Raw genomic sequence first — 56589 nt, 5'->3', positions numbered from 1 at the left:
GGGGTTCTCCGAGGCAGAGCTCGCTAAAATTGAGGCGGCGTCTCAGGAGATCCCGATTTTCCAGTCGTACAATACGTCTTATGGGATCGCTCTCCTGAAACAGTTGCTTGACCAACTCGTCCCGCTCACGCTGGGGTATGACATCGAAGTGATTGAGGCGCATCACCGTAAGAAAGTCGACGCACCGAGCGGGACGGCGGAACTGCTCGCTCGTGCCATCGAGGCGAAACGCGATGTGACACCGGTATATGACCGGACACCGCGGCGGGAAGCGCGTGCGGCTGATGAACTCGGCATGCACTCGGTACGTGGAGGGACGATCTTCGGTGAACATACCGTCCTGTTTGCCGGAGACGATGAAATGCTTGAATTGAAACACACGGCTCTGTCCAAACGTGTCTTCGCGAACGGGGCACTCGCTGCGGCGGCAACGATTCTTGACCGCCCAGCCGGATTATACAATTTAACGAACCTATACGAGGAGGCCACTTATGTTACTCACAAACGCTTATGAAATCGCGCAATACATTAAAGATGCCAAGAAAGAAACGCCTGTCAAACTATACGTCAACGGTCAATTGGCCGGTCTTACGATCGAAGATGCCAAAGCTTTCGGAACGGACGAGTCGAAGCTGTTTTTGACGACAGCAGAACGTGCGGCCGCTTTCGTTGAAGCGAACGCAGCCGTCATCACGGACACACATCTCGAGTACGATCGCCGGAACAGTGCCGTACCGATGCTCGACACGACACAGTTGAACGCCCGCATCGAACCAGGTTCGTTTATCCGTGACCACGTTCAAATCGGCAACAACGTTGTCGTCATGATGGGGGCCGTCATCAATATCGGTGCCGTCATCGGCGACGGGTCGATGGTCGACATGAACGCGGTCATTGGTGCCCGCGGAACGCTTGGCAAAAACGTCCACCTTGGCGCCGGCGCCGTCGTGGCGGGTGTCCTTGAGCCACCTTCAAAAGACCCGGTCATCATTGAAGATGGTGTCATGGTCGGTGCGAACGCCGTCATCTTGGAAGGTGTTCGCATCGGTGAAAATGCCGTCGTCGCAGCAGGCAGTGTCGTCACACAAGACGTACCGGCCGGCGTCGTCGTCGCCGGTACGCCAGCCCGCGTCATCAAGCAGAAGGATGAAAAAACAGCAGAAAAAACACAACTTGTTGATGACTTACGCTCCCTGTAACGTATAATAGACAGAAAATATAAACAATGAATGGGAGAGTTGAACTATGGAACAGTATGGACAATGGATGTGGAAAGACGGGGCTTGGATTGAACCGAGTGACGCGAATACGAGCATTATGACACACGCGATTCACTACGGTAGCGGGTTCTTCGAAGGAATTCGGGCGTATCATACCGAGGAAGGTCCAGCCATCTTCCGACTCCGTGAACACTTGGAGCGACTCGTTCGGTCGTGTGCTTACTATCACGTCGAACTCCCGTACACGGTCGATGAGCTCGAACAGGCGACGATTGAATTGATCGAACGCAACGGCTTTGAAGCGTGTTACATCCGTCCATTCGTTTTCCTCGGCACACCTTGGCAGGCACTCATGCCGACGCAGGAAACGAAAGTACACGTCGCGATTTCGTGCTGGCCGCTCGGCGAATACTTCAGCAAGACGGTCGGGATCCGCGCGAAAGTCGCATCGTACCGTCGCGTCTCTTCGACGATGATGCCGATGCAAGCGAAAGCGGCAGCGAACTATATGAACTCGCAACTCCTTAAAGGAGAAGCGGTCCGCGACGGGTATGACGAAGCGATCGCCCTCGACATGAACGGAAACGTCAGCGAGGCGAGCGTCGCCAACATCTTCCTCGTCAAAGGAAACAAAATTTTCACACCGTCACTCGACTGTTCGGTGCTCGACGGTATCACGCGTCAAACGGTGATCGAACTTGCCCGTGAGGAAGGGTTCGAGGTCATCGAACGCCACATCGGACGTGACGAACTATATGTCGCAGATGAGATCTTCTTGACGGGAACAGCAGCTGAAGTGACGAGCGTCATCGAAATCGACAACATTTCGATCGGTGGCGGCGTCCAGACAGTCGCGACGAATATGCTCGCACGTTACCGTGAGGCTGTAACAGGACAAATCGCAAGCCACCGCGATTGGGTCACATTCGTCAAAGCAGGAGTCATAGAATAAAGGAGTTTTTGTATGGGAGTCACAATTGACTTAAACGCGATTCGCGAAAACAAACGTCGGATTGAAGCACTTGGCCGACCAGTGTTTGCCGTCGTGAAAAACAACGCCTATAACTTAGGGATGGAGCCAGTTGTGACGACACTGTACGAAGAAGGGGTGCGTCATTTCATGGTGACGACGCTTGACGAGGCGCGCGAGGTGCGGACATCAGCGCCAGAAGCGCGCGTCCTCGTCATGAACCCGGTATACGAGTGGACGAACGTCCATCGCGACGGACTTGACGTCGCCATCAGTTCCTACGACTGGCTCGTCTCGCAACGGGATCAGTTGAATGGCGTCCGGCTTCACTTGAAGCTTGACGTCGGGATGAACCGCTTCGGTGCCAAGACGTTCAAGGAAGCGTTGGCCATCGTCGCCTTCTGCCAAGATGAAGGGCTCGACCTTGTCGGGTTATGTACACACTTTCCACTCGCTGACGCGGACAATGCTGAAATCGAACATAGCGTCCACGTCGAACGGTTCGCCGACTGGTCGAATCGTCTCATCGAACGCCATTCGTTTGAAATCGTGCACGCGGCCAACAGCGCCGCGACGCTTCAAGCGGACTCGCGTCTCGGACATTGCACGCACGTTCGTGTCGGCATCTTCCTTTATGGCTATTCCTCGGTCGAACCGGTCGAGTGGCTCGTCCCAGCGTTTCGCTGGGAGACGGAAGTCGTCGCGGTGCATGACATCGAGGCCGGTGCCCATGTCGGTTACGGTACGGGCTACACGGCGGAGACGAATGAACGCATCGCCGTGCTCTCCGTCGGCTATGGCGATGGACTCATGCGCGCCCGGCGCTTCTTGCCGGCCCATATCGAAGGCCGCGCTTATCCGTTCATTAGCAACATCTTCATGAGCCATAGTTTCTTGCGTGTCGATGACACCGTTCAAGTCGGAGACCGTGTCGAACTATACGGCCATCTCACGAAAATCGATGACGTGACCCGCACCGGGCACGCCAATAACTCAGAACAATTATGCGCACGCTCATGGCGTGTCCCGCACCGCTTTGAAGGAGGCAATGTATGTACACCACCAACCAATCAGTTTGTATGATCGAAGGCGTGTCCGTCCGTGAACTTCAAGCGACGTACGGGACGCCACTCTATATCATGAGTGAACCGGAGCTCGAACGTCGTCTTGGCCTTGTCCGGAGCGCATTCCTCGACAAGTATCCGAACACGTACGCACTTTACGCCTCAAAAGCGATGTCGATCGCGGCCGTGTATGAGAAAGTGATTGCGGCGGGCTTGAGCATCGACGTCGTCTCACGCGGTGAGATGTTCGTCGCGCTCCACGCAGGTGTTCCAGCTGACCGGATTCACGTCCATGGGTCGAACAAGACGGTACAGGACATCACGTTCGCACTCGAGAACGGCATCACCCACTTTACGATTGACAACATGCGCGAGATTGGACTGTTGTCGGGTCTCGCCGTTGAACAAGGGGTAGACGTCGATGTGTTACTCCGCATCGTCCCACAAGTCGTCGGAGGCGCTCACGAGGCGATTCAGACGGGTGGAGTCGATACGAAGTTCGGCTTCCCGACTCATGACGATGCGTATCTCGAAGCAATCAAGGCGACGCTGCAGGCAGAACGTCTGCAGTTGCAGGGAATTCATTGCCACGTCGGCTCGCAGATTCAAGAACCGACGCTGTTCATCAATACGGTCAAAACGATGGTCAACTTCATCGAGACGATTCGTCAACAGACGGGCTATACCGCCGACGTCTTGAACATCGGTGGCGGCTTCGGTGTCGCCTACCTCGAGTCGGACGATCCGCTCGATTTCGCCGATACGATGACGCAAGTGATGGACACGCTCGTCGCGGAAGTAAACCGCTTCGGTCTACCGCTCCCGAAAATTGGGATCGAACCAGGTCGTTGGCTCGTTGCTAACGCCGGTGCGACGCTCTATGAAGTCGGGACGGTGAAAGAAGTGAGCGGTGTCCGCACGTACGTCTCGGTCGACGGGGGGATGACGGATAATATTCGTCCGGCCCTTTATGACGCCGAATATGATGTGATTGCGGCGACGCGGATGGATGAGCCGAAGACGCTCGAAGCGAAGATCGTCGGGGCGTGCTGTGAGTCGGGAGACATCATCTCGAACCGCTCGCTCATCCCGCCGGTCGAAGCGGGCGATCTCCTCCTCGTCAAAGCGACGGGGGCGTATAACTTTTCGATGGCGAGTAACTATAACCAGATGCTCCGCCCGGCCGTCGTCTTCGTGAAGGACGGGACACACCGTCTCGTCGTCCGCAGACAGACGCTCGAAGATTTGGTCGTCTGTGAGATTGTTGGGCAGTCGACATGATACGATGAACGCATTCCTGAATCAGGGATGCGTTCTTTTTTCGAAGTCATTCCTCTTCAAATGAGAACTGTTTTCAATTATGATGAAAGAGAGAATAGAGGGGGAAGTGATGGGAATGGAAAAGACAGTAGGACAGCAGTTGATTGAATCGCGACGGACGATTCGGGTGTTCACGGAAGAACCGATTGCGACGAAAGTACTCTATGAGTTGCTGGCATCGGCGCATCAAGCACCGTTTCATAATAAAGTCGAGCCGTGGAATCTCTATTTGTTCAACGGGGACGGAAAAGACGTCTTGCTTCATGCGCTCGAACCGGCGTTTGCCGACGGTCCCGAAGCGAAGCGCGAGAAAATTGCGGGACGAATTCGAAATGCGGCCGCCTGTATATATGTGACGACGAAACAGTTCGAGACGGACAAAGGGAAGAAAGATGCGCTGCTCGCCACGGCGACGATGATTCAAAACTTTCATTTATTATGTAGTGAGCAACAGATCGGCCTCGTCTGGCGGACGGGTGGCATTTTCGAAGACGCCCGTCTCCAAGAGCTGATCGGGGCCGATGGGGAGACGTTCGTCGGATTGCTTCAGCTCGGACGATATGAGGATGTGCCACCGATGAAACAGCGTGAGTCCATCGATGCCAGTTTGACAATCTTTGAATGAACGAAAAGCCCGGTCGTGAGTAGACTACGACCGGGCGAAGATGTATGAATGGATAGACTGAGACGTTCTTTTGGGCGCTCAGTTTATTTTTTTAGCTTGTTTGCGAGCCAATCTTGAATGACATTCGTTGGAATCATTTTGTTCACGTTCCCTTAATTTTAGTTTCTTCCTCTTTAGTATTATCCGATTGCAACCGTTCCCAAACCTCTCGATGTGTGCCTTGTAGCGTATCGTCGAACGAATCCTCGATATGCAGGCAATAGCTTGGGTTTACGGACGAGGCGTACAAGTCTAACATGAGTTCGGCATGGTTTGGATACATTACAATTGGCCCCTTTCGACACGTCGGCTTGACTACATCCTCAGTATACAAAGGAAACATGAAGAAAAATCGGGATAATCGTTAACAATTTATGAATCTTGTAAACGCTTTCACAATCTTTGGGTCGATGTGAGTGGCTCGCATGTCGTCAAGTACTGCTCAGCCCGTTTGGCGTATTTGTTGACGGTCCGTTCCATGATGAAGCGATCCTCGTCATTGAGCGGACGGACGACTTTGGCGGGCACGCCCATGACCATGACGCCTTCTGGGATTTGCATATTTGGTGTGACGAGTGCACCGGCCGCGATGAATGAACCCTTGCCGATCTTAGCCCCGTCGAGGACGGTCGCATGCATGCCGATGAGACAGCCTTCTTCGATTTCGCAACCGTGAATCATCGCCATATGACCGATCGACACCCGGTCATGGATGATGGTCGGGGACCCTTCATATTGGTGGACCATCGACCCGTCTTGAATATTCACGTAAGAACCAATTTGAATCGGTCCCTCATCTCCTCGAATGACCGTATTGAACCAGACACCGGAATGGGCGCCGATGGTAACGTCACCGATGACGTGGGCTCCTGGTGCGATGAAGACTGTCTCATCGACGTGTGGAATCAGTTCGCCTAATTTATATTGCATATGTGTAACCCCTTTCAAATGGATATGCTTTCATTGTCGCATAAGTTGAAAAAGAAATTGCACCGGAAAGATTATTCTTGTTAAGATAGTAAAAATACGTAGAAAAAAGGAGACACACAGATGGAGAAACAACATTTGATCGACATCGCGGCGAAAAAAAAGAAAGCAGCGGTCGTCTTTAAGGATGTGGCGGTCATCGATGTCTACAGCCGTGAGACGATTCGCACCGATGTCGCGATCGACGCCGGCTATATCGTGGCCATCGGGGACGGTTACGAAGGGGAGACCGAATACCATGACCCGTCATGGACACTCGCGCCGTCGTTCATCGACGCACATGTCCATATCGAGTCATCGATGGTCCCACCTCATGAGTTTGCCAAAGCCGTGCTTCCGCTCGGGGTGACGACGGTCATCGCCGACCCGCACGAGATCGCGAACGTGAACGGGGCGCTCGGCATCGAATATATGCTCACCGATGCCAAAGGGTTGCCGCTCGACGTCCGAATGATGCTACCAAGTTGCGTTCCGGCGACGCCGTTCGAGCACGCAGGGGCGAAGCTATACGCCGAGGATTTGGCACCATTTTTAGGGGACCCGGGCGTACACGGTCTCGGTGAAGTGATGGACTATCCGTCCGTCGAGTCCGGGAGCGAGGACATGCTTCAAAAGATCGCCCAGACAGAACGCGCTGGGAAAGTCGTCGACGGTCATGCCTCAGGCCTTGGACCTGATCAGTTGAACGTGTACCGTACAGCGGGCATCATGACCGACCACGAGTGTACGACGGCGGAAGAAGCACTTGAACGCGTGCGTCGCGGCTTTTACGTTCAAATTCGGGAAGGGTCGGTCGCTCGAAACGTCGAGAAAGTCAGCCGTGCCATCACCGAGAGCAACGCCCACCGGTTCTTGTTCTGTACGGACGATAAGCATTTGGACGATCTTGTCGCCGAGGGCGGAATCGACTACAACATTCGCATGGCCATCAAACAAGGCGTCAAGCCAGAGACGGCCTATGCCGTTGCCAGTCTTCACGCGGCCGAGGCATACGGTTTGAAAGACGTCGGTGCCATCGCCCCGGGTAAACGAGCGAACTTCGTCATCTTGTCAGACGTCCAATCGGTGAAAATCGAAACTGTCTACGTGAACGGGGAGGTCGTCGCCAAAGAAGGCAAGGCGACGTTCGAGGCTGACGGGATTGAAGTGCCGAAACCGATGAAAGGGGAACTCAAACTGCCGGACTTGACAGCAGAATCGTTCCGCTTAGCAGTGAAGGAAGAAGCAGTCGATGTGATTCAAGTGTTACCGAACAGTCTCTTGACGAAGCGGGAGCGTCTTGTCTTCACACCTGATGCGTCCGGAGCGGACCTCGCCCAAGACATTGCCACGCTCGCTGTCATCGAACGTCATCATGGGACGGGGCACATGGCCCTTGCCCCGGTGACAGGTTTCGGTTTGAAGCGAGGGGCACTCGCGGCGACGGTCGCGCATGACAGTCATAACCTCGTCATCGCCGGGGTGAGCCCGGACGACATGTTGCTCGCAGCCGAGACGCTCGAGAAAGTAGGCGGTGGTGTCGTCGCGGTCGCGGATGGCAAAGTGTTAGCCGTCTTGCCGCTCGAAATCGGGGGACTCATGACAAGACGTCCGTACGGAGAAGTGGCGGACGTGCTCGAACAGTTGAACGACGCACTCGACGTCGTCGGGGCACATCGTCACTTCAACCCCTATTTGACGATGTCGTTCCTAGCCCTCCCGGTCATCCCGGATTTGAAGTTGACCGATATGGGACTATTCGACGTCACGACGTTCTCATTTATCGAGTCGTGAGTCCGTCTAACGTATGATTTTTGTTAAGAACGACCCGAAACGATTGAACGCTTTTGTTTAAGTTGGTATAGTTACGACAAGTTTCATCGGTACAAATGAAAGGGGGGATATCACAGATGGAACAAGTTGCATACAACCGGTCGTATGATGAACATGGGGATTTGATCAATTCTGTATATCGTGCCTTCCAAGACCGATGTCAAGAATTGCCTGACGAGACGCGGACGAAACGACGGTTGCGTCACCTGATTTTCTTAACGATCAAAGAACAAACGACGTCACACGCCGAACGATTCGTCTTGTATCATTTCTTTAGTGATTTCTTTAAAGCGGTCGAGTCTGACGATCAAGCCGCACTCGCTGTATTAAAACAAATCATCCGAGATGAAAAAAACTATTGATTAGTCACTATGACCTATGATAATTTAGACGTAACTTTAAATGAATATTCGTGCTATCGATGAGGTAGAGGTGCGATGCTGATGAGTAAGTAGTCCGAGGATGACAACGGTGAAGACTACAGAAAGGCAAGATCGCCGAAGTGTAAAGTCATGTCTCTGACTTTGTGCTGGGCTGACGGGAAATACCCGTCAGACTGCCATACATATTTACGTATGGAGCGCTCCAAGTCGGCTAAGAAAGACGGAACATCCAGCGAGGGTGTCGGCTTTGTTGCCGATGCCCTCGCTTTGCGTTTTTTTAAGCATAGGGGGGCCTCATCTCAAATAGAAGAGGAGGAAATCAGCATGGTAGATTATTCAACTTCGGTACTCTCACTCGTACCGGCTTTACTCGCCATTATTATGGCCATCACAACACGGAAAGTCATTCCGTCACTCGGTGTCGGGATTGTCGCAGGGGTCTTATTGCTTCACAATTTCAACCCGCTCGAATCGATTCAGTATTTATGGTCAAACATCATCGCACTATTCTGGGCGGATGGGGCCATCAATGAATGGAACGTGCTGTTGATCGCGTTCTTGCTCTTGCTCGGCATCTTGTCATCCATCATTCAAACATCAGGCGGTGCCCGTGCGTTTGGTGAATGGGCAGCTTCTAACGTCAAAACGGCTCGTGGCGCCCGCCTCGTCTCGTTCGGCCTTGGAATCTTGATTTTCATCGATGACTATTTCAACAGTCTTGCCGTCGGGAATATTAGCCGACCGCTCACGGACCGGAAAAAAGTATCGCGCGCGAAACTCGCTTATACGATTGACTCGACGGCCGCACCGGTCTGTGTCATTAGTCCGCTCTCGAGCTGGGGAGCGTACATCATCGCCATCATCGCCGGAATTCTTGCGAAGTACTCGATTGATAGCTACTCGTCATTCTCAGCATTCATCCAAATCATTCCGATGAACTTCTACGCCATCTTCGCCCTTATGTTGACGGCTTACGTTGCCTACACCGGACTTGCGATCGGACCGATGCGGACGCATGAGCTACGTGCCCTTCAAGGTGAGCTCTACGATTCATCGAAAGGCGCACCGATGGGGATGAGTGAAGATATTAAAGAACACGATGGCGGGAAAGTCCGCGACTTGATCGTCCCGATCATCGTCTTGATTATTGCCACCGTCTCAGCCATGTTATACACAGGCGGTCAAGCGCTCGCTGCTGATGGTCAAAGTTTCTCGCTTCTCGGTGCGTTCGAGTCAACAGACGTGACGCGGTCACTCGTGACTGGTGCCGTCATCAGCTTGCTCGTTGCTCTCTTGCTCTTGATTGGTCGCAACATTCCAGCCAAGGACTACGGTCATGCGACATGGGCTGGTATCCGTGCCATGTGGCCAGCCGTGCTCATCTTGCTCTTTGCCTGGACGATCATTGCCGTCATCGGGGATATGAAAACCGGTGATTACTTGGCAAGCTTCGTCACGGACTCGATTGCAGCATCTTACTTGCCACTGATCTTGTTCGCAATCGCCGGTCTGATGGCGTTCTCGACAGGGACAAGTTGGGGGACATTCGGTTTGATGCTTCCAATCGGGGCTGACTTGATTATGGCGGTCGATCCGGAGCTGTTGCTTCCGACACTCGCGGCGGTACTCGCTGGTGCGGTATTCGGTGACCACTGTTCACCAATTTCGGATACGACCATCCTCAGTTCGACGGGTGCCGGATCGCACCATATCGACCACGTGTTGACACAACTTCCATACGCTTTGATTGCGGCTGGTGTTTCAGCGGTCGGATATTTGGTCCTCGGCATCACAGGCTCGATGTGGATCGGATTCTTTACAGCATTCGCGACATTCGTCGTATTACTTGTCATCGCTCAAATCATTTCTAAACGCGGACGTGTTCCAGCCGAAATTCGCGCTGAACGTGAAGCTTGATCACTTAAATGAGAGGCGTGCCACAACTCGTGGTACGCCTCTTGGCTTGTCCTAAGTGACGATACACAAACAAACCCTGTCACATGAGTGACAGGGTTTGTTGATTAGTTGACGTCCAACCACTTGAAGCTAGCGTCAGCTCCGAACGGATGGCGGTGCATGTTTTTAATGTTTGAGCGTTCGAGGTACGCCTCACCTTTTTGGTAGATCGGTGCGATCGCAAAGTCATCTTCGAGCAAGATGCGTTCTGCTTCTTGCATCGTTTCCCAACGTTTCATTTGATCGGCTTCTTGTTTTGCACTTTGGATCAATTTGTCATACTCGTCGTTCGAGTAGGCCATCCGGTTGAACGGACCGTCCGTTACCCACATGTCGAGGTACGTCATTGGATCCTGGTAATCAGGGCCCCAGCCAGCAGCAGAGACGTCATAGTCGCCTTCTCCTTCGAGTTCAAGGAAGTTTTTGAACGGTTGTTGCTTGATGTTAAGTGTGAGGCCAGGAAGGTTCTTCTCGAGCTCACCTTTGATATACTCGTTAACTTTTTTGAACGCTTCTTCATCACGTGAGAGGAACTCAAGTTCGACCGTCTCGACACCAAGTTCGGCGAGACCTTTCTCCCATGCGGCTTTCGCCTCGTCGACGTTATAGTTTTGAAGGTCCGGATATTTCTCGCGGAAGTCGGCTCCGTCCTCTGTGAACGTGAAGTCTTTCGCGACGATAAAGTTAGCCGGCTGTGAACCGTCTGTCAAGATGACGTCTGTGACACCTTGCTTATCGAAGCCTTTCGCGAGCGCCTCACGAATGTTGACGTTTTGGAGCGCTTCGTTCTTTTGGTTGAAGCGAAGGAAGTTGATGCGTGCGTCAGCACGAGTCTTGAACTCTTCACTGTCTTGGAATTGTGGCACGAATTCAGACGACAAGAGTGTGTAGTCGACTTCGCCCGATTCGAACAAGTTGACGCCTGTCGCGACTTCTTTGACGACTTTAACGTTGATTGTCTCCATCTTGACGTTGTCAGCATCCCAGTAGTCCGGATTCTTTTTGTACACCCAACCTTCATTGTCTTGCCAGCTGTCTAAGACGTAAGGGCCGTTATAGAGCGTCTTATCGACCGCTGTCGCGAACGACTCGCCTTGCTCTTCGACGAATTCTTGCTTTTGTGGCATGTACGTCGGGAATCCTGTCAACCCGAGGAAGTAAGGGGCAGGTGCCTCCAATTGAACTTCGAGTGTCTTTTCATCGAGTGCTTTCGCACCGAGTGCATCGAGTTCTTCTTCGCCTGCAAGAATCTTGTTGGCGTTTTTCAAGTCCTGAAGGATGTATGCGTACTCGGCGCCTGTCTCAGGGTTGAGGGCGCGTTTCCAAGAGTAGACGAAATCTTCAGCTGTGACTGGTGATCCGTCTGACCAGTTCGCATCACGCAATTTGAACGTGTATGTAAGTCCGTCTTCTGAAATTTCAACGTCTTCAGCAATTCCCGGTACCGGCTGGTTGTTCTCATCAAGACGATACAGTCCCTCGAAGACGTTGTTCGTCACGATGATTGATGTTGAGTCCGTAGTGAGCGTTGGATCGAGCTGTGGTAAATCTGTCGCCGAAACGAGCGTGATTTCCTTCTTCGCATCACCCGATGATGATCCTTCTGATGTGTTAGACGATGATTCTTCTCCGCCGCCACATGCTGCTGTCGCAAGCAAGGCAACACCCGATAAAGCTAACCATTTCTTATTACGCATTGTCATACCTCCCGAAAATTCTGATTGTTTCGAATATATTGTCATTAAACTATAAACAGAATGAATAAGCAATTAATTTTTTTAATTATTCGAAAATATAAACATTAGTAAAATACCTATCTAAACGTCATTGTATTCAGTAGAATAAGGAAATCGCCGAATGAATATACATTATTGATGTATAGTTATTCGTCAGACGTCAACTGTTTTTGGAGGGTTTGGAATGAAAGGACAATCAGCCGGAATCGGCTTTTTCGGGCTTGCTGCGATGGTCGTCGGAACGATGATTGGCGGAGGCGCATTTAACTTGCCTGGCGCGATGGCGCAAGGTGCCGGGGTCGGTTCGGTCTTGATCGGTTGGACGATCACGGGTATCGGCATGGTCATGCTCGCGTTCGTGTTTCAATTTTTAGCGAATACGAGACCTGAACTTGAAGGTGGGATTTACGCCTATGCGAAGGAAGGGTTCGGCAAGTTTGTCGGATTCAATAGCGGATGGGGCTATTGGATGTCCGCATGGATCGGGACGGTGGCAAACATCACATTGATTTTTAGCACGCTCAGCTACTTCTTTCCGATTTTTTCGTCAGAGCATCGAACGTTTCGTTTAATCATGAGCGCAGTCGTCATTTGGGGATTGTTTTGGATTATCTCACGCGGGATGAGAGAGGCGGCACTCCTCAATATCGTCACGACGATCGCAAAGCTCGTCCCGATTTTCTTATTTATCGTCCTGATCTTGTTCGCCTTCCGGATCGACACGTTTCAAATTGATTTTTGGGGGCAATCCGGATTTAGCTGGTCACAAGTGTTCCCACAAGTGAAGTCGACAATGCTCGTGACACTTTGGGCCTTCGTCGGCATCGAAGGAGCGGTCGTCTTGTCATCACGCGCCCGCCATAAACGGGACGTCGGACGGGCGACGGTGATCGGTCTTATCGGGACGCTCGTCATTTACATGATGATTTCAATCCTCTCGTTCGGGGTGATGACACAAGAGCAACTCGCGTCGCTCGCAGAACCGTCGATGGCGTACGTACTCGAGGCAGTCGTCGGTCCTGTCGGTGCGACCATCATTAACATCGGACTCCTCGTCTCGCTCTCCGGTGCGTTGCTTGGGTGGACGATTCTTGCGACCGAGATTTCCTATTTGGCAAGTCGCGATGGGGTGTTCCCTAAACTGTTCAACCGAATCAACCGAAACGAGACACCGGTGAGTGCGCTGTTCATCACGCAAGTCTTCACGCAACTCGTCACCATGATCGCCTTGTTCTCCGAACAGACCTATTTGGTGCTCTCGAGCATCGCCGGGATTGCAGCACTCGTCCCGTACTTGTTTTCCGCCTTGTTCGGCTGGAAAGAGGCGCGACGCACTGGGGCACGCTCGATGCTCGTCATGTCGGGAATCGCGACCATCTATGCGGCCTGGCTCCTCTATGCGTCAGGTGTCGAATATATGCTCATCGCGATGATTCTTTACGCGCCAGGCGTGTTCGTCTTCATGCTGGCCGAACGCGAACAGGGACGGCCGTTCCTCAGCCGCCTGCAATATATGATCGCGCTCGTCATCCTATTGGCAGCCACGTACGGTGTCTACGGAATATGGACAGCAACGATCAGCCTGTGAAAAAAACCATCGGATGTCGTGAGACATCCGATGGTTTTTGTTATGGTCGTTCGCCCGTCAACAAACGAAATACTTCGATTGGAGGCATCGGTTTGGCGTACAAGAAACCTTGGAACGAATCGCAGGCGGTTTGTCTCAAGTGATCGAGCATCTCCTGGTCTTCGACCCCTTCGGCCACGACGTGCAAGTGTAGGCTCTTCCCAAGATGGACGATGACGTCGAGCAAGTGTGACTTCGATGCTAGCCAGTCGTCTAAAAAGACTTTATCGATTTTTAGTTCGTCCACCGGGAACGACTTCAAGTATTGAAGTGAAGAGAAGCCAGTCCCGAAGTCATCAATCGATAAGCGATAGTCGAGGCGCTTGATTTGATTCATCCGCGCAATGATTTCATCCGTCTGTTGCATGACGAGACTTTCCGTGATCTCGAGAATGATATCGGACGGGTTTAAATTGAGTTGTTGTTTAATGTTTCGAAGCGTGTTGATGAAACTATCACTCCGGAATTGATTCGGTGAGATGTTGACGGCCATCGACAACGGATAATCGACGAGACGTTGCCACGCTTTCAACTGTTTGGCTGCCTCCAGGATGACCCAGTTGTTAATTGGGATAATGAGCGCCATTTCCTCGGCGAGCGGAATGAACTCCGATGGCGGGATTTGACCGAGTTCATCGTGATGCCAACGAAGAAGCGCTTCGAACCCGATGAGCGTATCGGTCTTCAACTCGAACTTTGGTTGATACTCCAAATAAAAATGTTTTTCCTCGAGCGCTTGATAGAGCGCCTTTTCGATATGGATTTGCCTAGAGAATGCATCGTCCATGTCTTTCGTGACGAACTGAATCGTCCCGACGCCAATCCGTTTTCCTTTGAACAAAGCGCTCTCGGCTCGCGTATATAGTTCTTCTAATGAAGACGTAGCCGATGGATAGAAGACGCAACCGATTGAAATCGACACCATGATCGAATGATGATAAATCCGGAACGGGCGTTGCAGTTCATGTTGTAGTTGACGCAACAACTGGAACACTTCTTCTTTCGACTCTTCAAAGAACAGCAGTCCGAACAAACCACCCGATGGATGGAACATGACGCTCGTCTCCGGTATGAACTGAGTGGCCCGTTCCTTGATTTGGATGAGCAGTTCGTTGCCGACGCGAGAGCCGAACGATTCGTTGATGATTTTGAAACGATCAATGTCGAACAAAGCGACATGAATCAAGCCGTCCCCTTGATCGATATCCTGCAGGATATGAGCATATTGACGAAGCCATCCCTTTTTATTCAATAGACCGGTCAAATCGTTATGATAGGCGAGGTACTTGACATCTTGCTCGAGTCGCTTTTTATCTGAGACGTCAAACCCGAAGGCGGTATATTGCAAGACGTCGCCATCTTCGTTCAAAATCGGAATGATCGTCAAATTGAGCCAGCACGTGTTCGTCACATGTCGCTCGGAACGGATTGGCATCTCGCCGTTCCAAATGCGATTGGTCGTAAGCGCTTGAAGCACGTCCTCGCAAATCGGGTCGTTCTCGAATGAGGGATGGATGAGGTCGAACCAACGACTGCCGATAAATTGATGATCAGTTGCTCCGATGAATCCACATAACAACGGGTTGATCTCGGTGATTTCCCCGTGTGCGTTCGTAGCCAAATAATAAGTCGACTGCTCAATCATCGCTTGAAAGTGATGGAGCAAGTTGAACTGTTCCGTGCTTAGGAGGGGACTAAACCCTTTCGGTAAAAAGGCTAGAAAATAGCCGGTGAAGTCATTGATGGAGAAGGTTTGTAAATAGGCGGTCGCATAGACGATCGATCCGTCTTTATGTTTGAACGGCGTCATTGCCGTCGTCGAGAACGGATATTGAAGGAGCAGTGGCGACCACGTCTCGAGCGTATATTCTAAGTGCTCGACGACCGGGAGCGGGCGGTGAAGGACATCGCCGCGTCTCCATCCGAAGAGCGATTCAGCATGTTCGTTCCAAAGAAGGACGTTGCCATCGAGATTGATATAACAGCATGGGACAGATAAAGCATCGATGAACTCGTCAATCGGCAAATCACGCAATGAAGCCACAACCTTTCCCCCAATCTACGTCAAATGAGTCATACTCTACGTTTAGTGTACCTTATTTTCCCAACTCGAGGAATGGGCAAGTTGGTCGTTGTCAAAAGAAAGACGGTCATCATATACTGAAGGAGTAAGATAGTTTTTTTTGATAAGGGGGAAATCAAATGTCAAAGACACAAGAAGTGATTGAATTAACAGAGAAGTTCGGGGCGCACAACTATCATCCACTTCCGATCGTCATCTCGGAAGCGAAGGGGATCTGGGTGACGGACCCGGAGGGGAACCGCTACATGGATATGTTGAGCGCATATTCAGCTGTCAACCAAGGGCACTGCCATCCGAAAATCATTCAAGCATTAAAAGATCAGGCAGATAAAATCACGTTGACGTCACGTGCATTTTATAACGATCAGCTCGGCCGCTTCTATAAAAAAGTGGCAGCGCTTACAAACAAAGAGATGGTACTACCGATGAACACGGGCGCGGAAGCGGTGGAAACGGCGGTCAAAGCATCACGTCGTTGGGCGTATGAAGTGAAACAAATCCCGGGACAAGCAGAAATCATCGTCTGTTCGGGCAACTTCCACGGTCGGACGATGGCGGCGGTATCGATGTCGACTGAAGCGGAATATCAACGTGGATTCGGGCCGTTATTGCCAGGCTTCAAAGTCGTCCCGTACGGTGATATCGATGCCTTCGAAGCGGCGATCACGGAAAATACGGCAGCGTTCATCGTTGAGCCGATTCAAGGCGAAGCAGGCATCATCATCCCACCGGCTGGTTATTTGAAACGCGCCAGTGAACTGTGTCAGCAGCATAACGTCTTGTTCGTGGCCGACGAGATTCAATCAGGGCTCGGACGCTCAGGCAAATGGTTCGCCATCGAATGGGAAGAAGTGGAGCCGGATATGTATATTCTCGGAAAAGCGCTCGGGGGGGGCGTATTCCCGGTATCATGTGTCGCGGCCAATGAGAACGTATTAAGTGTGTTCAATCCAGGGTCACACGGATCGACGTTCGGTGGGAACCCGCTCGCGGCAGCCGTCTCAATCGCGTCGCTCGAAGTGCTTGAAGAAGAACAATTACCAGAGCGTTCACTTGAGCTCGGGACGTACTTCATGGATCGGTTGAAATCAATCGACAATCCACTCATCCACGATGTCCGTGGGCGTGGCTTGTTCATCGGGATCGAATTGACGGAAGCGGCGCGTCCTTACTGTGAGGCGCTCAAAGAACGCGGTCTGCTCTGTAAAGAGACGCACGAGACAGTGATTCGTTTGGCGCCACCGCTCGTCATCACGAAAGAAGAGCTCGACGAGGCGTTCGAGGCGATTTCGGCCGTGTTCGCACCAGCAGCTATTTCGTGATCGTGCATCGCTTGGTATAATGAATGCAGAATCAAAACACCTGTCTCGCGATCTGTTCGCGACAGGTGTTTTTTTAAAGGGAGGTGAGGCCATGCTCTATGTATACGTCGGGTTGGCCGGTGCTCTCGGTGCCCTCACGCGTTACGGGTTCGGGATGGCGATTGGGTCGTATTGGATTGGGGTGTTTCCGCTCGGGACCCTCGTCATCAACGTGATAGGCAGTTTTATTCTCGGATGGCTGACGCATTTCTCATTCCGTTCCGGAAGATTGTCACCGACGGCCGTCACCGCACTCGGGACCGGGTTCATCGGGTCATTCACGACGTTTTCAACGTTCAGTGTGGAGACGATTCAACTGCTAGAGGCCGGTGCGCTCGGCTCAGCCCTGCTTTATGTGACGCTCAGTCTCGGCCTCGGGCTGTTCAGTTCATGGCTCGGATTTTGGCTTGGTCGGCGACGGTTCAATCGATTTTTGGCGCGAGAGGAGGGAGCACGATGACGCTTCTCGTCATCATGATTGGCGCTTTCTTCGGTGCGATCGCGCGATTTGGGATCGGTCAGTTCGTCAAAACAAGGACGACATCGGCGTTTCCTTGGGCGACGCTCATCGTCAATGTGACCGGTTCGTTCGGCCTTGGGTATTTATATGGAGTGAGTGTTCACCCGACGCTCATGCTCGGTCTCGGTGTCGGTTTTCTCGGGTCGTTCACGACGTTCTCGACGTTCAAGCTCGAAGTGATGCGGTTCGTCGCCAAAGATTGGGTTCGTTTCGGCACCTATCTGCTCGCAACGTATATCCTCGGGCTGATCGCGGCCTATCTCGGTTATCATCTGCCATGACAAATCCCTCGGAACACGTTTCCGAGGGATTGTTTTATTCGCTAAGTTGCAGTTTTTCAGCACAAGATGCGCATGTGCTCTCATATGACTCGCACTGCTCATCCATATGTTTTCCGCATTCTTGACACGTCTTGTCCGGTAACTTCCGATAAAATTCGACCGAAGACTCAAGTCGGCTCGCCCACTCATTCATAAAAACTGCCTCCTTTATTTAAGTAACGTGACTGTTAAGGTTGTTTTAATTGTATTATAACAGTGGTACATAAGTCAATGATAATATATAACAGATTTATCGGGGTAGATTTGTTAAAATGAGAGTATAGAAAATGAGGTGAGATGAATGAAAGCACCCCAGTGTGAAACGATTGCCATTCAGAATGAGGATGTGACGGTATTACAACAAGCATTGACCGATCTTGATGCGACGCGGGTCAGTCGCTTGTTCAAGGCGTTCGCCGATCCGACCCGGCTCAAAGTATTGTACGTCCTGACGCTAGAACAGGAACTATGTGTCTGCGATGTGGCCGCCGTGATTGGACATTCAAACGCTACGGCGTCGCATCATTTACGGACGTTGCTCGAGCAAGGGCTTGTCAAATATCGAAAAGATGGCAAAGTCGTCTACTATTCACTCGATGATGACCATGTCCGGCTACTCGTCGAAATTGCGATGGCTCACAGTGCCGAACAACTTGATGTGCAGCCCGATGCGTGACGAGAGCCAGCTGGAATTCCAGTCGGCTCTTTTTTGGTTGTAATTGTTCGCGGACAGCGTTACGATATATTCAAATTAACGTTTGAATGTAAAGGGGCGAAGGATATGAAACGGGATGTATTGCCTGTCGAAGGAATCACGTGTACGAACTGTGCCGCCAAAATCGAGAAAAGCGTGACGGGAGTAGACAGTGTCGCCGCTTGTCAGATTGATTTTGCGACAAGTCGAATGATCATCGAATGGAATGATTCGAAGGATCACACGGAGACGCTTCGTGCCATCGAAGCAACGATGGGGCGAATTGAACCGGGTGCACATTTTGTTAAAGATGAGGCGGAAGGACCGATGTCGAGTCGCTTATTATGGCGGTTTGGAGTCGCGTTCGTCCTCCTACTCGCCGGTCTGTACACCGATTCGATTGTCGTGTACGGAATCGCCTACGCGGTCGCGGGCTATGACGTCGTCTATGCGGCAATTCGTAATGTATGGCATCGGGAATGGTTTGACGAAAAATTTTTAATGACAATCGCGACCATTGGTGCGATTGCGATTGCGGAGTATCCGGAAGCGGTCGCCGTCATGCTGTTCTACCAGCTCGGTGAATACTTCCAGGCACGGGCCGTCCACGCATCGCGGCGGTCGATTCAATCGCTGTTGAACATGAAACCGACGATTGCGCGCGTGTTCGAAGATGAACGGGAAATAGAAAGACGTCCTGAAGAGGTCGCGGTCGGTAGCATCATCATCGTTCGAGCAGGCGAACAGATTCCGATGGACGGTCGTGTGCTGCGAGGCTCGAGCTCATTGGATACGGCTTCGCTGACAGGAGAGTCGTTACCACGCCCCATCGGCCCTGAGGAAGACGTCCTTGCGGGAATGGTCAACCTTGACGGACGGCTCGAAGTACGAGTCGAACGCCCGGCGACTGAATCGAGCCTGCAAAAAATGATTGCTCTCGTTGAACAAGCGAGCATGAATAAGGCGAAAACGGAACAGATGATCACGCGATTGGCAAAAGTATACACGCCGATCGTCGTCGTGCTCGCAGCGGTCGTCGCTTTTGTTCCGCCGCTGTTTGTTGGAAATCTCGAGGAGTGGGTATACCGGGCCTTGATTTTCCTCGTGATCAGTTGTCCATGCGCCTTAGTGATCTCGATTCCACTCGGTTATTTCGGTGGGATCGGAGCAGGTTCACGGCGTGGCATCCTGGTGAAAGGCGGCGAATATTTAGATGTGCTCGCCGAAGTCGATACGGTCGTATTCGATAAGACCGGTACGCTCACGACGGGCCGCTTTGAAGTGACGGACGTCGCGACGAACGGGGAACTGACGCCGGATGAATTGCTCCGGCTGGCCGCTCGTGTGGAGATGGCCTCGACACATCCGCTCGCGAAAGCGATTGTCGAACATACGGATCCGGTCTCACCGTTCTCGATGATTAAAGAAGAACCGGGATACGGGTTGATGGCGACAGATGGTGAAGATCGCATTTACGTCGGCAGCGCCCGCTACGTCCAAAAACTGGGCTACCCGATTCCGGAGGAGACATCGGGGACAATCGTCCATATCGTTAAAAATGACCGATGGCTCGGACGTGTCGAGTTGAGCGACCAAGTAAAGCCGGATGCGCAAGAAACGATTCAAGCTTTGAAGCGCTATGGTTGTCAGACGGTCATGTTGACCGGGGACCGGCAAGAAGTCGCGTTGGCCGTCGGTTCAGCGATTGGGATTGATGCAGTGAAGAGTGAATTACTTCCGCATCAAAAAGTCGCAGAAGTCGAAAGATTGGCCGCAACTGGCAAGGTCGCCTTTGTCGGGGACGGGCTGAACGATGCGGCAGCGCTCGCACGGGCCGATGTCGGACTCGTGATGGGTGGTGTCGGGAGTGATGCCGCCGTCACGGCCGCCGATCTCGTGCTGATGAACGACGCTCCGCGAGACGTCGTGGCAGCGATTGAACTAAGTAAGCGCACGCGACGGATCGTTTGGCAAAACATCACGTTCGCGTTCGGGATGAAGGCACTCTTCCTCTTGCTCGGTCTCTTCGGATTCGCTTCGATGTGGGAAGCCGTGTTTGCAGACGTCGGGGTTGCATTGCTGGCGATTGGGAACGCCGCACGCCTCATTCATTCCAAATAAAACGACCTCACCTTGAATGGTGAGGTCGAAGGACCGTCTCATTGGGGACGGTCTTTTTTTCGTGTTTTAAAGATGAGGAACGCTAAAACGAAAAGTATGGCAATAAACAACACGGCAATCGAAGTAAGAACTTGAATCAACACATCAATTTGATTCTCGGTCGCAACGAGCTGTTTACGGATATCTTCATATTGCATTTTTTTTAAGGCACGCAAATCCTCAAGGATGGTTTGACGTTGATCGGTCAATGTTTCTGCGAGCTCGGTCGCGCCTTTGACATTCCCTTGTTCATAAAGAAAAAGTACTTGGGTGGCTCCTTTTTCCCAAATTCCGTCACGATGAAGCAAGTCGATTAACGAGCTCGGTGTGCGCGGGTCGTTCGCAATCGATGCCTTCAACTCTTCTGCCTGCTGGGACATACTGTAATACGATTCTAAAAAGCGGCGGTCTTCATAGGCGAGAAGTCCACGGATGGCGTTTGCCCGTTCGATATTAAAGTACATAATATCTTCGATTGCATCATGGGAATCAAGACGTTGGCTATGGATGGATTCGATTTGATTCATTGTGTCTCGAAGTTGAAATGTGAAGCTTGTGAGGACCAGAATACATAAAACGGATAACGAGACGAGTAAGGTTAACCATTTTTGTTGAGACACAGTCATCCCTCCTTCTATACAATCCTACAATATTTACCGATTTCGTCGCAAAATATTTTTTTGGAAAAGGAAAATATCGGGTAAAGGTATAAATATATAGTAATGCGTTTCTTGTTATCGTTTACAATGAAACGAGGAACGATTTTATTCATAAGGAGAATACACATGCCAGAGAACTCATCGTTACACAAGCTGCACCAGGTCTTGAAAGAGAAACGAGCGAACATGCAATACGAAATCCCGACCTTATGGAACCGCCTGCAATTCCCTTCAGAGCCTGTCCGAGATGGTGTCGAACGGGTCAATCCTTACGATTTTCTAATCGAGACGATTGAAAAAGCGATTCTTCCGCATGCGGTCGATGGACGGGAATATCATCAATCGGTCGCCCAAGCGGACGGATACCTTCAAACCGGAGGCGATTGGATCAAGCGTGCCTCGGTATATTCGATGCAAGTCCGGACTTCGACGTCATGGGATCATGACGGTTCAGGTTATGTCGAGATGGAAAACTCGATTGGGATGAAGGATACGGGCACGTTCGTCAAAACGCTCGCGCTGATCCCGCATCTGTTGTACATGGGAATCGATACATTGTTCTTATTGCCAATCTCCCAACATAGTCATAAAAACAAAAAAGGCGAATTCGGTTCTCCTTATGCCGTACAAGATTTCTTTGGAATTGATGAAGAATTGAAAGAGACGTTGACCGGAGACGGGTTGACGGTCGAGGAAGAATTCGCTGCGTTCGTTGAGGCGTGTCATATGGTCGGGATTCGCGTCGTCATCGATGTCATCCCGCGCACGTGCGCGCGTGATAACCGGCTCATTTTAGAAAATCCCGAATGGTTTTATTGGATTCCGGTGACGGAACTTGACTACTACCATCCACCGCACGTGCCAGGCATCGGTGAAAACGTAAAGCCAGAGCACGCCTTTTTGCCGATGATTTATGGGTCGGAGGACGTGTGGGCGCATTTACGTCGCTTCTCGATGGCGCCGAACCTCGTTGATGCGGACAAGTGGGAGACGGTGAAAACATACTTACTCGAGCACCCAGAAGAGAACTTACTCGCCGTCATCGAGCGTGAGTTCGGCTTGACGACCGCTCCGGCCTTCTCCGATTGCATCAATGATCCGCAACCGCCATGGTCGGACGTCACATATTTCCGTCTGTTCCTCGATCACCCGACAGTGGCTGCACCTTACGTCAGCGAGGCAAACTTGGCGCCATACATCCTGTTCGATTCAATCAAGTCGAATCAATTCCGTGGCGATCAAATCAATGAACCGTTATGGGCGATGCTTGCCGATATCATTCCGCACTATCAGCGTGAATATGGGATTGATGGGGCCCGCATCGACATGGGACACGCCTTGCCGGTCGATTTGGCGCAACGGATCCTTCAACAGCCACGCGCACTCGACGCCAACTTCAGCTTTATCGCTGAAGAGTTGATTGAAATCGGGGCATGGGCAGCGAAAGAAGCAGGGTACAACATGATAATCGGCTACGGGTTTTATAAAGAACCTCGTTTTGATACGCATGAGACACACCAGTTCATTTATGATTCACGCTTCTTGCCATTGCCGGTATTCGCCGCCGGAGAGACGGCCGACACCCGCCGCGTGGCGACACGTGACGGTGGACGCCAAGCGAGTCGCTTGCTCACCGTGTTGAACGGCTTCGTGCCGAACGGTGTACCGATGACGAATTCCGGGCTCGAACTGTATGAGACACAACCGATGAACACAGGGCTCGACTGCCGACCGGAAGAGGCGTATCAACTGTTCCCGACCGACCCTTATTTTGGGAAACTCGCTTTCTTCGACGCGTACCAGTTCCACTGGGATCATCCGGAACGGAACGAGATGATTGAACTCATGCATCAAGTGGCCGAAGTGCGCCGTCGTTGGTTGGATGTGCTCGTCAATCCGAGTCATTTCGAACCGCTGGCGATGCAACAGATGGATGCGCCGTTCATCGGGCTGGCCTGGTTGCGTCCGGACACGAACGAGACGCTCCTTGTCGTCGCCAACACGAACATGCATCATGCTTTGCAGGGCAAAGTCCCGCTCGATGGGGTGCGCCGCCGTAACTGGAACGCGAGTCGTTTCGCTGAAATGGTCTATTCGCCAACTTCGTGGCCGTATGCCGAGCATTCGTTCGATGAGAATTGGGACCTGTGGGTCGATTTAAAACCAGGTGAAGTCAAAATTTATGAAATGAAATGACAAAATACCTCGAACCGGGTCCCGGTTCGAGGTATTTTCGTTACATCGACTGTTTCATGTAATAGATGACAAACTCATCGAGCGGCATCGGTTTCGCATAGCGATACCCTTGCATCGAGTCACAGCCGATTTTCCGCAAAAAGTTCTCTTGGTACTCTGTCTCGACGCCTTCGGCGACAAGCGCCATCCCGAGTTGACGGGCCATTGCGACGATGGTCGCGGTGACAGTCTGATATTCCCGGTTCTCTTCGAGTTGCATCGTGAACTCGCGTGGGATTTTCAACTCATCAATCGGATAACGGACGAGATAGGCGAGTGAGCTGTAGCCGGTCCCGAAGTCATCAATCGACAGTTTGATGCCGAGCGCCTTGAGTTCGAGAATCCGTGTCAACACCCGGTCGGAATGGTGGGCGGCGACGGTCTCGGTCAACTCGAAGTTGAGTCGGCTCGGCTCGATTGGGAAGCGTTCAAACAAGGTCGTCAAATACTCGATTAAATGTTCATCGAACAATTGACGGACGGATAGGTTGACCGACAATTTTGGTAAATGGATGTCTCCTTGTTCGAAGGCGTACATCAATTGGAACGTCTCATGGATCATCCAGCGACCCAGGTCGTGGATGTGCCCCGTCTCCTCGGCGACTGGGATGAATTGACTCGGCGGGATGAAATCTCCGTCGCGTTGCCAGCGCATCAATGCCTCGGCACCGATGATGGCTTTTGTCGAAGCGTCGACTTGAGGTTGGAGATAGAGTGAAATCTCACCTTTTTCAAGGGCGGTATCGAGACCTTCCATCAACAGCTTGCGCTCTTCTTTATCCGCACGTAGCTCAGGTGCGAACAGAACGGTCTCGTTCCGTCCTTTGTCCTTCGCCTTATACATCGCAAGGTCTGCGTTTGAGAGCAGGTGTTTGAGCGTCGACCCGTGATCAGGATAGCGGACAATCCCGATCGACGCATGGATTTCAACGAGTGTCCCGCCCATAAAGTAAGGCGGACGATAGACGAAGCGTCGCAACCGTTCGACGAGCATCTCGTCATCCTCATGTTCAGCGACGACGATAAACTCGTCACCGCCGAGACGTCCCGCGTACTCGTTCGGCAATAAGGCACCTCGTAGTCGTTTGCCGATGTGTTGTAGCAATTCGTCTCCCATATGATGGCCGAACTGGTCATTGATTTCCTTGAATCCGTCGAGGTCGGAGAACATGAGCGAGAACGGTCGGCCCTCTGCGATGAGCCGTTCGATTTGTTCTTGCAGCGCATAGCGGTTGTGTAGTCCTGTCAGGCTGTCGTGGTTCGCCTGATAGTAAATTTGATCTTGTTGGACAATCATTTGAGTGATGTCTTTGACGATCGCATAAATGCCTTCGACCTCCCCGTCGATGATCATCGGGATGTTCATCAACTGCCATACCCGTTTCGACCCGTCCTCGGTGACGACATCGACGTCGAGCGTGCGCGGACGTCCGTTCTGCAACTCATGCAACACGGTCGCGTAGGCGGACCGGTCTTTTTGTTCGATGATATCTAATACATTGGAACCAATCAATGTCTCTGTGTCGTGGCCGAGTACCGAGCTCCCAGCCTCGTTCACGGACAATACTTCACCGTGAAGGTCGAACAAGAAAATCGGTTCGGCATGATAAGCGAACAATGACCGATACTGCTGCTCCCGAATTTCAAGTTCATGTGCTTTTGTCGTCACGGCAACCTCAAGGTCGGTATTGACAGTATGTAAGCGGTGGCTGATCAAGGCGTTTTGCTTGGCGACGACGAACTGACGAATGAGCAACAATAAGACGGCGTTCGCCGTCATCGAATCGAGCACGGATGTACCGAGCAATCGGTCGGAGGCGAGCATGAACAACATGACGATTGTGCTATAGACGACGTAATCGAACACAGAGTCATGGACGAGGGCGTCCTCGGTCGATTCGTCAAACATGTAACTGATAGAAATGATGAAAATGCTGCTCACTTGAACCAAGTGCACCAACTCATGGCCGATGCCATTGAAAATCAGCAATTGATTCACGATCGAAGCGGTCGTAAAGCCGAGAACGCCAATCAATAAGAGCACACGGAAGCTCTGACCGGCCGAAGTGATTCGGTTCAAATAGAGAAAACCGAGCATCATGTACAGGCTGATCAACACCATCTGTTCTTCAAACCCATTCAAGTTGGCCGCATAGCTTCCGCTCTGATTCGAATAAATGAACAGATGTAACGCACCGATCAACAGAAAACTGAGCAAAGCGAAAATATCAAACGTTCGTAGTTTCAATGTCCGAATTTCAATTGACTGGGTGATGACAATCAATGACATGATCAAATAAAAGAAGTTTTGAATAAACGGCATAAGCTCGATTCCGGTCGACACGGCAAAGTGATGTCCGACCAAATAGGCGATGAAACACATGTTGCCGGCGCTGATCAACAAATGGATGTAGCGGCGCATTCCGCGATTTTGAAAGACGGCGGTGATGCTGAAGGCAGACGCAATGAGCGTGACCGCCGTAAAATAGACGAATAGACTCGTCTCCCTCAAGTCATAAGGGGTGAACAGGATCAATAAAAGGCCGAGAAAAAAGGTCCCGACGAGCAAAGCGGGGACTGTTTGGCGCAACGAGTGATTAGACAACTCATGCACCTCCTTCTGTATATGTCTAAGAGGCTCATCAGTATTATCGGATTGTTTTTGGATTTGTTACACAAAAAAATCGACAGCAAGTTGCTGTCGATTAAAGCGTATACGAATGTTCTTTAAAGTTACCGACGACCGAATCGATTTCCGAGACCGTGATGAACGCTTCCGAATCGATGTCGGAGACGATTTGACGCAGTTTCGGAATCTCATTGTTCTGCACGACGACGTACAACATCTTCTTCGAGTCGTTCGAATAACCGCCGATCGCGTCCATGATCGTGACACCGCGTTTCAAGTTTTGTTTGATGACAAGGTTGATCTCATCGGATTTTTTACAGATGATGAAGCACTGCTTTTGTGCCGAGAAGAACCGGTGAATCGTCAACAGCGTCCGCGACCGGACGAAACTGAGCACGAGCGCGTACATGACCGCTTTAATGTCGAACGTGATGAACACGAGGACATAGACGATGATGTCTTGCGTCAAAAAGATTTTAGGGAGCGATAAATTCCGATTGTTCGTGTAAATCACTTTTCCGAGAATATCAAGGCCGCCGGTCGAGGCACCCGCGAACAACAGCAAGGCGAGCCCGAGCCCGGAGACGATTCCGCTGAACACCGAGGCGACGAGTGGATCGTCGAGCGGGGTCGGTGGGATCAGGACCGGCAACGTATCGATCAAGATGGACGACAAGACGACGACGAGGCCGGTCATCAGGATGAACCGTTTCCCAAGGTATTTGATTCCGACGATAAAGAGCGGGATATTCAACACGAGTTGAGTGAATCCGATCGGTGTGCCAAACAGCTCGTTGATGATCAAGGTGATCCCGACGATGCCCCCAGACCCAATCTCGTTTGGTTTGAGCAATAAGCCTACAAAGATTGATTGTAGAATCGTCCCGGCGATGATGAACAAAGTCGTCTCGACGGCGATCCGTTTTCTTGATTTTGCGTACATAGATGATGGCTAGGCGCCATACGCCCCCTTTAAAATAAGCTCATTCAAGCGTACTCCGACGATGGCGGAATTTCAAGCGCTGAACGATTACAATTCGTTGTGGAAGCGGTCGATATCACTTGCGAGCTGCTCGTGTACGTAATCAATGACTTGAGCATCGTCGAACAAGCCGAGCGGTGCGTCGTCTGGAATCGCATCGAACGGGGATACAAAGTATAAGACAGCCGCCACGAGAGCGTCTTGTTTATTCGGTTGCATTTCAAACTGGTTGTTATAGATGGCCCGCAAGATGTTAAGCAATTGTTTCATTTGAAAATAAAGCGTGAGTTCTTCTTCGCGTTCGATATTGCTAATCTCGTTTGACGCGACGTCGACCGTCACTTTAGCTAAAGCGAGTTCGCCTTGGACCAACAGATCACCCAATTTTTCTTTGTGGGTATACTCCTCGGTCGCGCTCGTTAAAAAGTGTGTGTACGTTGTTTTCCAATCTGACATGTATATTCCTCCTTCTGTCTTCCTCTACTAATATGCCCGTTTTTGCGATTTGGTTGCAACTTTTCCGAAAATTTAAGAAAATAGAAATAAGTGAAAAAGGAGGAACTGTACATATGTCTACCGTAACCATGCCGACTGAGGCAGAATTTGCCCGCTATGCTGAACTGGCCGTCAAAAAAGGCGTCAACATTCAGCCGGGCCAACAGCTCGAAGTTCGAGCTGATATTAGTCAAGCACCGCTCGTCCGTCAAATCGTGAAAGCAGCTTACACGGCTGGCGCGAAACAAGTGTATGTCAACTGGAGTGACGAAGAGACGACGAAAGTCCGTTACTTCAACGCTCCGGCGGATGCCTTCAAAGAATACCCGGAATGGCTCAAGGCTCGCTTTGAGCAACTGGCTGAAGAGAAGACGGCGTTCCTATCGATCGTCAGCGACGACCCGGACGCTTTGAACGGCGTCGAGTCGTCACGCATCGCGGACTCGAACCGTGCTGCCGGCGTGGCGCTCGCGAAATGGCGTAAATATGTCATGAGCGATAACGTCAGCTGGTCAATCGTCGCCGGTGCGTCCGAGGCGTGGGCGAAGAAAGTCTTCCCAGACCGTGAAGACGCAGTGCCTGCCCTGTGGAAAGCGATTTTCGAAGCAACACGCATGGACCAATCGGATGTCGTCGCCGCGTGGGACGAGCATGACGCATCGCTCCGTGAGCGGGCGACGTTACTCACGAACAAGAAATATGCGAAGCTCCATTACAAGGCACCGGGCACGGAGTTGACAATTGGCTTGCCGAAGAAACACGTCTTCCTCGGCGGCGGTGGTCCGAACATCGACGGTGTCGACTTTATCGCCAACATGCCGACCGAAGAAGTGTTCACGCTCGCCGATAAAGATTCGGTCGAAGGACACGTGTCGAGCACGAAACCGCTCAGCTATAGCGGCAACTTGATCGATGAGTTCACGCTTTGGTTCGAAGGTGGGAAAGTCGTGAAGGCGGAAGCGAAGCAAGGGCAAGCCGCGCTCGATGAGTTGTTGAACCTCGACGAAGGCGCGCGCCGCATCGGGGAAGTCGCCCTCGTGCCGGACGATTCGCCAATCTCGAACTCAGGCCTTCTTTTCTATAACACGTTGTTCGACGAGAACGCATCGTGCCACTTGGCGCTCGGACGCGCCTACTCGACATGTCTCGAAGGTGGACCGCAAATGTCGGCCGAAGAACTCGCTGAGAACGGCGCGAACGACTCGATGACACACGTTGACTTCATGATCGGTTCGGCCGAGATGAACATCGACGGGGAACTTGAAGACGGTTCACGCGAAGCCATCATGCGTGACGGGAACTGGGTCATCTAAACAAGCAAGAGACGAATTCCTTCGCGGAGTTCGTCTCTTTTTTTACGTTAATTCATAGAGGAAAGCGAGGGCGTTCGGTAGCCGTCGCCGCCACGCGACTTCATTATGGACGGCGCCGGGCTCGACCTCGTACCGAAAGGTGATCCCTTTGCGTGCGATCGTCTCGACAAGTTTCGCATTCGTATATAAGTAATCTTCGGGCGTGATCGGTCCGCTCGTCTCGTTCGTCCCGATGTCCATATAGAGGCGCGCCGTCACATTAGCCTGCTTCACTTCCCGAATGAGCGAGTCGAGATTGGCCCACGCGGCCGTCGAGAGCGAGCCGACGCGCCGGATGGACGGATAGGCTGTCATCATATAGAGCGAGATGACCCCACCCATCGAGCTCCCCATCACGCCGACGTCGTCCGGGTCGGTCGCATAGCGCTCGTCAATCCACGGCTTCAATTCCTGCATGATCCAGTCGGCGTAAGCTCGACCTTTTCCCCCGAGGGTGGGCCGGGTCTTGGCGAGTTCAGGCCCGATTCGTCGATACAGCATCTCATCCTCATAAAACGAGTATTCGTCGTAGCGGTCGAGCCAGTCCGGTGCGCTCGAGATGGCGACGACCATGAGCGGCAGTTGCAGATCCTCGATCTGGCGGTCAATCGACCAACCTTCCCCAATCGTGGCGGTCTTGCCGTCGAACACGTTTTGACCGTCGTGCATATAGAGGACCGGGATCCGCTCGTCAGCCGACACAAAGTCGGGACGATAGACGCGCACGATCCGTTTCCGTCCGCGTGTCGTCTCGGTCGGTAACGTAAAGCTGAATTGCTCAAGCATATAAAGCGCTCCTTTCCCATTAGCTGTCTTCATTTTGCCGGCTGGAACTAGACAATGCAATCAACATACTTGACTACCTACCGTTCGTTAGGTAAAGTAATGGGAGAGAAAGGGGACGATCATGGATGAACACGAAACAGCGAATCGAACTGGCGGCGCGGCGCCGGTTTGCGCTTGAAGGATATGAAGGCTTGTCGCTCGCCTCGCTTGCTGAGGATGTCGGCATCAAAAAGGCGTCGCTATACGCCCACATTGAAGGGAAAGAACAACTGTTCAAACAAGTCGTCGAAGACATGGCGAAGCGTTATGAACACGTCTGGCAGGAGGCTCGGGACGCGACCACAGACGCGACACCGCTCGAACGGATCGAGGCAATCATTGAGGCACTGATTCGCTTCTTTGAAGAAGAGGAGACGTGGATGCTGACGAAGCGGATGCTGCTCGTCCCGCCACCGGAACTGCGTTCGTTCATCGAGGCGACGCTCGGTTCGGTCGAAACAGATCTGCAGGCGTTCGAGAAAGAACAGTTTCGCTTGGCAATGGAACAGGGCGCCTTACCGGAACAATCGCTGGAGGATGTGTATGACGCGTATTATTGTTTTTTAGACGGGGCGCTCCTTTCGCTCTTCACACTTGAGACGAATCGCGTCAAGCGGCAACGGGCCGCATTCACGATCTTTAAAAAAGGAGTCGGATGGACATGAAACAAGATCAAAGAGCCTGGATTTGGCTCGTGCTCGCCGGTCTGCTCGAAATCGTCTGGGCCACGACGATGAAATTGTCGAACGGATTCACAGTGCTCGGACCGACCGTGATTACCATTGTGTTGTTGATTGTGAGCTTTGGACTGCTGGCGCTGGCGTTTCGTGTCTTGCCGGCAGGGACCGGCTATGCGGTATTCACCGGAATCGGGGCCGTCGGAACCGTCATCGTCGGTGCGGTCTTGTTCAATGAGGCGCTCACCGGGATGAAGCTCGTCTTTATCATCACGCTTCTAATCGGAGTGATTGGACTGAAACAAGTGACAGGAGGTGAGGCGGCATGAGTTGGGTATTTTTGATTGGCGCGGGTCTTGCCGAGATGATGGCCGTCTTTTGGATGGGGAAGTCGAAAGGCTATCAGATTGTTAAATGGTCGATCTTGTCGGTCGGAACGTTTGCCTTAAGCTTTTATTTATTATCGCGTTCGCTCGAGACGCTCCCACTCGGATTGGCTTATTCGATTTGGGTCGGGATTGGCGCGGCCGGTGGCGTTGTGCTCGGTATGTTGTACTTGAACGAATCCCGAGATCGGTGGCGTATTTTCTTCCTATTGCTTATTATCGGCAGCGTCATCGGGTTGAAGGTTGTCGCGTGATCAGGATTAGCTTTGAATAAAAACGGGAATTGAATAGTTCAGACTGTGAATGAAAGGGGCGGGGACGATGAGTCAGATCAAGCTGCAATCCGAGCGTCTACGACTCGAACCTTACACGATTGCTGATTTTTATTTCGTGAAATCGCTACTCCAAGATCCGCGCGTGATGCGTTTCATTAGCCCGGACGGAAAGCCATATACGGATGAACAGACGATCGAATGGTTCGAGCGCCAGTTGGCCCGCTATCAGACGGGTCGTCAAACCGGATTGCTCAAATTGATGTCGCATGAAAATGACGAACCGATTGGCCATGCCGGCACGTTGCTCCATGAACTCGACGGCACGATTGAACTTGAAGTCGGATATTGGTTGGCGCCGAAGCATTGGCATATGGGCTACGGACGCGAGGCGGCGGCACGTCTCATGCGTTACGCGTTCGAAGAAGGGGAGAAGGAGATTATCTCCTTGATCCATCCGGATAACGTCCCATCACAGCGGGTCGCGAAAGCGAACGGACTGCATTGGGACCGCGACACCGAGTACCAAGGCATGCTCGTCTCCGTCTATGCCGGGGATTTAGAGCGGTTGTGCCGCCATATGAAACGGGAAGAAATGACGCGTTGAAAAAAAGTAAAAAAAAGTTTTAAAAAACAGTTGCCAAGGCATTAGTTTCTTGATATATTAATAGTGTCCTTAAGAGAGGACACGACCTGATTCTGTAGCTCAGCTGGGAGAGCGCTACCTTGACAGGGTAGAGGTCGCTGGTTCGAGCCCAGTCAGAATCACTTGGGTGCCAAACCCGATGCGAAACCCATAGGAACGTGGGTTTCCGCGACGCCACTTCTTGCGAGAAGTGGCTTTTTTTGTTTTTCTTTCAATTGACAGCTCATATAAACAGTTGGTATATTCCTCTCAATACATACAGAAACGGGGAATCATCGAATGGTCTTAACCGGAACCATCGTCAATGCGGCGTTAATCGTGATTGGCACATTACTTGGACTCTTGTTTCACCGCATCCCCGAACGAATGAAAGAGACGGTCACTGCAGCCATCGGTCTCGCGGTCGTCTTGCTTGGGATTCAAATGGGGATGAAGAGTGAGAACTTTTTAATCGTGATCGGCAGTCTCGTCATCGGGGCGGCGCTCGGTGAATGGTGGAAACTTGATGAGAAGTTGAACGAGGTCGGCTATCAGTTGGAACGCCGACTCGGTGGCAAGAGCAAGTCGAGTATCGCCGAAGGGTTCATCACGGCGACGCTCATTTTCGTTATCGGAGCGATGGCTGTCATCGGTGCACTCGACAGCGGGTTGCGCGGGGACCATGATGTCCTCTATACGAAAGGGTTGATTGACGGCTTCACGGCACTCGTCCTTAGCTCGACGCTCGGAATCGGGGTCATGTTTTCAGCTGTGCCGGTGCTCCTCTATCAAGGAGCAATCGCCCTTCTCGCCATCCAAATCATGAAGTTCATCCCAGAGTCACTCATGGATGACTTTATTTTAGAGATGACGGCGACCGGGGGGGTCATGATTGTCGCAATCGGTTTAAATTTAGTCGGAATCACCCGGATTCGCGTCGCGAACTTATTGCCGGGGATTTTGATGGTCGCGGTGATCGTCACGGTGTTACATATCGTCTAATGAAAAAAATCCGAGAGACGCATCGCGTTTCTCGGATTTTTTTCAGTTCTTCGGTTGTTCGACTTCTTCTTTCGCACTTTCGCGAAGCGCTGAAGCCATGACGTCCGCTAAATCGCGCGAGCGGAGAACGCCGACACCACGATCAGTCGGACCGTCCGGCGCGGCCACGTCTGCGATCAAGTCGTTCGTCGGGCGTGTCTCGTGAAGGAGCAGCTCGGCCGACCCTTTCATCGCTTGGGCGACGATTTGGCGAGCCGTCGTTTCGTCAAAGCCAGCTTCTGTCAAGACGGGCGTCATCGACCCGACGATCTCATAAAAGAACGCAGGACTGCATCCAGCGGCAGCCATGAACGCCGACATCGTCTTCGCATCTGTCACGGCCGTCCGACCGACGCGTTCAAACAGCGCGGTCACGGTCTCACGGACCGCATCATCCGTTTCGGGACCAAACCAGAGCCCAGTCATCCCGCTTTGATAAGCGACCGGTGTGTTCGGCATCGCGCAGACGGCAGGGAGTCCTGACATCTCTTCAATCTCGCTCGGTTCGATATGAGCTGCGACTGATACGAGAAGCGGTGTGTTCCACGTTTTCGATTGCACATAAGGAATGACCCCGTCCGGTTGCATCGCGAGGACGACGATGTCATACGCGTTGACATCCTCTTCGTCGACGATTTGCACACCGAGCTCGGCCTGGAGCTCTGTCAAACGGGTCCGGTCACTTCGGTTCGTCATCGTGATTTGTTCAGGTGACAGGCCTGAGGCAAGCCATCCGCGTACGAGTGACTCACTCATCGATCCTGCACCCACCATTAAAATATTCATTCTCGTCACCTCTTCATGATAGATTCGGTCATGTATATGTTGCTTATCATAACAAATGAGACGTCAAATAGCGCCTCTTGTGCTCAAATTGTAAAACAAAGGAAAAACGTGACCCCGGTTTGTCACTGAATTGTCGCAACCGTCACGGATGACAAGTCGAACCGGTCGAGCTATCATGACAGTAATCAATCAGGAGGCGATAAAAGTGAAACGAGTGCTAGTCCGGGGGATTCAAGGGTATCAACGCTTCATTTCTCCGTTGAAACCACCGACTTGTCGGTTTTATCCGAGTTGTTCACATTATGGGATTGAAGCGATCGAGAAACACGGTGCTGTCAAAGGTGGGTATTTGACGACACGTCGGCTCCTGCGGTGTCAACCGTTCCATTCAGGTGGACTTGACTACGTGCCGGACGAGTTCGATTGGAAAGCACCATTACAACGTGAAAAACCCCCATCTCAGCGAGACGTCTAATTGGCGGCTCGCTGTTTTAGATACAGCCACCATTTCTCCGTCTTGTTTTATTACAATACTTTTGACAATCTTCTAAGTATTCTGAAAAAATAGAGATGCACGATTACATAAGGGGAAAGGGGAATACAACATGGGTCAATCGTTCAGTGAACTGATTGGTACGATTTCAAACTTTGTGTGGGGACCACCGTTATTGATTTTGCTTGTGGGGACAGGCATTTACTTGACGGTACGTCTCGGGGGGATTCAAATCACTAAGTTGCCTTATGCATTGAAACTCGCATTCTCTAAAAATCAAGACAAGTCATCGGAAGGAGATATCAGTCACTTCCAAGCGCTCATGACGGCGCTTGCGGCCACGGTCGGTACGGGGAATATCGTCGGGGTCGCGACGGCCGTCGTACTCGGTGGTCCAGGCGCGATCGTCTGGATGTGGGTGTCCGGATTCTTTGGGATGGCGACGAAGTACGCGGAAGCCGTGCTCGCGGTCAAATATCGAGTCACCGATGAACGGGGGCAGATGGCCGGGGGGCCGATGTATTACTTGGAGCGTGGCCTGAAACAACGGTGGCTCGCCGTCGCCTTCGCCGGGTTCGCTTCACTCGCGGCGTTCGGGATCGGGAATGGGGTTCAGACGAATTCAGTGGCGATGGCACTCCAAACGACGTTTGATGTGCCACTTTACGTATCCGGCATCTTGATCATGATCTTCACAGGGGCCGTCATCTTAGGCGGGGTCAAATCGATTGGACGCGTCGTCAGTTATTTCGTACCGGTGATGATCGTCTTTTATCTCGGCAGCGGGCTGTTGATTATGATCATGAACTATACACTTATTCCAGATGCGGTCGCACTCATCTTCAGTAGCACGTTAAGTCCTGAGGCGATTGGAGGAGGAGCTATCGGGGCCGCCATTCGTTACGGGGTCGCACGTGGCGTCTTCTCGAACGAGGCAGGTCTCGGATCGGCACCGATCGCGGCTGCGGCCGCTAAGACGGATATGCCGGGACGTCAGGCGCTTGTCTCGATGACGCAAGTGTTCCTCGATACGCTCATCGTCTGTTCGGTCACAGGGATCACGCTCGTCATGGGGGGACAAATCGGATCCGGGCTTGAAGGGGTCGCGTTGACGACGGCGACGTTCGAGCAGTTCTTAGGACCGGCCGGCGGTTATATCGTGACGATTGGACTCGTGATGTTTGCCTATTCGACGGTGCTCGGATGGTCATATTATGGCGAACGTTCGATTCACTACTTATTCGGTCAGAAATCGATTCTTCCGTATCGGATCGTCTTCGTCCTAGTCGCCGGTCTCGGCGCGATGACGACGAATTTGAACTTGGTCTGGGCGCTCTCAGATGTGTTCAACGGCTTGATGGCGATCCCGAACTTGATTGGGCTATTGTTCTTGTCGGGTGTCGTCATTGCGGAGACGAAACGATTCAATCAGCAGCTCGAGCTCGAGAATCGAAACCGAAAAGCATCTTAACAGCAGACGCCACCATCCTCAAGGGGACGGTGGCGTCTTTCGCTTGCGGATTTCTTCAAGTCGTGCTTGCTGAAGATGATCAAACACTTTCGTGATGAAGCCGACCATGATGCCGACACCGGTAATGACGTAACCAATCGTGAACACTTTTCCTAAGTCGGTCGTCGGAACGAAATCTCCATAGCCGATTGTCGTGAGCGTGACGACGCTGAAATATAAGGCGTCGAGCCAACGCATATCCTCGAACCGCGAATAAAATAGCGTCCCCGAGACGATGGTCAGGAGGGCGAGGCTGAACAACACTTGAAACTCAGCGTCCTTCAAACCGCGCCAAATCCCGCGAAACATGCGCCGAAACGTCAAAATGAATGAGAGCATTCGTCCGCCTCCTTTCTATAATAGGTTTGTTCGCGATGAACAGGGGAACATCCTCTATAGAAAAGTTGGAAAGGATGATCCATGATGACGCGACCAATCCCGAAAGAAGAGGGTCTTGACCATAGTCTGGCGTTCCTGCGGGAGGGCTATTTGTACGTCCCGAACCGTAGGAGGAGCTTTCAGTCGAACGTATTCGAAACCCGCTTGCTCGGTGAGCGAGTCCTCTGTCTCGGTGGTGCCGAGGCGGCGGCCTTATTTTATGACGCCGATAAATTCGTTCGACAAGATGCGGCACCGAAGCGGTTGCTGAAGACATTGTTCGGAGAAGATGGCGTGCAGACGTTGGACGGTGCGGCGCATACGCATCGAAAAAAGATGTTCATGTCGCTCATGTTCCCTGGAAATATCGAGCGGCTGACGAAACTCGTCAGTCGTGAATGGGAACGGTCGCTCGATGCGGCCGAAGGCGAGACGGTGCTCTACGATACGGCGCAAGAAGTTCTTATGCGCGCCGTCTGTGAATGGGCCGGGGTCCCACTCGGTGAGCATGAAGTGACTCGACGGACGGACGAGATGCGGTTGCTGTTCGAATCGGGGACCGCCCTCGGACCGAAGCATATCCGGGGACGAGCGGCCCGGTCATCGGCCGAGTCATGGGTCCGAGAGATGGTCGAGGACGTACGGACGAACCGGTTGCTACCGAACGAACAGACGGCCTTGTACGAATTTTCATGGCATCGGGATGAGGCGGGCGAGCTACTTCCGGCCGATGTCGTGGCCGTCGAGGTGCTCAATATATTACGACCGACCGTGGCCGTGTCGATTTACGTCTTGTTCACCGTGCTGGCCCTGCATCAGTTTCCGGAGGCTCGTGCCCGGTTAGCCTATGGCGAGACGGATTCGACATGGTTCGTCCAAGAAGTTCGACGCTTCTATCCGTTCTTCCCGGTGACGGCTGCACGCGTCAAGCAGGACTTCGAATGGGATGGTTTTGAGTTCGAACAAGGGACGCTCGTCTTGCTCGACTTGTATGGAACGAACCACGACCCCTCGCTGTGGACGGAGCCCGAACAGTTCAATCCAGACCGATTCAAAGATTGGACCGAGAGTCCGTTCACGTTCATCCCGCAAGGTGGAGGGGATGTGGATTTTGGTCATCGTTGCGCCGGGGAGCATGTGACCATCGCCATCATGCGTGAAACAATTGACGTGTTCCTGGAACGTTACGACTATCAAGTGCCGCCTCAAGATCTCAGCTACAGTTTTGTGGACTTACCGAGTTTGCCGAAAAGTAGGCTCGTTTTAAAACAAATTGAGCGCATATGAGTCGCCGAGAGGCGACTCATTTTGTGTGTAGTGCTAACCGTTTCGTGATCGGTTGAATCGTGATGTTCGTATCGACCATGCGATTGTCCCGCTTCGGTCCGTCCGCTCGTTCGATTTGCCATGACGTGTCATGTAACTCTTTCAAACCGAATGCGATGTCATAGAAAGAATGACTCGGATTGCCGTTCAATTGATACAGTCCCGGTCCTCGTTTCGTCAAAATCTCAAACAACGCGTCTGCCGTGTCTTGTAAAAACGAGCAGGATGGATACCAGTGCGCGCTAGCGACGATTACACCTTTTTGTTTCATCTCGCTCTCGAAATAATCCATCATATTGTTCGAACCCGCGCCGTCCCCGATTTGCCAACCGAGACGGACGATTTGGGCACCTGGGTTGGTCCGGGCAATCGTTTCTTCACACGCCCGTTTATAGGCGCCATATTCATCCGTTGCATCGGGCGGTGTGTCCGGAGTAATTGGTCCGGTCACGTCGTCGGAGAAAACGGAGACGGTGCTCGTGAAGAGGAACGGGATGTTGTACTCCCCGCACAGACGTGCGAGTGTATCGGCCCATTCGACGGCGCCCATGCCGATGTGAAGAAAATAAGTTGGTCGGACCGATTCGATAAAGGCTCGCATTTCGGCCTCGTCTGAGGTGGACACTTTCGTTCGATCCCAGGCGACCGGCTCGATGCCGTGTTGTTGGAGTGTCTCGGCGACGACAGGAGCGACCGTCCCGTTCATGCCTGTCAAAATTGCTTTCATTATTCATTCCTCCCTTCTGTTTGTATCATCCCACACTTTCCGGTCACACAAACCCCTTGACTCGCGCTTTATGCTAGACTGATGGATGGAGGCGATCAAGATGAATATTCGAAAAGCGACACCGGATGACAGCACACAAATCGCGCCGCTCGTTTACGCGGCGATTCACGAAATTGCGTACTCGTTGACCGGTACGTCAAATCAAAAACAAGTGCTCGAGCGACTCTCGATGTGGGTTGGTCAACCGGGAAACCGCTTGAGTTACGAAAACGTTTGGGTGGCAGAGACCGAGGCGACGGTGGCGGGGATTTTGATTGCGTATCACGGCGAACGGGCCGCGCAGTTGGATGAACCGATTAAAACGTGGCTCAACGCACAAGGGCAGCCGGACGACCTTGATGTCGAAACGTCAGGCGATGTGCTCTACATCGATTCGGTCGCCGTCGACGCGTCGTTCGGTGGACGTGGGATTGGAACGAAACTGATTCAACAAGCAATCCATCACGCGCGTGAGACAGGTATCCCGCAAGTTACGCTCAACGTCGACCAGACGAACCCGGCAGCCGGGCGGCTATATGAGCGTCTCGGCTTCAAGAAAGAGAAAGAGATTGACATCTCCGGGGGGCGGTTCGATTATATGGTGCTCACGCTTTGACTGAACGATCAATCCCTTCTCAGTCTTAAAACCGATGCAAAATGATTGTGACTCGGCTATACTAAATGCTTGAAATGAATCAGTAGCGAAAAAGGAGATCATGTATGGAATGGAAAAATATCCTGCGCGGCATCGCGATGGGGACGAGTGACTTGATTCCTGGCGTCAGCGGCGGGACGATTGCAGTTATTTTAGGGATTTATGACCGGTTGATTGAAGCAATCAGCGGGATTTTCAGTCGACATTGGAAACAGCACATCTTGTTTTTGATTCCGCTCGGGATCGGGATGGCGGGTGCGATTTTAGGTCTCAGCCGCGTCATTGAGTTTTTGCTGCTTGAATATTATGAGCCGACCCAGTTCTTTTTCATCGGGTTGATTCTCGGGATTATCCCGTTGCTCTTGTTTGAATTTCGATCGCGTGCGGTCATGCGTCCGGTACATATCGTCGCCATGGTGATCGGAGCGATTCTTGTGGCGAGCATGGCCATCATCAAACCGGCGGATACGGCGATCATTACGGAACTTTCGACGGGGACGGCGATTCTGTTGTTCTTCTCGGGATGGCTCGGTAGTATGGCTATGTTGTTGCCAGGGATTAGTGGTTCGTTCGTCTTGCTCCTGATCGGTGTCTATCCGACCGTTATCAGTGCGTTATCGAACTTGAATATCCTCATTATCGGCATCGTCGGTCTTGGGGTGGCGGTCGGGTTCATCGTCAGCAGTAAAGTGATTCGCTATTTGCTCGGTCATTTTCCAGGCATGACGTTTTCTGTCATTTTAGGCCTCGTCATCGGTTCGCTCGCGGTCGTCTTCCCGGGTCTCCCGGACACGACGGTCATGTGGGTGCTCAGTATTCTCTCATTCGTGGCGGGTTTTATGATTGTCCGTCTGCTCGGACGTTTCTCTGTATAAAAAACATGCACGACCGTCATCGATTGACGGCGTGCATGTTTTTTTCGTTCGTTCCGGAGCGGTAATCAATAGATGAACGGGATCAATCGTTTGCGCGATTTGGCCCATGTTCGATACGCGCTCCCAAAATGAGAGGTCAGCATCTTCTCTTCAATGTGAATTCGCCATAACAGCGCTAAACCGATTGAACATGTGCCGAACAAGGCGATGCCCCAATGTGTGAAGTAAAGCGAGAACCCAAGCGTGATAAACAAAAGGCCTGTGTAGAGCGGATGCCGTAAATAACGATACGGACCCGAACTGACGATTTCATCGGCGGGTCGGACGACGACGTGGCGGGTGAATTGATGGCGCAACTGCCCGATGCCCCAATAGCGAAGTGACACTCCGGCTGCGAAGCAACCGAGTCCGAGCAGACGCTGTGGAAGCGTTTGACGTACATCCGTCCAGACGGATAATCCGATGGAAACGGCGAACACGGTGACCATGATGAACGAAACAATGTAAAAACTAGCGTGCTCGCTGGCACCGTCGGTCGGCTCGGACCGATTTCGGTAACGCCATATTTCATAAATCCATGCGACCGAGATGAGAATGAATAACCCGTCTAACCAATCCATAACGTGCCCCCTTTCCCATATCTTCCACTCAATACCCGTGTCTTCCTCCCTGAAAACGCGCAATGAATGAAAAAACGTCTCGCGATGTGCGGGACGTCAAATAGCGCTTGATCACTCAATAAGCGTTGGCAAGTAGTGCCGCGGCAACCTGTTTGTCTTGAGACGCTTCGCGGATGTCTTCTTTGATCAAGTGATACGTGAGACACATCGGCTTTTCGGTCCGTGGATCGCGGCCGATAATCGCATCGATGTGGAATACTTGTCTGAGGACGAGCGGACAGATAACTTCCTCAGCCGTTCCCGTCGCAAGCACTTCGCCGTCTTTCATCGCAACGATGTGATCGGCAAAACGAGCGGCCTGGTTCAAGTCGTGGAGCACCATGACAATGGTTCGTCCTTGCTCTCGATTGAGCGTCTCGAGCAGCTCGAGCACTTCGAGCTGATGGGCCAAATCGAGATACGTCGTCGGCTCGTCCAAGAAGATTAAATCGGTCTCTTGGGCAAGTGCCATCGCGATCCATACACGTTGACGTTGTCCGCCTGAAAGAGCATCGACGCTACGGTCTTTATAAGCGAGCGTCCCGGTTACGTCAAGCGCCCAATCGATGACTTCGTGGTCATGTTTCGAGAGGCGGCCAAATCCGGATTGATAGGGGAAGCGACCGTAGGAAACGAGTTCGCCTACCGTCAAGCCACCGGCACCTTCAGGCGTTTGAGGCAAGATAGCCATCTTACGGGCGATTTCTTTCGTATTACATTTCGCGATGTCAGCTCCGTCTAAATGCACAGAGCCGTTGGATGGGGAAAGAATCCGTGTCATCGCTTTTAAAAGCGTCGATTTTCCACAACCGTTCGGTCCGATGATTGTCGTGATTTTATGGTCAGGAATCGACAAGCTCAATTGTTTCACAATCGTCTTGTCCCCATATCCGACCTCGATATCCGTCGTATGTATCCGTGACATAATGGATTCCCCTTTCCGTAGATGACACCCATGATAATGATTCTCAATATCGTGTTTACTATAGCAAGCCCGCTCCGTCGTGTCAATGTTTGTTTGATATCAAAATAGATTGTCGAGAAGCGTGTTTCACGGTATAGTGAATGAGAATGATAATCAGTGGCGATGGAGTTTGAAGGAAGGGTGAGGAAGATGAGCGAACAAGACCTATATGATGTAACGATTATTGGAGGCGGACCGGCCGGGCTATATGCGACGTTTTACAGTGGACTCCGTGGAATGAAGACGAAGTTAATCGAGTTTCAACCACATCTCGGCGGCAAGATCCATGTCTATCCAGAGAAGATGATTTGGGATGTTGGCGGTGTCACCCCGACGACTGGGGCCCGACTCATTGAACAGTTGGTAGAACAAGGCTTGACGTTTGATCCGACCGTCGTGCTCGGAGAGAAAGTCGAAGCGATGACGAAGAATAGCCAAGGCCATTTCGTACTCGATACGACACACGGACAGCACATTTCTAAGACCGTCATCGTCGCGACAGGGAGTGGCATCTTACAGCCGCAAAAAATCGACATCAGCGGTGCGGAGCGCTTTGAGGTCTCGAACTTACACTATACGGTCAAATCGCTCATGGCGTTCAAAGGGAAAACGGTATTGATCTCAGGGGGCGGGAACAGTGCCATCGATTGGGCCAATGAGCTCGAACCGATTGCCGAGCGCGTCATTTTGACGTATCGGAAAGAAGCGTTAAAAGGTCATGAGTCGCAAGTCGATAAGTTGCTTTGTGGCCGTGTCGACTGTCGGTTGCATACGCAAATCGAAGACCTCATCTCCCGGGATGGGATGACGATTCACGCGGTGGCGCTCGTCGATTGCGGGACAGGCGCGCGCGAACTCGTGGAAGTGGACGAGGTGGTCATCAACCACGGGTATGAGCAAGACTCTGCGCTTCTCGGTGATTGCGAACTTCAGATCGAGATGGTAGACGGTTTTTACGTAAAAGGCAACGCGAGTAGCGAGTCGTCAGTGCCGGGTCTTTACGCAGCTGGTGACATTTTGACGCATGAAGGAAAAGTACACCTCATCGCGGGGGCTTTCCAAGATGCGGCCAACGCTGTCAACCGGGCGAAGACGTTCATCGATCCGGATGCTACGAAAGCGGCGATGGTGTCCTCGCACAACGAACGATTGAAGACCAAGAACCGTGATATCATCGAGCAGGCATTACAAAAGCAGTGAGGGCGTTCAAATCCCTCACTGCTTGTTTGTTGTCGGATAGTCACATAGTTCGACGATGACGCCACCCGAATGACGGGGGTCCATATAGATGAGACGTCGGCCTTTTGCCGTCGTCCGCAACGTGTCCTCTAAAAAGGAGATGCCGTCCTGTTTGAGCGACTCGATTGATTGCGTTAAGTCGTCAACACGATAGGCGATATGGTGGACGCCTTTGCCTCGTGCTTTCATGAAACGAGCGATCGGACTCGTTGGGCTCGTCGGCAACAACAGTTCAATCACATCGTCACCGACGTGGATGACGGCAATCTCCGTCTCGACGCCGACCGCCGTGTTCGTGTAGCGATCGACGAGTTTCCCATGTAGGACAGTCGTGTAAAAAGAAATCGCTTCGTCTAAATCACGGACGGCGATTCCGGTATGGTCAATGTGCATCATAATCCCTCCTCAAACTCTAGTTTGACGAAACTTGAACAAAATGTCACTTCACAACGTTTTGTCAGAATCCGATATACTAAAAGAGGGAGGGACGACGAAATGAACGGAAAGATCACTCTTGGATTGATCAGTGCATTCGCGCTGGTGTCATTTGTGTTTGGACTCTCACTTGCGACGTTTGTCGATTATCGGATCAATGAAGAACAAGTCGTCCTGGAGCGATTGACGACACATAAAAAAATTGGTCCTTCCGAAATCTTGTCGACGGAAGTGGACTTTCACTTGAACGGTTCCAATTACGCCTTGCGTTTCGCAGACGAACCACACATCACCTATTGGTTCAGTGTGGCGGACCGCGAGATCCAATTCGATCGAATCGAATCGTTGGACCGACGCGATACAGGACTTAGAACCGATCTTTTTGAACAGATGCCACCGCTCGCGATGGAATCGACAAACGCTGCCGAATAAAAACACGAAACGAACGAGTCCGCTGAAGGGCCCAGTACGTTTCGTGTTTTTTACTATGCAGAAGGATATGGAGTCAACTCTTTCAATAGTGTGTAAGTGCTGACAGGTGTTCGGGTTGCTTTTTGTATGAGTAGGGCGTCTCGTACGCTTGGTTGAAGCGATGTTACAGTTACCTTGACGTCCTGAAGGGTTTTCATTTTTATGTAGGATGATTGCTGGAGAAATGAGACCCCTTCTCGAACCGTAGACGAATTGCACGTCATGTGGAGCTCGTGAATATGCAAGCGCGAACATTCGATTCGGCTATACATCGTGCCTACGACAGCCCCGTCCCGTTTTAATAAATGGAACGCGCCTTGTTTTTGGTGCCATTCGTCAACGGTTCGCTCTGAAACCGGTAAGGCGCCAGGGAGAAGGCGAGCATACTGATTGCGGGTCGATGACCATACCCCATACGTGTCTGGGTGCTCAAGACAGATTTTCCATTGCGCGAATGTATGTTTTCGGAACGGAAGTAGCGGTAAGTCATAGACCGTCGACTCGAGGTGAGTGGTGAATCCGATGGCAGTGAAGGGATCGAGTCGTTGGAGATTCCGTTCGTTCCGGACGTTTAAAGAGACCGTTGTTTTTTGCCGGATCTGTGAATGAAATTGATACAGCACGCGGTCAATCAATCCACGTAATGATGTGGTGTCTTTGTACGCCGCATCAGCTAAGCGAATCTGGTGGGTGGTGTGGAGGTCCCGATAATCCACGGTGACGGCGGCCACGAGATCATCCCCTAGCCAACCGGTGTATACCGAGCACTTCGGTGGGAGGCTGAATAAATTTGGGACGCGTTGAGAGGGGTAAAGACTGTGGAGCAAAAATCGAAGGTGGGGTGGAAGGTGGCGACTTTCTTTGATTGTAAACGTCTGCTTCATCCGAGCAATCCTACTTTCTGTATAAAATGAGATACCCTTAAATTGTAAGCGCTACCACATTTAAATGTCCGTATTAAATTGATGAACATTTTTTGGGAGGTGAACGCGGTGTCCCTATAAAAAATTGTCGCCATTTCTGACGAGATACCGTAAAAAATGGCTTAAGAGAAGGCGTAGACCTAGACTAAATATGTAGAGGGAATCCAGATGGGGGAGAATGAACTAGGGTGTGAGATTTGTTTAAGTTGGAAACAGTCCAAGCCATGTCAAATGAAAAAGACATGCTATACTGATGAAATAAGAAACAAGTCAAGGAGACGACTATGCGATACGTAATCAGTTTTTGGTTGTTAGCAGTAGTGTTGATCGGTATACCGGATACGACGCAGGCGGAAACGAATCCGGTTGTTGTTCATGAGAACGTCATCGTTGATGAAGCGGTAGAACTATATGAAGGGTTTCGCTCCCCGAACGAGATGGTGTTCATTTTTGTATTGATTGTACTATTGTCCGTGATTGGTCTTGGGATTATCAATGCCATTGAATAACGTGAAAACGTTCACAAAAATGCAATATCTGGACCGGAAGCGGTTTCAAATCTATTTTATACTAATGATGTAGGAAGGAAGTTCTGCACCAACTCCCCTCCTCCTTTTCAGATGAACACCCCTCGTTCATATCATGTTTTGGAGTCAACCGACGCTGTCGATTGACTCCCTTTTTTGTATGGTTAAAATTGAATCCGTTTTTCTTTGGCGAGTCGTCGCAACCGTTTCGTTTCGTTCGCGTGTCCACGACTTTCAAGCATATTGACATACACTTTAAACGGCTCAGAACGATGGGCGAAGAAAGGAATGTATTCAGCGAACAATTTTTGCTCGGCTTCTGATAACTGGCCGCGTTCCACGAGTAACTCCAGTTCAAGCATTTTCAAGGCTTGATAATCGGCAAGTGCGTTCTCGTCTGTGTGAGCTTTGGCTAATGTGCGGTCGCACAACGTTGTCAGACGTTCGTGCAGCAAGTTCCATTCGGATAAGTTATACGAGTGATCGAGGAGTGTCGAGAGCAGGTCGACCCGGGTAGAGTCAACGTCTTTTGGGACATGAAGTGCGGTATATAAGGAACGGTCGATCCAAACGGCGGTGGTGGGGGCGTCGAGTTGATAGTAATGAATGAGTTGGGATAACATCGTGGTTTGAGACAATTTTAACAACCGGAAAGGATCGCTCGTTGTGAAGAGCGGTTCTTCTCCCGCTGAAGACGACAGCAATAAAAACATTTCTTCGTACATCGTCCGGGCCTCTGGCTCGTCATCCGCGTAATAGGCTAAATCGCGAATGATTTTTTTCGCATGAATGTACCAGTTTTTCTGGTCACGTTCACTCATCACTTGGTTCGGTACTACATATAAGTGATCATAAGCCAATTCGACAAAACGCTCGGCGAGGACGATCGCTTGTGAGAGCGAATGACGCTCGTCTGACGATTTTTGTTCTTTATATCGTGTGAACTGGCTGACCATAAAATCGATCTCTTTTTCTTCAATAACGGTTTTAGGGATGTTTCGATACATCTCGACAATCACATCACGAAGCGTCGCTTCGCCGTACTGCTCGAGCAACATCCGTAACTTCCCGATACGCATTAGCTCTCCCTCCTTTCAAGAGGACGTCGAACAAACTGCCTGTCTGAAGATAGGCAGACACCAATTATTATTCCTTTCCCGCTTTCGATTCAAAACAACCCTTTCGTCTCATGCTTGAGACGGATTTTTGCGCTAACCGTTGTCAGAATGACGTTTGTCGATGATAATGTAGGAAAATCTAACCATAATAGAGGGATTGCATATGAGTGACGATCAATACTTATCACGTGTCGAACGCAGAAAACGTGAGCTCGAACGAGAACAGGCTCAGTTAAACGAACAAGCTCGACACGAAACGATACATCATCAAACAAACGAAGAAGACCTGGAAAGAAGCGAGTCGGGCAAGCAAGCAGAGGCCACACAAGGCGAGCATCCGTTTCTACACCGCGCGGACGAACAGTCGTCTGAACCAAAAAAGACAGCGCGTGACATTCGGAAATCGAAACTGAAACCAAAGTTAACCCTTCCGTTCGGAACGAAACGCAAATCAAAGCCGCGTCGAGATGAACGACGTGAGCCGAGACGACAAACACGAGAACCGGAACGAAATCATGTCAAACATGAGACGGCCGCACCGAAAGACAAACCACGCCGCAGGAAGTGGAAAGGGAAGCTGTTGCTTGTCCTGTTGCTCATCCTGATCGGGGTCGGCTATATGGGAACGCGTCCTGTTACGTTTTTAGTGATGGGAAGTGACGCCCGCGTCGGAGAATCATTATCCGGATCACGGACGGACTCCTTGCAGCTGATGGAATTTGTACCACGTTCACGTACTGTCCAAAACGTCTCGATTCCGCGGGACACGTATACAGCGATTCCTTGTGAACCAGAACGAGAAGGTGATAAGATCACCCACGCGTTCGCGTATGGCGGTGCGGATTGTACGGTCGGGGCGGTGGAAGGACTGACGGAAACCTCGGTTGACGGTCAAGTCGTGATCACGTTTGAAACATTCATGGAATTGATCGACCTCGTCGGTGGCGTCAACGTCACAGCGACACACTCGTTCAGTGAGAAAGGCTTCAATCAAACGTACGAGTATACGGAAGGCGTCTCATATGCCATGGACGGGGATATGGCGCTTGCTTACGCCCGTCACCGGAAGACAGACACGGACGGGGCTCGTTCGAACCGCCAGACCGAGGTTATGTCGGCCGTTGCCGACAAATTGGCCAGTCCGACGGGATGGACGAAAATCCCGGCGACGTATCGTTTCATGAAAGACGAGATGGGGCTCGAAATGAACCCGTTGCAGATGGCGTCAATCGGAATGACGATGGTGCTACAACCGCAGGTGGATAAACTTCAAATTGAAGGGGAAGACGCCTACATCGATAACATCTATTACTATCAACCGACCGAAGCAAGTGTTCAAGCCATCCGTGACGCTCTCGACTTGACGATGTGGGGAACGGTGAGATAATTTCACGAAATGGGTTTGATTCTGTTCCGAAAGAGGAAATTTAATCAAATGAACTACTCTTTTGAGGAGGGAAATTTGAATGAAAGTTTTAGTCATTGGAGCAACAGGAAAGATCGGTAGACGTGTATTGAAAAGTTTAGCCAAATCGCATCAAGTGACCGCTTTAATTCGTTATCCTGAACTACAGGCAGAGTATGAAAAGATGGGTGCACGCGTGCTCACCGTCGACGTCGAGAAAGAATTGGATAAAGGGATTCACGAGGCGACTTCGGGACAAGATGCTGTCATCATCGCAGCAACGGCAGGAGCAGATGGGTCGAGCAAGGAGATCGAACTGCTGGACCGCAATGTCGCGATGAAAGCAATCGACGCTGCTAAAAAAGAACGTGTCCGTCACGTCGTCTTGCTCAGTGCATACGGCGCGGATCAACCGGACGCGGCACCGAAAGAACATTTCAACTTCTTGTCTGCCAATAACGCGGCCGATGAGTATATCGAACATAGCGGTTTAAACTACACGATCATTTGCCCAGTGACCATTGTGGATGGGCCAGGAAAAGGCTCGATTGAGGCATCGGAAGATTTAAGTGATGCGAGTGGTGCGACGATTTCTGAAACGGACGTCGCGACGATCATCGCTGCCTCGCTTGATAATCGCGGGTTGTATGGCCGTCGAATCGAAGTGAAATCCGGCAGTACCCCAATCAATGAAGCGCTCGATTTTGATAGTCGTGGAGAAGTGGCGACCGGTGGCAGAACGACGCTTCGTCGACCACAACGCTAACGAAAATCTGGAGAAGAAGGTGTCCTGATGGAACAAAAATTGTATAAAGATCCGTCTGATCAAATGATTGCCGGTGTCTGTTCGGGACTTGGGAAATACCTCGGCGTCGATGTCACGTTAATGCGTATCATTTTCGTCGTGCTCGCCTTGTTTGGGGGTCCCGGTCTATTGATTTATATCGTCCTGGCCATCGTCATGAAAAAACCGCCATCAGAGTATGAGGCGGAGCAAGAGAATCGCTTTTAACAAAACGTGCTGACCACATCGGTCAGCACGTTTTTTTATTCGGTGTATAGGGTGTAAGTCGCCTCGAACGACTCGCCTGGGTCGAGCAGTTGCATATCTTCTTTATGGCGGATGTCTTTTCGATGACCTTTGTAGTCGGCGTGTCCGAACCAAGGTTCGAGACAGACGAACGGGGCGTCAGATTGTGGAGGCGACCAGATACCAAAATGGGTGAAATGCGGGGACTCCATGACGATGGCCCGACCGCTCGGCTGATGTCTGAGCGCCGCGTATTCGATTTGTTCAAAGATGAGAGCGTCCTGGTCGAACAGGTGATGGGTCAACGGGATGTACCGGCGTTCTCCGAGCGGTTGATAGGCACCCGTCAAGTACGGACCTTCCAGCAATAACCGGTCGAGCGTTCGCGTCTCCCCAAAGTCGATTGTGTAGTCTTCGAACGTGCCCCCCGCAAACGGGATGTTGAAGGCAGGATGTCCGCCGATGCTGAACGGGAGGACGGCGTCATCTCGGTTGACGACACGATACGTCACACTCAACTCTTCGCCGATGAGACGATAAATGACGTTCAGTTCGAAGGAGAACGGATAGTGTTTGCACGTCTCGACCGAATCGCGAAGGCGGAAACGGACATGTGTATCGGAAGCCTCGGCGACCTCAAACAGTTCATCGCGCGCAAACCCGTGTTGGCTCATCGTGTACGTCATCCCGTCATATAAGTAACGGTCGTCGAGCAGTCGTCCGACGAACGGGAACAGGATGGGGGCTTGCCGCCCCCAATATGTCGGATCGCCTTGCCAAAGGAGTTCCGTCCCATCGACTTTCCAACTCGTCATTTCGGCGCCGTGCGCTTTTAAAGTGACGCTAACTTTCTCATTGTGAAGTTGCAAGATAGTTACTCTCCTTTGAATGATGTGATAAGTTAAGTTTAGGAGTGAATAGTACACAGGACAAGGGGTAAATCATGCGATTTCATAAACTAGCTATCGGGCTGATCATGGCAGGCCTCATCGCCGGATTGGGCTATAAAGGATATGACGAGTTTAACAGCCAAGCGAATGAGCCGGCAGTCAGCATCGCCACGGACGATAGCGTCCTCGGGGGACTCGAGGTCGGTCAGCGAGCGCCGATGTTTGACCTCGAAACAACCGAGGGAGAACGGTTGTCGCTCGCCGATTACGAAGGACAACCAGTCGTCTTAAATTTTTGGGCTTCGTGGTGTCCACCGTGTCGAGACGAACTGCCCGAGTTGATTGCGTTTGGTGAAAAAACGGGTATTCCGGTGCTCGGGGTGAACGCGACGAAAAACGAACGCCGCGGCAAACAAGACGTCGACGCTTTTTTACAGGAAGTCCCGGTCAGTTTCCCGGTCTTACTGGACGAGGACGGGGCGGTCGAGAAGACGTATCGCGTCGTTGCTCTGCCGACGACCTATGTCATTGGTCCAGACGGTGTGATTACCGCCAAACAAGTCGGACCAGTTGATTTCGATTGGTTGCGTGATCAAACGAAATGAATGGAACGGACAAAGACAGACTGGGAGTGAACCGGTCTGTCTTTGTCTACTTTTTATAATGTTGTTTGATCAGTGCATCGAAATTCGGTGTCATGTCTTCCTCGAGATAATAATGGTGGTTATCTCGAATAATTGTATCGCCAACACGTGCTTCTGATGGCAAGAATCGTCTCGGGATAAAACTCGAACCGTTGTTCCAACGTAACACGGCATACTTCCCTTCGACCCGCACCAATGTGCCGTATTTAATCATGCCTCTTCCTCCTCAACGAACAGCTTTCTGTCTCTTTATTCTTATAGAGTGTATTCCCACATTACACAAAAGCTACACATATTTGAGCGAGGTTGGACAAGGAAACATGAACATGAAGCGGTGACGGAAATGTGAAGAAAGTTAGAAGAAAACGCTTTCTTTTTTGTTTGTTTTCTTCTATAATGAAGGCACGGGGTGATTTTGACGAATTTGTGAACAATGGGGGTATGGTCAATGTTTTCATCAGCTATGATTGGATTGCTCGCTTTCACCGGCGTGACCATTTATGGGATTGACCGTATGTTCACGGTCCGTTCAGAGCGCGTCATAAAGAAATAGGTCTACATAATAGGGGGGAATCGCAACGTCTTGGGGAGACGTTGCGATTTTTTTGTGTCAATAATCTTGTTGGCGCGACTCGCGCTCTTTCGTTTTTTGTTCGACATGCTTCCGATTCCGTTCATGAACACGTTGGAAGAAAGCGTGCTCGGGCCAATGGGGGGACCAGACGCGTTCCTCGGGCAGAGCGAGGATATACTCTTCGGCCGCGCTCAGCCGTTCTATCATCTTGCTGCGATCATCGCATAAATCACCGTGACCTGGAATGAGCCAACGAATTTCATACTCGTAAATGGCAGACTGAAGCTTTTGCAAGGAGTTTACATACGCTTCGGCGTCATGCTCGATGAACGGAGGTTCGATATTGGAACCGTAATCTCCGCATACGAGAAGTCTCAGCGGTTCGACGATTAAAGACATATGAGTCGATTCGTGACCAGGGGTTAATAAAAACGTGATGGGAGTGGAGCCGAGTGCGAGGGTACCATCTTCCGAAATCATAATATCGACAGTAGGTTTGACGATGGGACGATCGATGTAATACTGTTCGTAGAACGATTGGATCTCATTGAGCTGAGAACTCGCATCCGTCTCGACGAACGCTTGAGACGCAATCACGGTCGCATCAGGGAACGCATAAGCCCCGATGATATGGTCATAGTGCTGATGTGTATAGATAACATACAGCTTTTTTCCTTGTCGACGCAGTTCGACGTCGCGGCGAATGGTAGCAATCTCTTCAGGCAACCAGTTCGGATCGATGACGATCAAGCTCTCATTCGTCTCGATTAACGTCGAAGTCGTCCGCATTAAAGCGCTCTCGTACACGGTGAACGGTTGAAGACGTACTTGAATCACGGGAATCCCTCCTTCTTGTCTTCCATCCTTTTCCCGAATCGCCATCATTTAAGCGTCGTCGGTATGACTGCTATTATCGTAAAAAACAAAAAAGCAGAACGTCGAATGACGTCCTGCTTCAGGCACGGTACACCGTGCAGTTATGTGTGCGAGCAAACTCTCGCGTATATGTCGGTAATTGGAGCGGGTGAAGAGAATCGAACTCTCGTCATCAGCTTGGAAGGCTGAGGTTTTACCATTAAACTACACCCGCATATGAAATTTAAAATTGGAGCGGGTGAAGAGAATCGAACTCTCGTCATCAGCTTGGAAGGCTGAGGTTTTACCATTAAACTACACCCGCGAAACGCTTAACGTTACGGTAATATAATAGCACAGGATTTTAGCTTTGCAAACCCTTTTTTGAAAAAACATTGGTTGTTGCGGCTAGGTCGTCTTGCTAAGATAATAGAAGAGAGGAGTGGATGGGGCATGAGTGAGCGTAAATCCTATTTACAGATGATGAGCGAAGGGTTTCGGATGATGAAACAATCCAAACCACTCAACCACGATACGAAGCTTCGTCAATGGATGTTCTCAATTAATCACGAGACGGACTGGCAGGTGATTCTTCGAACGGAACGATTGAAATGGATCGGTCCGGCGACGAACGAGTTCATCGTCGAACCGCTATTCGTTCAAATCGGGGCACTTCAGCTCACGCGTCATCTCGAAACGAATGAAGTACGTTTGACTATCGATGAAGAATGGGGAATTGAAAGTAAGGTCGTCTGTGATGACCAAGAGTGGGAACGATTCGTCGCGTCGCTCAAACAATTGAAGGGGGAGTAGTCGTGGGACGAGAAAGGTTATATCGGATTGAAGCGGAAGCTCGTGGGAGTGCATGGCGGGCCCGTGTATTGACCGGCATCCAACGATTCCGCTTTTTTAAAGGGGAATTGCTCGCACCGACTGAACGCCCTTATGTTGTCTTGAGTATCTCTCAAGACAAACAGGCGCTTCCCGATTTGATTGAGACGGATATGGGCGTCTTACTTATCCACGAACGAATCGGCCCAATTTTTATGAATGTATGCCCATACGATATTCAACTCGTTCGAGTCGAGTTGCACACGAGCACCGGGAAGACGGATCAATACTGCGCACTCAATGTGTTACGTCGCTTTGAGATTGAACATCTCGAAGATTCCGGTGAGTATCGACCGTTAGATCCGGACCGGCTCTATTTTTTATCACATCAAACAGTACGATTGAACTTATTCGGGCACATGATTGCCCAAGATCGAAACAGCCAACGCCTTTACGTGACGGAGCGTCTCAAATATGCGCTTCAAGCGAAAATGGTGACTGGGCTGGCATTCAAGAAAACGAAGGAGCAAACAGCATGAAGGAATATGAGATCGACGGTTGGATCCGTCTATCCTACCCAGAACACTTTGAATACAACGAAGAAGAAGACCACGTCAGTTTTTACTCTGTCGAGGCAGATGCACAAGGAACGCTTCAAATGTCGATTTATGAAGCGGAAGAAGCGCAAGCCCCAAGTGATGCGGCCCTTCAAGAGTTGAACACGTTTTTAGGCGAGTTCCCGATCGACATCAAAGTCGCCCCGAGCGTTACAACGGAGGCCGGCGGCATGACGACGGCCTATGCGAGCGGAATCGAGGACGGCATGCATCTTGATGTGTGGTCGTTGACAGACGGAAAGCGGCTTTTGTTTTTGACGTATGTCGCCGACGAAGTGACGAATGAGAAGTTAGAGATCGAATCGATTATCGACTCGATTGAATGGACATGAAAAGAGACACGCGCCCATGACGGCTGCGTGTCTCTTTTGTGTTATTGGAATTTTGGAACTTCAAAGTAAAGCGTGTAAGCGTCGAGCTGTTGGTACATGTTATAAATATTGGCTGTTTGTTTTGTCGCCCACGAAATATCGGTGGCATATTGATACGTACCAGGATTGCTCGGATTGAACCGCATCTTATAGAGCGTGTTCTGTTTCCGGTTCGGGTTGTTGATATACGAGTCGCCGATAAACTTGGCCCCGCCGATGATGGCAGCTTCTGGTGTGAACCAGCCTTCTTTATAAGCGCGTTCGGCCCCTTTGACATGGGCGTTCCCATCGATTGCACCGATGCCATACATGTTGTAGACCGTCTTCGGAGTAACGGCTTTGCCGTCGACAGTCGAGACGAGCGTCCCGGTGGCGAGGGCGGATGTGCCGTGACCGGTTTCAAGCAACGCATGCGACAACAAGTAAATTTCGTTGACGTTGTGTGTGCGTGAGGCGTCGATGAACGCCTGGCCACGACCTGCTAAAATCCCTTTTCCGATGAGCGATTTGTTTAAGACGGTTGCCGTCAAATCGGCACTCTTCGACAAGTCGAGGAATTGGAAATATTCACGTGACGTCGTGGCGAACGATGTCGGTGAGACTTGACGCGTAATTTCCTCATCCGTCGCGAGACGCCATGCGCGGTCGTAGACACGGATGTTATAGCCGCTCGGTCGGTAGTAGCTGATTGTGTAATATTGACCGATTTCACCGGTGATTGCCACCGCTTCGCCTGGATTGAGCACCCCGAACGAATGTGCCGTCATCGAGGCATCTTTCAACACTTTGACGTTTCCAGCGACGTTGGCTGCGCTGACGTATCCAGTGAATAGACCAGACTTTACTTTAAACCAAGTCGTCGAGCCGACCTTTTGAGTGCCGAGATACTCGAGCTTCGTATTGGTCGAGAGACTAGCCAAGTTTGTCGCTGATGATGAAGCGGTTGCTTTCAAGTATTGGAATGAAGTCGTAAATAGCTCTGTCGAGTTGACTGTCCCGGTTGTAGCAGTCGCTGTAGCGCGTGTGATGTACGCTTTTGGCACGTAAGCGTACGCTGTCCGGTAAGCATCCGACTGGGCGAACACGTTGCGCTGCGTCGCGATCATCGAAGTGAGCGTGTACGGATAAGCAGTGTGTGTGATCACCATCTCTTTGCTACCGGCAACAGGTGGCGTATACGGTTTTGTATACGTGAGAGAGATATATCCTTTTACGAGCGAACCGTTAAGGAGATACGAGATGAGCCCCCAGTCGCTGCCGACGATTGGTTTTACTTTGACGACTGTCCCGTTAGCGAGCGTACCGATGACATCGCCGTCCACGGGCTTCGTTCGGACGTTCAACGTGCCATTGTTGGCGACTACGACTTGAACTTCCCGCTCGGTTCCGTATTGTTCTGTTACAGGAGGCGTTAACGCAAAGTTGCGAGATGCGACATAGCCTGTCTGATTCGCATAGCGAACTTTATACCACGACTTGTTTGTTCCATAGGTCTCAAGATGTTCGACTTTTGCCCCTGATGGAATTGTTTGAATCACTTTACTCGATGTCCATCTTGATGTATACATCAAGGCCTCTTGTTGAGCAAAATACGGAGTGATTGTTGCCACGACTTTTGTCTCAGCGAGATCTCGTTTCGGAATGTATCCGGTAATTGATCCTACAGACACTTTAATCCATGATCCCAAATCAGATAGTTGTTTAACCTCTGTATTCAGTGGGAGTTGTTTTAAGACAGTGCCAGCCGTCCATTTGGTTTTATAGACCGCAGTGTTGCGTTGTGTGTAAAGCGAAATCGTATTTTGCTTCTCGATCGACTGCAAGCTACGGTTTGGAATATATCCTGTCAACTTGTTATACGTGATTTTTGCCCAAGATCCAGTCGCTCCATGTAAGGAAATTAATGTGACGTGTGCCCCTGAAGGAATGCTTGTAAGTGTCTTTGCACTGCTGTATGTTCCTTGCTTCAAGCTAACAGCCTCTTTTGTCGTATGAGTTGATGACGAAGAAGGTGTAGAAGGAGTAGAACCGGAAGAAACTTTAGTGAAGTATGCCGCTGCGACATACCCGGTTTTTCCATTGTATTTAATCTTCATCCATGATCCTGACGCACCATGTGAAGAAATATAACTGACAATGCTTCCTTTTGGCACACTTCCAATAATCGAAGCTGTTGTCGAAGTACCTGAACGTAAATTAACCGTTGCTTTTGCTGCATAATTCACAGAGGTCGATTGCTGAACGACAGTAGAGGAATCTTTAATTGTAAAGTAACGTGCCGCTACATATCCTGTTTTGCCATTGTAAGACACTTTTAACCACGAACCAGTAGCACCGTAGGATGCCAAATAAGTGACGGTTGACCCTTTAGGAATGGTCGTGATGACAGATGATGAAGTTGTCCGAGAAACTCTTACATTCACGTTTTCTTGAGCGATATATTCTTTAGATGGTTGAGCCGTCTCTTGATTAGAAGCCGATTTTAAAGACAGATAACTGGCAGAGACGTATCGCTTTTGGCCATTGAAGTCAATTTGAGCCCAATTATTGCTTGTTGAGTAGACAGTGACGACACTGCCCTTTGTAAGTTTTCCTACAATTTGTGAGGCTGTAGATGTTGAGGAGCGAACATTCAAAATTGACGTATTCACTGTTCCTTCGTACGTTGCTGCGTATGATTGAGTCGGCGCTTGTGTAATAAATAATGTACTAGAAAGCAGTACGGCTGTACTCAATCTTGTGATCGTTGGTTTCAATGTCTTACCCCTTTCGGTGAATACAAACTTGTGAATTAGTATTCGTTTATGGCTTTGCGGTCTAAGTATATCTTATTTGAAAATTGGAAAGAAGGAGTGGAATTACAAAAAAGGTAAATGAATTAGAATGAATATGTATTATTTTGTAAATTAAAAAGAACCTCCATTTACTAGGAGGTTCAGGCTGTTGACGAACCCATTCGCTTTTGGCGAATGGGTTCGTCTTTTTTTGTGTTCAACGAGCTCGAGGCGCTCTGCCGGACATAAAATTGAATAAATGCTATGTAGACGGTCGTTTTCGGCCAACAGGTTGGCCAGTTTCTTCATATTTTGTGCGGTCGCTGCCACCAGGTTGGCGCGGTCCACCGCCTCTTTCCCCCGGTAGAACGTGAAGCGGAGACCGTGGAGCTCCTTCCCGTCGGCGAACGAGCGCTCC

General features: G+C 51.1%; 57 protein-coding genes, 3 tRNA genes, 2 pseudogenes and 1 riboswitch (1 of these 63 only partly in view). Of the genes and pseudogenes, 38 read left to right on the top strand and 24 right to left on the bottom strand.

Features of this window, described 5'->3' with window-relative positions; genetic code table 11:
* The 6 genes from dapB to EVJ33_RS11495 form a co-directional block, all read left to right on the top strand.
* On the top strand, positions 1–514 hold the 3' portion of the coding sequence (gene dapB / locus EVJ33_RS11520) for a 4-hydroxy-tetrahydrodipicolinate reductase (RefSeq protein ID WP_131437269.1). 236 nt of this gene lie to the left of the window's left edge; 514 of the gene's 750 nt are visible here — the last part of the coding sequence; its start codon lies beyond the left edge, outside the window; it ends in the stop codon at positions 512–514.
* Entirely contained in the window at positions 492–1199 is a 708-nt protein-coding gene (gene dapD, locus EVJ33_RS11515) for a 2,3,4,5-tetrahydropyridine-2,6-dicarboxylate N-acetyltransferase (protein ID WP_131437267.1), read from the top strand. Before dapB ends, dapD begins: the two co-directional genes overlap by 23 nt.
* Before the next feature lie 46 nt (positions 1200–1245).
* Complete coding sequence (locus EVJ33_RS11510; protein WP_131437265.1) at positions 1246–2172, top strand: branched-chain amino acid transaminase; 927 nt, start codon at positions 1246–1248, stop codon at positions 2170–2172.
* A gap of 12 nt (positions 2173–2184) precedes the next feature.
* Positions 2185–3273, top strand: a complete 1089-nt coding sequence (gene alr, locus EVJ33_RS11505; protein WP_131437263.1) for an alanine racemase — start codon at positions 2185–2187, stop codon at positions 3271–3273.
* Positions 3243–4535, top strand: coding sequence for a diaminopimelate decarboxylase (lysA, locus tag EVJ33_RS11500; protein WP_236634610.1), 1293 nt, complete (start codon positions 3243–3245; stop codon positions 4533–4535). The genes alr and lysA overlap by 31 nt, the downstream gene beginning before the upstream one ends.
* Positions 4536–4650: 115 nt before the next feature.
* Positions 4651–5199: a nitroreductase family protein gene (locus tag EVJ33_RS11495; RefSeq protein WP_131437261.1), complete on the top strand. Its 549-nt coding sequence runs from the start codon at positions 4651–4653 to the stop codon at positions 5197–5199.
* Between the two features lie 432 nt (positions 5200–5631).
* Here EVJ33_RS11495 and EVJ33_RS11485 read toward each other — a convergent pair whose 3' ends face one another.
* Complete coding sequence (locus EVJ33_RS11485) at positions 5632–6168, bottom strand: gamma carbonic anhydrase family protein (protein WP_131437259.1); 537 nt, start codon at positions 6166–6168, stop codon at positions 5632–5634.
* A gap of 120 nt (positions 6169–6288) precedes the next feature.
* Between EVJ33_RS11485 and ade the strand changes: the two genes are divergently transcribed.
* The 3 genes from ade (at position 6289) to EVJ33_RS11470 (ending at position 10337) form a co-directional block, all read left to right on the top strand.
* Positions 6289–7998, top strand: a complete 1710-nt coding sequence (ade, locus tag EVJ33_RS11480) for an adenine deaminase (RefSeq protein ID WP_131437257.1) — start codon at positions 6289–6291, stop codon at positions 7996–7998.
* Positions 7999–8114: 116 nt separating this feature from the next.
* The gene (locus tag EVJ33_RS11475) at positions 8115–8399 is read left to right on the top strand and encodes a hypothetical protein (RefSeq protein WP_131437255.1); all 285 of its coding nucleotides are present in this window, start codon (positions 8115–8117) and stop codon (positions 8397–8399) included.
* Between the two features lie 57 nt (positions 8400–8456).
* Positions 8457–8631, top strand: a riboswitch (Lysine riboswitch).
* A gap of 113 nt (positions 8632–8744) precedes the next feature.
* Entirely contained in the window at positions 8745–10337 is a 1593-nt protein-coding gene (locus tag EVJ33_RS11470; RefSeq protein WP_131437253.1) for a Na+/H+ antiporter NhaC family protein, read from the top strand.
* Positions 10338–10441: 104 nt separating this feature from the next.
* Here EVJ33_RS11470 and EVJ33_RS11465 read toward each other — a convergent pair whose 3' ends face one another.
* Positions 10442–12073: a peptide ABC transporter substrate-binding protein gene (locus tag EVJ33_RS11465; protein WP_131437251.1), complete on the bottom strand. Its 1632-nt coding sequence runs from the start codon at positions 12071–12073 to the stop codon at positions 10442–10444.
* Positions 12074–12296: 223 nt separating this feature from the next.
* Between EVJ33_RS11465 and EVJ33_RS11460 the strand changes: the two genes are divergently transcribed.
* Entirely contained in the window at positions 12297–13700 is a 1404-nt protein-coding gene (locus EVJ33_RS11460; RefSeq protein WP_131437249.1) for a basic amino acid/polyamine antiporter, read from the top strand.
* A 40-nt stretch (positions 13701–13740) separates the two neighbouring features.
* On the opposite strand, the gene EVJ33_RS11455 is transcribed toward EVJ33_RS11460, so the two are convergent.
* Complete coding sequence (locus EVJ33_RS11455) at positions 13741–15783, bottom strand: EAL domain-containing protein (protein ID WP_131437247.1); 2043 nt, start codon at positions 15781–15783, stop codon at positions 13741–13743.
* Positions 15784–15941: 158 nt separating this feature from the next.
* Here EVJ33_RS11455 and EVJ33_RS11450 point away from each other — a divergent pair, with 158 nt between their 5' ends.
* From EVJ33_RS11450 to EVJ33_RS11440, 3 genes are all read left to right on the top strand, one after another.
* Complete coding sequence (locus tag EVJ33_RS11450; RefSeq protein ID WP_131437245.1) at positions 15942–17144, top strand: ornithine--oxo-acid transaminase; 1203 nt, start codon at positions 15942–15944, stop codon at positions 17142–17144.
* Positions 17145–17235: 91 nt separating this feature from the next.
* Complete coding sequence (gene crcB / locus EVJ33_RS11445) at positions 17236–17643, top strand: fluoride efflux transporter CrcB (protein WP_131437243.1); 408 nt, start codon at positions 17236–17238, stop codon at positions 17641–17643.
* Positions 17640–17984, top strand: a complete 345-nt coding sequence (locus EVJ33_RS11440) for a fluoride efflux transporter FluC (protein WP_131437241.1) — start codon at positions 17640–17642, stop codon at positions 17982–17984. Before crcB ends, EVJ33_RS11440 begins: the two co-directional genes overlap by 4 nt.
* Positions 17985–18018: 34 nt before the next feature.
* Here the strand turns inward: EVJ33_RS11440 and yhfH are convergent, their stop codons facing one another.
* Positions 18019–18177: a protein YhfH gene (gene yhfH / locus EVJ33_RS11435; protein ID WP_131437239.1), complete on the bottom strand. Its 159-nt coding sequence runs from the start codon at positions 18175–18177 to the stop codon at positions 18019–18021.
* Positions 18178–18324: 147 nt separating this feature from the next.
* Here yhfH and EVJ33_RS11430 point away from each other — a divergent pair, with 147 nt between their 5' ends.
* Entirely contained in the window at positions 18325–18699 is a 375-nt protein-coding gene (locus EVJ33_RS11430) for an ArsR/SmtB family transcription factor (RefSeq protein ID WP_131437237.1), read from the top strand.
* Positions 18700–18804: 105 nt separating this feature from the next.
* Positions 18805–20838, top strand: coding sequence for a heavy metal translocating P-type ATPase (locus EVJ33_RS11425; RefSeq protein WP_131437235.1), 2034 nt, complete (start codon positions 18805–18807; stop codon positions 20836–20838).
* Positions 20839–20876: 38 nt separating this feature from the next.
* On the opposite strand, the gene EVJ33_RS11420 is transcribed toward EVJ33_RS11425, so the two are convergent.
* Entirely contained in the window at positions 20877–21503 is a 627-nt protein-coding gene (locus EVJ33_RS11420; RefSeq protein WP_131437233.1) for a hypothetical protein, read from the bottom strand.
* A 159-nt stretch (positions 21504–21662) separates the two neighbouring features.
* On the opposite strand from EVJ33_RS11420, the gene EVJ33_RS11415 reads away from it, so the two are divergent.
* Positions 21663–23732 (top strand): alpha-amylase family protein, encoded by a 2070-nt coding sequence (locus EVJ33_RS11415; RefSeq protein WP_131437231.1) that lies wholly within the window; start codon positions 21663–21665, stop codon positions 23730–23732.
* 40 nt (positions 23733–23772) lie between these two features.
* On the opposite strand, the gene EVJ33_RS11410 is transcribed toward EVJ33_RS11415, so the two are convergent.
* From EVJ33_RS11410 to EVJ33_RS11400, 3 genes are all read right to left on the bottom strand, one after another.
* Entirely contained in the window at positions 23773–26376 is a 2604-nt protein-coding gene (locus EVJ33_RS11410) for a putative bifunctional diguanylate cyclase/phosphodiesterase (protein ID WP_236634609.1), read from the bottom strand.
* 100 nt (positions 26377–26476) lie between these two features.
* Entirely contained in the window at positions 26477–27343 is an 867-nt protein-coding gene (locus EVJ33_RS11405; RefSeq protein ID WP_131437229.1) for a YitT family protein, read from the bottom strand.
* Between the two features lie 87 nt (positions 27344–27430).
* Positions 27431–27838, bottom strand: a complete 408-nt coding sequence (locus EVJ33_RS11400) for a YkvA family protein (RefSeq protein ID WP_131437227.1) — start codon at positions 27836–27838, stop codon at positions 27431–27433.
* 113 nt (positions 27839–27951) lie between these two features.
* Between EVJ33_RS11400 and EVJ33_RS11395 the strand changes: the two genes are divergently transcribed.
* Complete coding sequence (locus EVJ33_RS11395; RefSeq protein WP_201739705.1) at positions 27952–29190, top strand: aminopeptidase; 1239 nt, start codon at positions 27952–27954, stop codon at positions 29188–29190.
* 42 nt (positions 29191–29232) lie between these two features.
* On the opposite strand, the gene EVJ33_RS11390 is transcribed toward EVJ33_RS11395, so the two are convergent.
* The gene (locus tag EVJ33_RS11390) at positions 29233–30015 is read right to left on the bottom strand and encodes an alpha/beta hydrolase (protein WP_131437225.1); all 783 of its coding nucleotides are present in this window, start codon (positions 30013–30015) and stop codon (positions 29233–29235) included.
* A gap of 125 nt (positions 30016–30140) precedes the next feature.
* Between EVJ33_RS11390 and EVJ33_RS11385 the strand changes: the two genes are divergently transcribed.
* The 6 genes from EVJ33_RS11385 to EVJ33_RS11360 all read left to right on the top strand — a co-directional run bounded on the left by EVJ33_RS11385 (position 30141) and on the right by EVJ33_RS11360 (position 33016).
* Complete coding sequence (locus EVJ33_RS11385) at positions 30141–30719, top strand: TetR/AcrR family transcriptional regulator (RefSeq protein WP_131437223.1); 579 nt, start codon at positions 30141–30143, stop codon at positions 30717–30719.
* On the top strand, positions 30710–31060 hold the full coding sequence (locus tag EVJ33_RS11380; RefSeq protein WP_131437221.1) for a DMT family transporter: 351 nt from the start codon (positions 30710–30712) through the stop codon (positions 31058–31060). The genes EVJ33_RS11385 and EVJ33_RS11380 overlap by 10 nt, the downstream gene beginning before the upstream one ends.
* Positions 31057–31371 carry a DMT family transporter gene (locus tag EVJ33_RS11375; protein ID WP_021065258.1) on the top strand — a complete coding sequence of 105 codons (315 nt, stop codon included), beginning with the start codon at positions 31057–31059 and terminating at the stop codon, positions 31369–31371. The genes EVJ33_RS11380 and EVJ33_RS11375 overlap by 4 nt, the downstream gene beginning before the upstream one ends.
* A 67-nt stretch (positions 31372–31438) precedes the next feature.
* The gene (locus EVJ33_RS11370; protein WP_131437219.1) at positions 31439–31996 is read left to right on the top strand and encodes a GNAT family N-acetyltransferase; all 558 of its coding nucleotides are present in this window, start codon (positions 31439–31441) and stop codon (positions 31994–31996) included.
* An 88-nt stretch (positions 31997–32084) separates the two neighbouring features.
* Positions 32085–32157: transfer RNA gene (locus tag EVJ33_RS11365), tRNA-Val, on the top strand.
* A 157-nt stretch (positions 32158–32314) separates the two neighbouring features.
* On the top strand, positions 32315–33016 hold the full coding sequence (locus tag EVJ33_RS11360) for a DUF554 domain-containing protein (protein WP_131437217.1): 702 nt from the start codon (positions 32315–32317) through the stop codon (positions 33014–33016).
* Positions 33017–33058: 42 nt separating this feature from the next.
* Here EVJ33_RS11360 and EVJ33_RS11355 read toward each other — a convergent pair whose 3' ends face one another.
* Entirely contained in the window at positions 33059–33841 is a 783-nt protein-coding gene (locus EVJ33_RS11355) for a pyrroline-5-carboxylate reductase family protein (protein WP_131437215.1), read from the bottom strand.
* Positions 33842–34016: 175 nt separating this feature from the next.
* Here EVJ33_RS11355 and yidD point away from each other — a divergent pair, with 175 nt between their 5' ends.
* Both yidD and EVJ33_RS11345 read left to right on the top strand, forming a co-directional pair.
* On the top strand, positions 34017–34316 hold the full coding sequence (yidD, locus tag EVJ33_RS11350; protein WP_131437213.1) for a membrane protein insertion efficiency factor YidD: 300 nt from the start codon (positions 34017–34019) through the stop codon (positions 34314–34316).
* A gap of 130 nt (positions 34317–34446) precedes the next feature.
* Complete coding sequence (locus tag EVJ33_RS11345) at positions 34447–35805, top strand: alanine/glycine:cation symporter family protein (protein WP_131437211.1); 1359 nt, start codon at positions 34447–34449, stop codon at positions 35803–35805.
* An 18-nt stretch (positions 35806–35823) separates the two neighbouring features.
* Here the strand turns inward: EVJ33_RS11345 and EVJ33_RS11340 are convergent, their stop codons facing one another.
* The gene (locus EVJ33_RS11340; RefSeq protein WP_131437209.1) at positions 35824–36183 is read right to left on the bottom strand and encodes a potassium channel family protein; all 360 of its coding nucleotides are present in this window, start codon (positions 36181–36183) and stop codon (positions 35824–35826) included.
* Between the two features lie 84 nt (positions 36184–36267).
* On the opposite strand from EVJ33_RS11340, the gene cypC reads away from it, so the two are divergent.
* Positions 36268–37509 carry a CYP152 family fatty-acid peroxygenase CypC gene (cypC, locus tag EVJ33_RS11335; protein ID WP_131437207.1) on the top strand — a complete coding sequence of 414 codons (1242 nt, stop codon included), beginning with the start codon at positions 36268–36270 and terminating at the stop codon, positions 37507–37509.
* Between the two features lie 16 nt (positions 37510–37525).
* Here cypC and EVJ33_RS11330 read toward each other — a convergent pair whose 3' ends face one another.
* A complete protein-coding gene (locus EVJ33_RS11330; protein ID WP_131437205.1) occupies positions 37526–38275 on the bottom strand; it encodes a sugar nucleotide-binding protein in 750 nt (249 codons plus the stop codon).
* 100 nt (positions 38276–38375) lie between these two features.
* Here EVJ33_RS11330 and EVJ33_RS11325 point away from each other — a divergent pair, with 100 nt between their 5' ends.
* Both EVJ33_RS11325 and EVJ33_RS11320 read left to right on the top strand, forming a co-directional pair.
* Entirely contained in the window at positions 38376–38930 is a 555-nt protein-coding gene (locus tag EVJ33_RS11325; protein ID WP_131437203.1) for a GNAT family N-acetyltransferase, read from the top strand.
* A gap of 104 nt (positions 38931–39034) precedes the next feature.
* Complete coding sequence (locus EVJ33_RS11320; protein ID WP_131437201.1) at positions 39035–39844, top strand: DUF368 domain-containing protein; 810 nt, start codon at positions 39035–39037, stop codon at positions 39842–39844.
* A 65-nt stretch (positions 39845–39909) separates the two neighbouring features.
* Here the strand turns inward: EVJ33_RS11320 and EVJ33_RS11315 are convergent, their stop codons facing one another.
* Together EVJ33_RS11315 and EVJ33_RS11310 are read right to left on the bottom strand one after the other, a co-directional pair.
* Positions 39910–40464, bottom strand: a complete 555-nt coding sequence (locus EVJ33_RS11315; protein WP_131437200.1) for a methyltransferase family protein — start codon at positions 40462–40464, stop codon at positions 39910–39912.
* Positions 40465–40579: 115 nt separating this feature from the next.
* Positions 40580–41428, bottom strand: coding sequence for an ABC transporter ATP-binding protein (locus EVJ33_RS11310; RefSeq protein ID WP_131437198.1), 849 nt, complete (start codon positions 41426–41428; stop codon positions 40580–40582).
* 189 nt (positions 41429–41617) lie between these two features.
* Here EVJ33_RS11310 and EVJ33_RS11305 point away from each other — a divergent pair, with 189 nt between their 5' ends.
* Positions 41618–42667 carry an NAD(P)/FAD-dependent oxidoreductase gene (locus EVJ33_RS11305; protein WP_131437196.1) on the top strand — a complete coding sequence of 350 codons (1050 nt, stop codon included), beginning with the start codon at positions 41618–41620 and terminating at the stop codon, positions 42665–42667.
* Between the two features lie 15 nt (positions 42668–42682).
* Here EVJ33_RS11305 and EVJ33_RS11300 read toward each other — a convergent pair whose 3' ends face one another.
* Positions 42683–43099, bottom strand: coding sequence for a VOC family protein (locus EVJ33_RS11300; RefSeq protein ID WP_131437194.1), 417 nt, complete (start codon positions 43097–43099; stop codon positions 42683–42685).
* Positions 43100–43201: 102 nt separating this feature from the next.
* Here EVJ33_RS11300 and EVJ33_RS11295 point away from each other — a divergent pair, with 102 nt between their 5' ends.
* Together EVJ33_RS11295 and EVJ33_RS11285 are read left to right on the top strand one after the other, a co-directional pair.
* Positions 43202–43573: a hypothetical protein gene (locus tag EVJ33_RS11295; protein WP_131437192.1), complete on the top strand. Its 372-nt coding sequence runs from the start codon at positions 43202–43204 to the stop codon at positions 43571–43573.
* Between the two features lie 1246 nt (positions 43574–44819).
* Positions 44820–45044 carry a hypothetical protein gene (locus EVJ33_RS11285; protein WP_131437188.1) on the top strand — a complete coding sequence of 75 codons (225 nt, stop codon included), beginning with the start codon at positions 44820–44822 and terminating at the stop codon, positions 45042–45044.
* 182 nt (positions 45045–45226) lie between these two features.
* On the opposite strand, the gene EVJ33_RS11280 is transcribed toward EVJ33_RS11285, so the two are convergent.
* Positions 45227–46141 (bottom strand): hypothetical protein, encoded by a 915-nt coding sequence (locus EVJ33_RS11280; protein ID WP_131437186.1) that lies wholly within the window; start codon positions 46139–46141, stop codon positions 45227–45229.
* A gap of 202 nt (positions 46142–46343) precedes the next feature.
* Here EVJ33_RS11280 and EVJ33_RS11275 point away from each other — a divergent pair, with 202 nt between their 5' ends.
* From EVJ33_RS11275 to EVJ33_RS11265, 3 genes are all read left to right on the top strand, one after another.
* The gene (locus EVJ33_RS11275) at positions 46344–47567 is read left to right on the top strand and encodes an LCP family protein (RefSeq protein WP_131437184.1); all 1224 of its coding nucleotides are present in this window, start codon (positions 46344–46346) and stop codon (positions 47565–47567) included.
* Positions 47568–47646: 79 nt separating this feature from the next.
* Complete coding sequence (locus tag EVJ33_RS11270; RefSeq protein ID WP_131437182.1) at positions 47647–48351, top strand: SDR family oxidoreductase; 705 nt, start codon at positions 47647–47649, stop codon at positions 48349–48351.
* 27 nt (positions 48352–48378) lie between these two features.
* Positions 48379–48597 (top strand): PspC domain-containing protein, encoded by a 219-nt coding sequence (locus tag EVJ33_RS11265; protein ID WP_131437181.1) that lies wholly within the window; start codon positions 48379–48381, stop codon positions 48595–48597.
* Between the two features lie 35 nt (positions 48598–48632).
* Here the strand turns inward: EVJ33_RS11265 and EVJ33_RS11260 are convergent, their stop codons facing one another.
* The gene (locus EVJ33_RS11260; protein ID WP_236634607.1) at positions 48633–49484 is read right to left on the bottom strand and encodes an aldose 1-epimerase family protein; all 852 of its coding nucleotides are present in this window, start codon (positions 49482–49484) and stop codon (positions 48633–48635) included.
* 74 nt (positions 49485–49558) lie between these two features.
* Between EVJ33_RS11260 and EVJ33_RS11255 the strand changes: the two genes are divergently transcribed.
* Positions 49559–50110 carry a TlpA disulfide reductase family protein gene (locus EVJ33_RS11255; protein ID WP_131437179.1) on the top strand — a complete coding sequence of 184 codons (552 nt, stop codon included), beginning with the start codon at positions 49559–49561 and terminating at the stop codon, positions 50108–50110.
* 46 nt (positions 50111–50156) lie between these two features.
* Here EVJ33_RS11255 and EVJ33_RS11250 read toward each other — a convergent pair whose 3' ends face one another.
* The 4 genes from EVJ33_RS11250 to EVJ33_RS11235 all read right to left on the bottom strand — a co-directional run bounded on the left by EVJ33_RS11250 (position 50157) and on the right by EVJ33_RS11235 (position 51903).
* Positions 50157–50363 (bottom strand): DUF3006 domain-containing protein, encoded by a 207-nt coding sequence (locus EVJ33_RS11250; RefSeq protein WP_016508383.1) that lies wholly within the window; start codon positions 50361–50363, stop codon positions 50157–50159.
* Positions 50364–50759: 396 nt separating this feature from the next.
* The gene (locus EVJ33_RS11245; RefSeq protein WP_131437177.1) at positions 50760–51560 is read right to left on the bottom strand and encodes an MBL fold metallo-hydrolase; all 801 of its coding nucleotides are present in this window, start codon (positions 51558–51560) and stop codon (positions 50760–50762) included.
* Between the two features lie 179 nt (positions 51561–51739).
* Positions 51740–51813 (bottom strand) — tRNA-Gly (locus EVJ33_RS11240).
* A gap of 16 nt (positions 51814–51829) precedes the next feature.
* Positions 51830–51903, bottom strand: a tRNA-Gly gene (locus EVJ33_RS11235).
* A 128-nt stretch (positions 51904–52031) separates the two neighbouring features.
* On the opposite strand from EVJ33_RS11235, the gene EVJ33_RS11230 reads away from it, so the two are divergent.
* Genes EVJ33_RS11230 through EVJ33_RS11220 form a run of 3 tightly spaced genes read left to right on the top strand, consistent with a single transcriptional unit; the run spans position 52032 to position 53358 of the window.
* Complete coding sequence (locus tag EVJ33_RS11230; RefSeq protein ID WP_131437175.1) at positions 52032–52391, top strand: hypothetical protein; 360 nt, start codon at positions 52032–52034, stop codon at positions 52389–52391.
* Between the two features lie 2 nt (positions 52392–52393).
* On the top strand, positions 52394–52948 hold the full coding sequence (locus tag EVJ33_RS11225) for a hypothetical protein (RefSeq protein ID WP_131437173.1): 555 nt from the start codon (positions 52394–52396) through the stop codon (positions 52946–52948).
* Complete coding sequence (locus EVJ33_RS11220) at positions 52945–53358, top strand: hypothetical protein (protein ID WP_131437171.1); 414 nt, start codon at positions 52945–52947, stop codon at positions 53356–53358. Before EVJ33_RS11225 ends, EVJ33_RS11220 begins: the two co-directional genes overlap by 4 nt.
* Before the next feature lie 41 nt (positions 53359–53399).
* Here EVJ33_RS11220 and EVJ33_RS15735 read toward each other — a convergent pair whose 3' ends face one another.
* The 3 genes and pseudogenes from EVJ33_RS15735 to EVJ33_RS15650 form a co-directional block, all read right to left on the bottom strand.
* Positions 53400–55367 (bottom strand): SH3 domain-containing protein, encoded by a 1968-nt coding sequence (locus EVJ33_RS15735; RefSeq protein ID WP_304988508.1) that lies wholly within the window; start codon positions 55365–55367, stop codon positions 53400–53402.
* 90 nt (positions 55368–55457) lie between these two features.
* A pseudogene (locus tag EVJ33_RS15755) lies at positions 55458–56048 on the bottom strand (SH3 domain-containing protein); the annotation flags it as partial.
* Positions 56049–56459: 411 nt separating this feature from the next.
* A pseudogene (locus EVJ33_RS15650) lies at positions 56460–56589 on the bottom strand (transposase); the annotation flags it as partial.

Source organism: Exiguobacterium sp. SL-10 (assembly GCF_004337025.1).
Classification (GTDB): Bacteria; Bacillota; Bacilli; order Exiguobacteriales; family Exiguobacteriaceae; genus Exiguobacterium.
This window is presented reverse-complemented; position numbering and strand designations above follow the sequence as displayed.

Bases quoted from the DNA above. Each gene is read 5' to 3' on its own strand.
- EVJ33_RS11295 (WP_131437192.1), top strand. From the start codon at position 43,202: ATGAACGGAAAGATCACTCTTGGATTGATCAGTGCATTCGCGCTGGTG.
- EVJ33_RS11475 (WP_131437255.1), top strand. From the start codon at position 8,115: ATGGAACAAGTTGCATACAACCGGTCGTATGATGAACATGGGGATTTG.
- EVJ33_RS11250 (WP_016508383.1), bottom strand. From the start codon at position 50,363: ATGATTAAATACGGCACATTGGTGCGGGTCGAAGGGAAGTATGCCGTG.
- EVJ33_RS11390 (WP_131437225.1), bottom strand. From the start codon at position 30,015: ATGCTTGAGCAATTCAGCTTTACGTTACCGACCGAGACGACACGCGGA.
- EVJ33_RS11305 (WP_131437196.1), top strand. From the start codon at position 41,618: ATGAGCGAACAAGACCTATATGATGTAACGATTATTGGAGGCGGACCG.
- EVJ33_RS11320 (WP_131437201.1), top strand. From the start codon at position 39,035: ATGGAATGGAAAAATATCCTGCGCGGCATCGCGATGGGGACGAGTGAC.
- EVJ33_RS11275 (WP_131437184.1), top strand. From the start codon at position 46,344: ATGAGTGACGATCAATACTTATCACGTGTCGAACGCAGAAAACGTGAG.
- EVJ33_RS11340 (WP_131437209.1), bottom strand. From the start codon at position 36,183: ATGCTCTCATTCATTTTGACGTTTCGGCGCATGTTTCGCGGGATTTGG.
- EVJ33_RS11280 (WP_131437186.1), bottom strand. From the start codon at position 46,141: ATGCGTATCGGGAAGTTACGGATGTTGCTCGAGCAGTACGGCGAAGCG.
- lysA (WP_236634610.1), top strand. From the start codon at position 3,243: ATGTACACCACCAACCAATCAGTTTGTATGATCGAAGGCGTGTCCGTC.
- EVJ33_RS11450 (WP_131437245.1), top strand. From the start codon at position 15,942: ATGTCAAAGACACAAGAAGTGATTGAATTAACAGAGAAGTTCGGGGCG.
- EVJ33_RS11385 (WP_131437223.1), top strand. From the start codon at position 30,141: ATGAACACGAAACAGCGAATCGAACTGGCGGCGCGGCGCCGGTTTGCG.
- EVJ33_RS11440 (WP_131437241.1), top strand. From the start codon at position 17,640: ATGACGCTTCTCGTCATCATGATTGGCGCTTTCTTCGGTGCGATCGCG.
- EVJ33_RS11465 (WP_131437251.1), bottom strand. From the start codon at position 12,073: ATGCGTAATAAGAAATGGTTAGCTTTATCGGGTGTTGCCTTGCTTGCG.
- EVJ33_RS11370 (WP_131437219.1), top strand. From the start codon at position 31,439: ATGAGTCAGATCAAGCTGCAATCCGAGCGTCTACGACTCGAACCTTAC.
- EVJ33_RS11400 (WP_131437227.1), bottom strand. From the start codon at position 27,838: ATGTCAGATTGGAAAACAACGTACACACACTTTTTAACGAGCGCGACC.
- EVJ33_RS11285 (WP_131437188.1), top strand. From the start codon at position 44,820: ATGCGATACGTAATCAGTTTTTGGTTGTTAGCAGTAGTGTTGATCGGT.
- EVJ33_RS11430 (WP_131437237.1), top strand. From the start codon at position 18,325: ATGAAAGCACCCCAGTGTGAAACGATTGCCATTCAGAATGAGGATGTG.
- cypC (WP_131437207.1), top strand. From the start codon at position 36,268: ATGACGCGACCAATCCCGAAAGAAGAGGGTCTTGACCATAGTCTGGCG.
- EVJ33_RS11310 (WP_131437198.1), bottom strand. From the start codon at position 41,428: ATGTCACGGATACATACGACGGATATCGAGGTCGGATATGGGGACAAG.
- EVJ33_RS11220 (WP_131437171.1), top strand. From the start codon at position 52,945: ATGAAGGAATATGAGATCGACGGTTGGATCCGTCTATCCTACCCAGAA.
- EVJ33_RS11510 (WP_131437265.1), top strand. From the start codon at position 1,246: ATGGAACAGTATGGACAATGGATGTGGAAAGACGGGGCTTGGATTGAA.
- EVJ33_RS11395 (WP_201739705.1), top strand. From the start codon at position 27,952: ATGTCTACCGTAACCATGCCGACTGAGGCAGAATTTGCCCGCTATGCT.
- EVJ33_RS11300 (WP_131437194.1), bottom strand. From the start codon at position 43,099: ATGCACATTGACCATACCGGAATCGCCGTCCGTGATTTAGACGAAGCG.
- EVJ33_RS11470 (WP_131437253.1), top strand. From the start codon at position 8,745: ATGGTAGATTATTCAACTTCGGTACTCTCACTCGTACCGGCTTTACTC.
- EVJ33_RS11355 (WP_131437215.1), bottom strand. From the start codon at position 33,841: ATGAATATTTTAATGGTGGGTGCAGGATCGATGAGTGAGTCACTCGTA.
- EVJ33_RS11405 (WP_131437229.1), bottom strand. From the start codon at position 27,343: ATGTACGCAAAATCAAGAAAACGGATCGCCGTCGAGACGACTTTGTTC.
- EVJ33_RS11380 (WP_131437221.1), top strand. From the start codon at position 30,710: ATGGACATGAAACAAGATCAAAGAGCCTGGATTTGGCTCGTGCTCGCC.
- dapD (WP_131437267.1), top strand. From the start codon at position 492: ATGTTACTCACAAACGCTTATGAAATCGCGCAATACATTAAAGATGCC.
- EVJ33_RS11415 (WP_131437231.1), top strand. From the start codon at position 21,663: ATGCCAGAGAACTCATCGTTACACAAGCTGCACCAGGTCTTGAAAGAG.
- yhfH (WP_131437239.1), bottom strand. From the start codon at position 18,177: ATGAATGAGTGGGCGAGCCGACTTGAGTCTTCGGTCGAATTTTATCGG.
- EVJ33_RS11425 (WP_131437235.1), top strand. From the start codon at position 18,805: ATGAAACGGGATGTATTGCCTGTCGAAGGAATCACGTGTACGAACTGT.
- EVJ33_RS11330 (WP_131437205.1), bottom strand. From the start codon at position 38,275: ATGAAAGCAATTTTGACAGGCATGAACGGGACGGTCGCTCCTGTCGTC.
- crcB (WP_131437243.1), top strand. From the start codon at position 17,236: ATGCTCTATGTATACGTCGGGTTGGCCGGTGCTCTCGGTGCCCTCACG.
- ade (WP_131437257.1), top strand. From the start codon at position 6,289: ATGGAGAAACAACATTTGATCGACATCGCGGCGAAAAAAAAGAAAGCA.
- EVJ33_RS11375 (WP_021065258.1), top strand. From the start codon at position 31,057: ATGAGTTGGGTATTTTTGATTGGCGCGGGTCTTGCCGAGATGATGGCC.
- EVJ33_RS11345 (WP_131437211.1), top strand. From the start codon at position 34,447: ATGGGTCAATCGTTCAGTGAACTGATTGGTACGATTTCAAACTTTGTG.
- EVJ33_RS11270 (WP_131437182.1), top strand. From the start codon at position 47,647: ATGAAAGTTTTAGTCATTGGAGCAACAGGAAAGATCGGTAGACGTGTA.
- EVJ33_RS11255 (WP_131437179.1), top strand. From the start codon at position 49,559: ATGCGATTTCATAAACTAGCTATCGGGCTGATCATGGCAGGCCTCATC.
- alr (WP_131437263.1), top strand. From the start codon at position 2,185: ATGGGAGTCACAATTGACTTAAACGCGATTCGCGAAAACAAACGTCGG.
- EVJ33_RS11420 (WP_131437233.1), bottom strand. From the start codon at position 21,503: ATGACTGTGTCTCAACAAAAATGGTTAACCTTACTCGTCTCGTTATCC.
- EVJ33_RS11265 (WP_131437181.1), top strand. From the start codon at position 48,379: ATGGAACAAAAATTGTATAAAGATCCGTCTGATCAAATGATTGCCGGT.
- EVJ33_RS11360 (WP_131437217.1), top strand. From the start codon at position 32,315: ATGGTCTTAACCGGAACCATCGTCAATGCGGCGTTAATCGTGATTGGC.
- EVJ33_RS11485 (WP_131437259.1), bottom strand. From the start codon at position 6,168: ATGCAATATAAATTAGGCGAACTGATTCCACACGTCGATGAGACAGTC.
- yidD (WP_131437213.1), top strand. From the start codon at position 34,017: ATGACAGTAATCAATCAGGAGGCGATAAAAGTGAAACGAGTGCTAGTC.
- EVJ33_RS11230 (WP_131437175.1), top strand. From the start codon at position 52,032: ATGAGTGAGCGTAAATCCTATTTACAGATGATGAGCGAAGGGTTTCGG.
- EVJ33_RS11460 (WP_131437249.1), top strand. From the start codon at position 12,297: ATGAAAGGACAATCAGCCGGAATCGGCTTTTTCGGGCTTGCTGCGATG.
- EVJ33_RS11495 (WP_131437261.1), top strand. From the start codon at position 4,651: ATGGAAAAGACAGTAGGACAGCAGTTGATTGAATCGCGACGGACGATT.
- EVJ33_RS11325 (WP_131437203.1), top strand. From the start codon at position 38,376: ATGAATATTCGAAAAGCGACACCGGATGACAGCACACAAATCGCGCCG.
- EVJ33_RS11315 (WP_131437200.1), bottom strand. From the start codon at position 40,464: ATGGATTGGTTAGACGGGTTATTCATTCTCATCTCGGTCGCATGGATT.